The organism is Cytobacillus sp. FSL R5-0569, from assembly GCF_038007265.1.
GTDB classification, from domain to species: domain Bacteria; phylum Bacillota; class Bacilli; order Bacillales; family Cytobacillaceae; genus Cytobacillus; species Cytobacillus kochii.
The window spans coordinates 4553377-4611047 of record NZ_JBBOWW010000001.1 but is presented as its reverse complement, the minus strand read 5'-3'; the positions used below and the strand labels follow the sequence as shown (position 1 = coordinate 4611047).

Sequence of the window (57671 nt, the reverse complement as noted above, 5' to 3'; positions counted from 1 at the left end):
ATGACCATACATGCGGCGTCATCATTCGTGAAATCGTCGTTGAAAGTAAACCCAATTTGTTTAAAAAAGTCCATTGACTTCTTTAGGTCTTTCACAGGTAAATTAATAAATGTCATCTTAGGTTGAAAGGACATTTCTTGTCACCTTCTCTTTCATAGTTAATGGTAAGACTGATTTCACGTTAATTATAGAGACATGCTATGAGGTAGTCAATTTTAATTTAGAATATTCTGTAAAAAGAACATACTTCATTCCTTCTTATCATTCTTCATAACAGAGATACACCCCTTTTTATAATTCTAGGAGGGGTGTATTAACTCGTTACATTTGCTTTTTTAATGCAATAACAATCTTTGTACCTTGATGCTGTTCACTAGTCAGATAAACGGTGCCACCGTGGGCTGTAATGATATCTCTCGCAATCGCCATTCCAAGCCCAGTACCTTGTGCTTTTGTATTAGTGCCACGGTAGTATCGGTCAAAAATTTGCTCTAGGTCGTCGGGAGCGATGCCGTTTCCATTATCCTCAATGATTAGTTTTCCAGCTTCTAGACGAATATCTACCTCAACGTCTGATGCATTATGCAGAAGGGCATTGTGAATAAAATTCAATAGAGCTCGTTTCATTAAATGCTGGTCGATGGACCAAATGAGTGCCGGATCATCACTTTCAAAATTGATATGATAGCAGTCATAACGAGGATCATTCAGGATGTCTATAACAATTTCCCGCGTAAATCGTTCTACCTTTATTTCTTGTATGTGCAAAGGTAATTCTTGGTTGCGTAATCGCAGTGTTAGGTTAAAGTCATCTAGTAGTTCTTTCATATAAAGAGATTGCCGCTCAATGACTTCTGCGTACTCCTGTCTCTCCGCGTGGGAAACTTGCTCCTCATTTAATAACTCGGCATAGCCGCGAATGGAGGCAAGCGGTGTTTTTAAATCATGGGAAACATTACTTATCCATTCGTTACGCATATTTTCGAGTTTTTTACGTTCTTCCTCATGCGCTTGAAGGGTAGTGGAAACTTCATTCAGATTGGCAAACACAGGTTTATAAATACCTGCTCGTTTCGTCTTTTGAACAGTGAAATTTCGTGCTTTAAGTTGAGAAATGCGTTCAATCATATAATGAACAGGCTTGGTCAGTATTGTGCTAAAGAGTAGCCCAACAATAGCTGCGATAATCAAATCAACAATCGTTATGGCAATGATTGCTTTGAAAACATACGTAATGACTGAAGTGGTATCCATCATGAAAGTAACGCGCTCCTCTTTACTTTGGGGGACACCAATGATGTAACTATATTCTTCGAATTCCCCGAGGAAATACGTATTAAAATGATCGTCCATATACTTATATTTATGTACAAGTTCTACAGGGCTATAATGATTTGCAACTCCATCAGGTGCAAATTTAGAGGAAATCACCTCTCCATTTTGATTTAAAATTTGCAGCCACGCACCGAATGATTCTAGCGCCTCTACTCCTTCAGCTGAAAGAGTTGGTTGTTCATCTTCTATTGTTAAATAGTTAGAAAAAGAACGGGTGAATCGTTCGGCTGAACCACTTTCTACTTGATCAATGCCTTGTTGTTGCTGATAAATAAGCAAACCAATTAAAACCATTGTATTTACAATGATGACGATGAAAACGATGCTTAAAATTGAGAATAAATACCTACCAGTTAATTTCCATTTCATTTGTCCTCACCTATTTTACATTCAGTCGATACCCGAGCCCTTTAACCGTCGTAATGAAGGTCGGTTTGGAGGGGTTATCTTCTATTTTCTCACGTAATCTGCGGATATGAACCATTAAAGTATTATCTGCTCCGTAGAAGTCTTCACCCCACACGGTTTGAAACAATGTTTCCTTACTAAGTATTCGGTTTGGGTTTCGGATAAAACAAGCCATTAACCCAACTTCCTTAGCAGTTAGTTCTATGCGTTGATCCTGCTTGTACACTTCTGTTTGTTCTTTATTTAAGGCAAAAGGACCGGCAGTCATCATCGTTGTTTCTATCATTGTTTGTTCAGATATCTGTTGTGAATAGCTGCCAGCACGTCGGAGTTGCGCTTTCACACGATAAGCAACTTCTTTTGGGCTGAATGGTTTTGTAATATAGTCATCTCCGCCAATTGCCAATCCTAATATCTTATCGATTTCATCTGTTTTGGCGGATAGGAATAAAATTGGAATTCTCGAGACTTCACGGATTTTTTTACATAAATCGTAGCCCTCACCGTCAGGAAGCATCACATCGAGAATCGCTAAATCTGGGGAGAAAGCCTGGAATTGTTCCCAACCACTCTTAACTGTACCTGCTGTTTGTATCGATTGAAATCCTTCTTTTTTTAGAGAAGTTTGCATGAGCTGACATAAATCTTGTTCATCATCAACGATTAGAATACGAGGCTGTTCCACAATAATTCCTTCCTTTCATCTATCTATTAGCCTTATCTTAACAGTGTTTAACGATTATTATATACAATTTAAGGATTTTGTAAGGTAGAAGTGAATTTAGTGTAAGGATGGGGAGGTAAAGTAGAGACATAAGAAAGAGGTGCTTAATATATGGAATCATTATTAGTTGTAAAAAAGGTAGAAAAAATATACGGAAAAGGTGCAAACACATTTCATGCGCTTCAGAATATATCATTTGACATTAACCATGGGGAATTTGTAGGCGTTATGGGGCCATCAGGAGCTGGGAAGTCTACCTTACTAAATGTATTGGCAACAATTGACTCTCCGACAAACGGTGATATTTATATTGAAGAAGACAATATTGCCAAAATGAAAGAAGAGAAGTTAGCGGATTTTCGCCGTGATCATTTAGGTTTTATTTTTCAAGACTACAACCTACTCGATTCATTAACTGTTCGCGAAAATATTGTCTTGCCACTGGCGATTGCTAAAAAATCAGCAAAGGAAATGGCTGAAAAAGTAGAGACATTAGCGCATACTTTCGGGATTGCTTCTTTATTGGATAAATATCCTTATCAAATATCTGGAGGTCAGAAACAAAGAACGGCAGCTTGTCGTGCACTGATTTCGAATCCTAAATTGATTTTTGCTGATGAACCGACTGGTGCTTTGGATTCAAAGTCAGCAACAGACTTACTAGAAAGCATGAGCCAATTAAATGAAAAGCATGAAACAACAATTATGATGGTTACGCATGATGCTTATGCTGCTAGTTTTTGCCGAAGAATTCTTTTTATTAAAGATGGCCAATTATCAAAGGAAATCTATCGTGGTTCACATACGAGGAAAGAGTTTTTCCAAATGATCTTAGCGGAATTGGCACAGCTAGGCGGTGACGATAATGACGCTATTTGATTTAGCGATCAAGAATATTCGTCGAAATGTGAAGAGTTATGGGCTGTACATCGGCTCGATGATTTTCTCTATTATCATTTATTTTACTTTTGTCACGTTGAAATATAGTGAAGACATCACTGCCTTGGCAGCAGTCTCAAAGCAAGTCAGTAGTATTATGAGTGCATCTGCATTTGTCCTGATTATTTTTGTTGCTGTATTTATCCTTTATTCGAACTCTTTTTTTATGAAAAAAAGGAAGCAGGAAGTAGCGCTTTATTCCTTACTTGGGGTACGTAAACGCTCCATCGGTTTTATGCTTTTTTTCGAGAATATCGTTATTGGCGTAATTGCCTTAATTATTGGTGTTGGCTTGGGCTTCTTACTATCACAACTTCTCTTAATGGTTTTATTAAAATTAATGGGACTTGAAGTAATGAGCAGTCTAGCATTTTCACCAAGTGCAGTTGTTAATACAGTCATCGTCTTTATGATTCTGTTTTTATTTACGTCATTACAAGGGTATCGTGTAATTTATCGTTTTAAGTTAATTGATTTATTTCACGCAGAAAAGAAAGGCGAGGAATTGCCGAAAGCACGTCTTATTTCGGCTTTATTAGGTGTGGCATCATTAGCAGGTGCTTATTGGTTGGCGTTGCAAGATTTGATGACTTCAGAAGTATGGCGCTTACTTAGTGTAGCTATGCCATTAGTTATTATTGGATTAACGGTGTTAGGAACGTATCTGATTTTTAATAGTGTACTTGTTTATATTTTATCGAAATTAAAAAATCAAAAGAACTGGGCTTGGAAAGGCTTAAATCTATGGACAACGTCACAGCTATTGCACCGCATTCGTGGAAATGCACGAACACTAACAGTGATTGCAACTTTAAGTGCGACAACAATTACTGCTGGAGGTGCGGTATTTGGGCTTTATTATAATGCGGATAAAGAAATAGAGACCTATACGCCTATTACATTTATGTGGGAGGGCGAGCCACAGAAAATTACACAAGACATTGTTGTGTATGAAGAGGAAATCAAAAGTAAAACTGTCCGTATAGCTGAAGGTGACATGGAAATAGACTACCAAGTAATGGATTATTCAACCTTCAAGCAATTGGCTACACGACAAGGGTGGGAGGACCTCCCTACCATTAATCAGGAAGAGGCATTCATTCTGGATACGTATTATGATGAGCGTTGGTCGACGAAAGTAGATGAGGTTAAGCTTAATAAGCAGACATTAAATGTGATCGCTTACGAGGATCGATCCGTTGTTAATACCTTCACAATGGGAGGTAAATTATTAGTTGTAACAGATGCTTTGTTTGAACAAATAGACAGCCCGCAGGTGACCTACCAAGCGGTTCAAGTGGAAGATTATAAAAAGCAGCAAGCACTATCAGATGATTTAGCTGCTTCTACAGAACAATTTTCAAGTGCAACACAACAATATAAAGATTCCATTGAAGCTTCAGGCTCTATGCTATTTGTTGGAAGCTTTCTTGGACTCGTATTCTTAGTCGCTACGGGTAGCATCATTTTCTTTAAGATGATGACTGAAGCAGAAGAAGATAAAGGGAAATATCAAGTGTTATACAAAATTGGTGTGTCACAAAAAGAAATGAAACGAACGATTAGACATCAGGTGGGAATGATCTTTACTGCGCCGTTACTACTTGGATTAATGCATGGAGCGATCGCCTTAGTTGCATTTTCTAATTTGCTAATGATGAATCTGCTTATACCAGTAGTAATATGGATGCTAGCATATACAATGATCTATTTCATCTATTATTTCTTAACGATAAGAAGCTTTCAAAAGACGATATTTTCAATGTTAGGGGAGAGATAAATGAAGAAGACAACTGGGGTTATTGGAGGAATTGTCATCGTTTTTATTGTGGCAGTTATTCTATTAATAAATATAGATTTTAATCGTTTAGGCAAAGAGAATGCGTATGTTCAATTAAATGAAGAGCCGAGAGTAGAAGAAGAAACATTAGAATCAGGAGAAGTGATGAAAAGGTATTGGTATGAGCTGCCAGCTTATAATAAAGAAGGCAAAGCAATCGCAGTAGAATTCTCTGCTTCTAGAGCTTTGCGTGAGGATGCCTACTTAATGCTTTACCTTGATGATAGTAATGAAGTCACGTCTTACGATGAAGTAAAAGAAAGTGATATTCCTTCAGAAGTAATAGAAAAAATAAAATCGTAAAGATAGGTCCCTGAAATTTTTATTCGGGGGCTTTTAAGTATTTTGGAATAATAAATATTTAGAATGGTAAAGTTGAATAAAACAGCAAAATATCCGTTAAAAGCAAATAAAAGAATACCCACTAAGAAAAAATGCGCGGAACTTTCCAACTTTTATCTGTTTTCCATTATTTTTTTCAGTCAAATATCAAAAAATTTTATATAATATAAATAGGATTTATACTATTATAGAGGGAGAAGAATTTCTTCTATGATGGATAATTGCCAATTTTATAGTATAATTAGTATTGAGAAATATATATTTTGCAAAGATTGATGACATTTAATTTAGCGCATTTTAAAGAGAAGGTGCCTGCACAATGTAAACGTTTGCCTACATCGACCAACAACTGGAAGGGTAGAGAAGCGTTTTTGGTGTAGGTTAGACTATTGTCTTATTTTCTCTGCAAATTTCACGGTATAAGGATGGTAAAAAATGAGCAACGGGGAAACCAAAGAAGTGATTTTAATTGGTGCTGGGATTATGAGCGCGACTTTAGGTTCGCTCTTAAAAGAATTAGTTCCAGACTGGAAAATCAAAGTGTTTGAGAAATTGGATAAAACAGGGGAAGAAAGTTCAAATGAGTGGAACAATGCAGGTACAGGTCATGCTGCATTATGTGAGCTTAACTATACGAAAGAAAATCCAGATGGTTCTGTTGATATTAAGAAAGCCATCAATATTAACGAGCAGTTCCAAGTTTCTAAACAATTTTGGGCTTATCTAGTTGATAGTCAATTAATTAGAAGACCACAAGAGTTCATTATGCCTTTGCCACATATGAGTTTAGTGCAAGGACAAAAAAATGTAGAGTTTTTGAAAAGACGTCATGAAGCAATGTCTAGCAATCCACTATTTGCTAGTATGGAGTATGCGACAGATCATGAAACATTAAAAAAATGGATTCCATTAATTATGGAAAACCGAGCAACTACTGATGCGATTGCCGCAACAAAAATCGATTCAGGGACAGATGTAAACTTCGGTGCTCTTACACGTTTATTATTCCAACAACTAGAGTCTCAAGGTGTGGAAATGCACTATCAGCATAGTGTAGATGATTTAAAACGCACAAGAGATGGCGGCTGGGAAGTGAAAGTACGTGACCATGCAGGTGGAAACCTGGAAAACCATAAAGCAGACTTTGTCTTTATCGGTTGTGGAGGCGGTAGCTTACACTTACTACAAAAGTCAGGTATTCCTGAAGGGAAAGGCATTGGCGGGTTCCCTGTCAGTGGAATATTTATGTCTTGTACAAACCAAGAGATCGTTGAACAGCACCATGCGAAAGTTTATGGTAAAGCGCCTGTGGGTGCACCACCAATGTCTGTGCCGCATTTGGATACAAGATACATTAATAACAAAAAATCATTATTATTCGGTCCATTCGCCGGCTTCTCACCAAAGTTTTTAAAAAATGGATCCATGTTTGATTTAATCACTTCTGTTAAGCCAAGCAATGTGTTAACCATGTTATCAGCTGGTGTGAAGGAAATGGGCTTAACAAAATATCTAATTGAGCAAGTGCTACAGTCAAAAGAAAAGCGTATGGAGCAATTACGTGAATTCGTTCCAAATGCAAAAAGTGAAGACTGGGAATTAGTCATTGCTGGACAACGTGTGCAAGTGATTAAAGATACAGAAGAAGGCGGAAAAGGGACGCTCCAATTTGGTACTGAAGTGGTAACGGCAGGCGACGGTTCAATAGCTGCTTTATTAGGCGCATCACCAGGGGCATCAACAGCTGTTCCAGTAATGCTGGATATCATTGAGCGCTGCTTCCCAGAAAACATAAAAGAGTGGGAGCCAAAAATTAAAGAGATGGTACCATCTTACGGTCTTTCTTTATCAGAAAATCCCGAGTTACTCCAAAAAGTAAATCAAACGACTGACCGAGCGCTCGGTTTAGATCAAAATAAAGCGATTCATAATTAATATATGAGAGAGAAACCTGAACATCACAGCTGAAGTGTGGAATGTTCAGGTTTTTTTGTGTTTATGAATGGTTATTGATTGGTGGGGAATATTGTAAGCCTGTCCGAACAGCCGCATAATAAATAGTTGAAAATCAGAGGAATTTTGGAAAATGATTGTGATTAGATACGAGTTCCAGAGTAGCGTATTTATGATTGTGCATAGGCGAATTACCCGCATAATCTGACAGAATAAATGTAACTTTTGTGAAAATAGCCCTTTAGTCCCCTGGCGTTTTTCCATACAAACCCTTTTCCCTCTCCGGTTATTAATAAATCATTTATGAAATCCGTCCGTAATGTTGCTGTTCTAAACCCTATATTTCCCTTAGTGTGTAAGTATTATCTATTGTCAGATCCTAATATAATCTGATATGATTTATTCGTAAAGTATTTAGACGTCTAAATATATTATTTTAATAAAGGGGTCTTTCTCATGAAATTGAATGGTAAGGTTGCGATTATTACTGGGAGTGCTTCTGGAATCGGAAGAGGAATGGCGCTTGCGATGGCGAAAGAAGGCGCGCATGTTGCCATTGTTGATGTGAATGAAGAAAAAGGGAAAGAGACATTAGCAGAGATTCGTGTTCACACAGAAGGTATGCTGTTTATCAAAGATATCACAGTACAAGAAAACATTACGCAAATTGTTGAAGAAGTTGTTAGGAAGTTTGGTAAACTTGATATTCTCGTAAATAATGCACATGTATCTAAGCAGGTGCTCTTTAATGAAACAACTCAAGAACATTTTGACCTTTCTTTTAACACTGGTTTTTATCCAACGGTTCGCTTTATGCAAGCGGCGTATCCTGAGTTAAAGAAAAATAAAGGAAAAGTCATTAATTTTGCTTCAGGAGCGGGAATTGATGGACAAGTGACACAAACAGCTTATGCTGCTGCGAAAGAAGCGATACGTGCCATCACACGTGTAACAGCAAATGAATGGGGACCTGATCATATTAATATTAACTTGATTTCTCCAATTGCTTTAACACCAGGTGTTGAACAATGGAAGCAACATGCGCCAGAAGCATATGATGCGATGGTAAATAAGATTCCATTACGCCGTTTAGGTGATCCCGAAAATGATATCGGAAAAGTAGCTGTATTCTTAGCAAGTGAAGATTCAAACTACATTACTGGACAAACTATTCTTGTTGATGGTGGATCAATAAAATTACATTAATTCAAAAATCTCCTACCAAAATAAATGGCGGGGGATTTTTTTGTCTCTAATTCAGATTCCATCATTATAAGTAGACAGAATGTTTGTAAATGCCCGTCAAAATGACATTATAGAGGGATTGAGCTATAATATATCCGTTATTGATTACCTTTCATAAATGGAAAGGGGGTTTATTTCATTTGATTCAAATGCATGATATAAGTAAACGCTTCGCTGATTATGAAGCGATTAAAGCGGTTGATATCGAAGTAAATGAAGGCGAGATCTACGGCATCATTGGTGCAAGTGGAGCGGGGAAATCGACATTACTACGGTTAATGAACTTGCTTGAAGTACCCGATTGCGGTGAAGTCGTTGTTGATGGAAAAAACTTGATGACGATGAAACCAAAACAGTTAAGAGAAGCGAGAAAATCAATGGGGATGATTTTTCAGCATTTTAATCTTGTGGCGAATTTAACTATTTATGATAATGTCGAGGTTTGTCTTCAGCTAGCAAACTACCCGAAGCATCAACGAAGAGAAAGAGTGATGGAATGCTTAAGGTTCGTAGGTCTTGCTCATTTGGAAAAGCAGTACCCACAAAGTTTAAGTGGCGGTCAAAAACAAAGAGTGGCGATTGCTAGAGCCCTTGCGAACGAGCCTAAGGTGTTATTATGCGATGAACCAACTTCTTCACTTGATCCTCATACAACAGCGGAAATTCTCGCTGTGCTAGAGGAGATTAATCGTACATTAGGGGTCACGATTGTCATTGTTAGCCATGAGATGGAGGTTATACAAAGCATTTGTCACCGCGTATCGGTTATGGCAGATGGCTCTGTCTATAAGACAATTGAGCTTGAACCGAAAGGCATCCCTGATGTGGACCACACCCCTGAATATTTTATTGAAAAATTAACAGGTGAGGTGAGCGGGGATGCCTGAAGTATTGCAAAGGTATGAGGCGGAAATATGGCAAGCGATTGGCGAGACTTTTACGATGGTGGGGATGTCTATTCTTGCCGCTGTCATCGTGGGACTCCCTGTTGGAACACTACTTTTTCTTTGTCGAAAAGGGAATTTACTAGAAAGTCGAGCTGTTTTTTCGATTTTAAATTTATTGGTAAATACGATTCGTTCTTTTCCATTTTTATTATTAGTCGTCTTCTTGATTCCTTTTACAAGGTTTATTATTGGGACAGCGATAGGCACAGCGGCAGCAACTGTACCGCTTTCAATTATCGCTATCGCACATTATTCTCGCCTTGTAGAACAGTCTTTATTAGATGTCCCTAGAGGCGTAATAGAGGCAGCAAAGGCAATGGGCGCATCGGTTGTCGAAGTTGTCTTCAAATTTTTATTTGTCGAAGCACGTTCAGGGCTAGTCCTTGGCTTAACGACTTCAATTATTAGTTTTATATCCTATTCCACTATTATGGGGGTAGTAGGTGGTGGAGGAATTGGTGATTTCGCCATTCGCTATGGATATCAACAATTTATGACGGATTTAATGATATATATGATCATTATTATGGTCATTCTCGTACAGTGCATCCAGTTTATTGGGACAACTGTTGCGAGAGTGATTGATAAGAGATGACTACATACTGAAGGAGGACAATATGAAAAGACTATTTGCTTTAATGATACTAAGTATTTTGATGCTTGCTGCTTGTGGTCAAGAAACAGAAGATCAAACAGACGATAAACAAATAAATGGTGGTGACAGTAAAGAAGAGGTAACACTAAAAGTCGCTTCGCTTATTCCACCGATGACAGAGATTCTTGAGTTAGTAGCGCCACAACTGAAAGAAGAGGGCATTCATCTAGAGATGGTTGTGCTAAGTGATAATGTGCAACCCAATACAGCATTAGCGGCAAAAGAAGTAGATGCAAACTTTTTTCAACATGTTCCTTATATGGAGGAGTACAATCGTAGTAATGATGCGAATTTAGTGGCAATACAAGAGATTTATTTTGCCAATTATGGTGTTTATTCAAAGAACTTTGAAGATATAGCTGATTTACCTGAAGGAGCAACGATTGCCATTGCCAATGATGTATCCAATATTGACCGTTCATTAGCATTACTAGCGCAACATGATGTGATTGAATTAAAAGAAAAAACAGGTCCATATTATACGAAATCAGACATCACATCTAATCCAAAGAATTATCAGTTCGAAGAGGTAGATTTATTAATGCTAGCGAGAATGTATGATGATGCTGATGCAGTCGTAATGACTCCTGCTTATGCTGCACCACTGGGCTTAACACCAAAAAGTGATGCACTACTAACAGAAGGTATTGATAATGACTTTGCCATTACACTTGTCGCTCGCGAAGATAACAAAGATTCAGAAGCGATTCAAAAACTTGCAGAAGCAATGACAAGCCCTGAAGTGAAAAAATTCTTAGAAGAAAATTATGATGAAACGGCGATTCCGGCATTTGAATAACATAGAAATGTGTTAGATCCAAGAGGCTGGAAGCAAACTAAATTTATCATTTCTAATCCTTACCTAAACTAAATACGTGAAAAATAATAAAAAACGAACTAATCTGAAGCTCTAAAATAGAGTTTCAAATATTAGTTCGTTTTTTTCATTTGCGGAAAACCTTTTGTCCCAGCCTCTTGTGGCATTTTATAAATGTATCTGTCTATGTGAGTCTGATGTATTGAATCAGAACCTTCTTAATGAATTGGTTGGTGGGAAATGAAGCGGGATGATCGCGCAAAAGTCGAGGGAGAAAAGGAAAGAAGTACGCGTAAATAGGGAATACGCGCAAAAGTGAGTGAAGAAAAGGAAAGAAGTGCGCGCAAATAGGGAATACGCGCAAAAGTGAGTGGAGAAAAGGAAAGAAGTGCGCGCAAATAGGAAATACGCGCAAAAGTGAGTAAAGAAAAGGAAAGAAGTGCGCGCAAACAGGGAATACGCGCAAAAGTGAGTGGAGAAAAGGAAAGAAGTGCGCGCAAATAGGGAATACGCGCAAAAGTGAGTAAAGAAAAGGAAAGAAGTGCGCGTAAATAGGGAATACGCGCAAAAGCGAGTGAAGAAAGGGAAAGAAGTGCGCGCAAATAGGGAATACGCGCAAAAGTGAGTGAAGAAAAGGAAAGAAGTGCGCGCAAATAGGGAATACGCGCAAAAGCGAGTGAAGAAAGGGAAAGAAGTGCGCGCAAATAGGGAATACGCGCAAAAGTGAGTGGAGAAAAGGAAAGAAGTGCGCGTAAATAGGGAATACGCGCAAAAAATCGAATAAAAAACCAAAGTTGTGAACGCAAAGTCACAGTAGCTTACAGCAAGAACGTTTAGATCCGAGGTTTATGTATGACTCATTGTGCGTGCCTTTAATTTTCTTAAACCTTTAACGATATTTTCCATCCCATTCAAGCTTTTATAATTTCAGATCGGCTTTTTGATACGATAACGGTTCTCTCCGAATTAGCTAGTAACAAAGCAAAAAGCCGAGTGAGTGGATCGTAACTCTCTCGGCTTTTTGCTTTTTGTCACTTAAACAATCAAGCTTAATAATAAAGTAAATACTAGGCCTGAAATGGCAATGATTGTTTCTAATAATGTCCATGTAGCAAACGTTTCTTTCATTGATAAACCAAAATACTCTTTAAACATCCAGAAACCTGCATCATTGACGTGGGATGCGATTAAGCTACCTGCACCTGTTGCGAGTACAACGAGAGCTAGGTTAACGTCTGTTTGACCGAGTAAAGGGATAACAAGTCCAGCTGTTGTTAATGCTGCAACTGTCGCAGAACCTAAGGAAATTCTCAAGATGGCTGCGATGGTCCAGGCTAATAAGATAGGTGAAAGGGTCGTGCCTTCGAATAATTGGGCAACATAATCACCAACCCCACCGTCAATCAATACTTGCTTGAAAGCACCACCGCCACCGATGATCAGTAGCATCATTCCAATTTGTGTGATGGCTGTTGTGCAAGAGTCCATTACTTGTTTAATTGGAATATTGCGGCCAATGCCCATTGTGTAAATGGCCACAAGTAGAGAGATCAAAATCGCGATTGAAGCATCACCAATGAACTTAATCACGATAACGATTATGCTATCGCTAAAGCCCATCGTTTCTTGAAGTAAAGTAACGATTGTTGCAATCGACATAAGGATAACTGGTAACATCGCTGTAAATACACTGATACCAAACCCTGGTGTGTCTTCAAGTTTAAATTGTTTTTGCTCACCTAAAGAAGCAATATTTCCGCTCTTTGTGAATGAGTTTGGTACGATTTTCTTCGCAATTTTAGTGAAAACTGGACCAGCAATAATCACTGTTGGGATAGCAATAATCATCCCATATAATAGAACTTCACCGATATTTGCACCGTACTCACCAGCAATGACGGTTGGACCAGGGTGAGGCGGTAAGAAACCATGTGTAACAGATAATGCTGCTGCCATTGGGATACCGAGATAAAGAATCGATACTTTTAATTCTCTTGAAATCGCAAATACGATGGGAATAAGTAATACAAGACCTACTTCAAAGAATAGGGCAATCCCGATAATAAAGGATGATACGACAACTGCCCATTGGATATTTTTCTCACCAAACTTATTGACAAGGGTCATTGCAATTCTTTGTGCACCGCCAGCATCAGCGATTAATTTACCAAGCATAGCACCTAGACCAAAGATTAGGGCGATATGTCCAAGTGTTCCACCAAGACCGCTTTCAATCGTGCCAACAATTTCTGATGCAGGCATGCCAAGAGCTAGGGCAACACCAAATGAAACGATAATAAGTGAGACAAATGTGTTGAGTTTGAGCCCCATAATAAGGAGCAATAGGGCAATGATACCTAAAGCAACAATAAATAATGGCATAGTTTTCTCTCCTTTTTATTCGCTATCTTTTCCAATCAAGCCTCTTTGGTAGTTAGCGATTTTTGTATATTCCTCTGTTAATACTCTTGTCAGGTTGATAAAGCTAGGCATTAGTTGACGATACGCATTTGCTGCATCTTCATCTGGTGTATGTTTATGTGTGCTACCGATCATGTCAGAAGCTACTGCAAAATTTTCAATCTCTCCTGTAGCGTATAACCCAAGGATACATGCCCCTAAGCAGGAACTTTCATAGCTTTCAGGTACGACCACTTCAGAATCAAAAATATCCGCCATCATTTGGCGCCAAACAGCAGAGCGGGCAAATCCGCCTGTCGCTTGAATACGCGTAACAGGTTCGTCCATACACTCCATAAGTGCGAGGAAAACAGTGTATAAGTTGAAAATGACACCCTCTAATGCGGCGCGAATCATATGTTCTTTTTTATGTGAAAGGGTTAAACCAAAGAATGAGCCTCGAACATCTGGATTCCATACAGGTGCTCTTTCACCCGCAAGGAAAGGATGGAAAATAAGTCCATTTGCACCCGGTCTCACACGTTCAGCAATTTTTGTTAACACTTCATATGGATCGAGTCCTAAACGTTTGGCAGTCTCTACCTCGGATGAGGCAAATTCGTCACGAATCCAACGGAGGACAATCCCACCATTATTAACAGGGCCACCAATGACCCAATGATCTTCCGTTAGTGCATAACAGAAAATCCGGCCTTTTTCATCTGTTTGCGGACGGTCAATAATCGTACGAATGGCTCCACTAGTTCCGATGGTGACAGCGATTTCCCCTTTGCCAATTGCATTGACACCAAGATTAGAGAGGACACCATCACTTGCACCGATAACAAAAGGGGTATGAGGATCAAGTCCCATTTGTAAGGCAAGCTCACTGTCACAGTGCGTGAATATCTGTGTTGTGGGAACAAGGGTGGATAGCTGGTCCTCGCGAATGCCCGCTATCTTTAATGCTTCTTTGTCCCATGTTAATTCAGTAAGATTCATCATTCCCATTGCTGATGCGATAGAATAATCAACAACATATTGGTTAAAGAACTTCTTGAAAATATACTCTTTTATGCCAATGTATTTTTTCGCTCTTTGGGCTATTTCTGGGCGTTCATTTGTGATCCATGTTATTTTACTCAATGGGGACATTGGATGAATAGGGGTCCCTGTACGTTTATAAATCTCATGACCACCCCATTCATCTTTAATTTTATGTGCCCATGATTCACTGCGGTTATCGGCCCATGTAATACATGGAGTCAATGGTTGATCATTCTCATCGATAGCAATTAGGCTATGCATGGCACTACTAAAGGAAATAAATGCTGGCATCATTTCTCTATTTTTTTTCATAATGTTCGTTATCGCCTGCTTGACCGCTTGGTAGATTTCTTCAGGGTCCTGCTCAGCTGTAGACATATCTGGTGTATGCAATGGGTAGCCGATGTTTTCTTTTTGAATGACTTTCCCGTCTTTTGTAAAAAGAACAGCCTTTGTGCTGGTTGTTCCAATATCTACACCTAACATATAGGTTGTCATTTTGTTCCGCCCCCTTCTGCAAGAATTTCTTGGGATTTCCACATATCTTCAACTCTTCCTTGCACATCATCAAAATTTTGATGGAGAGATTGAATCATTAATGTTTTATCTTTTTTCTCAATCGCTTCGATATAGAGAGCGTGGTTTGTGAATATACGTTCGAAATCGTGCTGGTTTTCTTTAAAACGCTTACGCATGGATAATAGAATCAATCCTTCCATAACTGGTTTTAAATTATTCCAGATCATTAATATATATGAGTGATTAGCGGCTCGAATAATTGTCTCATGAAATTGTAAATCCTGAAGTGAGAATTCATCCGCATCATTATATTTAATAGAGACTTTCATCATTTCTAAAATCTTATTGAGTTCTTTTACAAGGTCTGTAATATCTGAACGTACAAGTCGTTGATAGATAAACGTTTCAATAAGAATACGCACATCGTATATTTCTTCTATTTCTTTCTCGGATAAGCCAATGACGACTGCACCCATTCGTTCTTGGCGAATAATATTTTCAGCAGAAAGAATTTTTAATGCTTCTCTTATTGGTGATCGACTTACTGAAAAGTCAGCAGCTAATTTATTTTCAGAAAGAATGGTACCGCTTTCAATACGTCCTGAGAGAATTTGCATCCTTAATTCACTTACAACGCGCTCACCTGTCGAAGCTTTCGTAAGCCATTTGGAAGGGTAGAGAAATTCTATTGGTTCGTTCATCATAACACCTTCTCATTTTAGTATACTTGTATACAAGTATTATATCTCGAATTTTCGATTATTCAAGGCGTTAATAAGAATTGTTTTTTTAGTATGGAGGAAATGGGGGGAAGGGTGGCGGACGAATCCTCTTAGAAAGGTATTCTTAGCTCAAATAAAGATTTAATTATTATTCACTATTTAAGATAAATCATTCGTCACTATTCCATTTAGGTTACATATAATGAAGCAATTTGATGTTGAAGGAGTGGGAAGGGTGTTTTGTAATGATGAGAATATTACCTTATTGATTGTCTCCTTAGAGAAGGGTGAAGTGACACCCATTCAATGTCACCTGAATGCTTCTTCACTCTTATATTGTGTACAAGGGAGAATAGAAGTATCATTTGTGTTACCAGATGTACATCAAATCAAGTTGTTCACTATTTCCCCCAACCAAGTAGTTAATATCCCCAAAGGATGTTGGCACCTTATACAAGCTAAAAAAGATAGTCAATGGTTAAATGCTTTTGATTGTCCTCTGCCTCAAACCATTTTTGCATCGCAGGTACAAGAGTTAAATGAGCCTAGAATACTCACGTCAAAAGCACTTCGTCAACATACCGTAATGGCAATTGAAAGTGAACCCTACTATTATCATCATGGTAACTTATCGTTTCCAAAAAAATAGAGCCATAGTTCTACCAGGGTAAACAAGGTGGGACCGTATAGGATTCCTCCATAAAAAGCAAAGATGAAGGCCGAGCAAGTAGGAGTTGCCCGTCATTCAGATGGATAAACCAAAGCGAAAATAGTACATATCCCAGTAAACATTAGCACATACTATAATTAAAAAGGTACGCTGCTCTTATAACGTGTACGGTTCGTGTTTTTGAGAAAAGCATCATGAAGACCATCATTCAAAAGAAGGAGGTGTGAGGCGTGGAAATTAAAAAAGCAAGCAATCGACATTATGGTATCGATGATAGTGGGAAGGAACAAGGAGAAGTTACTTTTTCGGAAAGAAACGATCACACCATTGTTATTGATCATACATATGTAGAGGAAGAAGCAAGAGGGACTGGACTTGCTGAACAACTAGTGGATTCGGTTGTGCAAGAGGTGAAAAGTCAAAATAAAAAAATTGTCCCAGCTTGTCCCTTTGTCGCTGCCCTATTTAAGAAGAAAGCAGAATATCGGGAAGTGCAAGCTTAAACCAAAAAAGTAGGCGACCCCTACTTTTTTTATTTGCTTCAATCAAGTGATTCCTCCCATGTAATGTTCAAATTTAAAACACTATCGTTAGATATGATAGGATGGTCTACCACTTAAATTTTTTAAGATGTGTTTGAATAAATACAACCCATCTAGGTTCTTTAAAGGACTCCTATGGGGTAAATCTCCTCTCCCTTAAGGCATTGTTCCCGCTTCAAAAGATTTAATTTTACAGTAATATATTCTTAAAACAAAAGTATTGGTTATTTGTTCGACAGAATTCATCATTATTTTGAAGAAAAAAGAGGTGATTCTTATATAAGAAGAGAATTATAGGCTAATAGTTTAGAATTTTTAGACTTTATAAGTTAAGTTAATTTTCTTACTATGATAAAAATTTAGAAAATGTTCAACAAAATAACGTGGTAATGCTTTAATTCGTATTTATTTTTTGTAAAGAATCTATTATAATATAATAATTCAATCTAATTGTTTATTGTTGTATAACAGAAAATGAAAGAGGAGGGAAAATGATGGAATGGCTACAGAACTTAATAAGCGTAGTAGGTAATTTTGTATGGGGGCCAGTAACCCTAGTATTGATAGTGGGAACGGGGATCTTCCTTACTTTTAGGTTAGGGTTTATCCAAATAAGGGAACTTCCGTATGCCTTAAAGCTTACTTTTAGTAAAAGTGATAAAAACAATAAAGATAAAGGGGATATATCCCACTTTCAATCTTTGATGACAGCAATGGCAGCCACACTTGGGATAGGAAATATTACCGGTGTAGCGACAGCAGTGATGCTTGGTGGGGTCGGTGCTTTATTCTGGATGTGGTTAGCTGCATTTTTTGGAATGGCGACAAAATACGGTGAAGCCATTTTAGCAGTTAAATACCGCGTGACGAATAGTAAAGGTGAAATCTCCGGGGGACCGATGTATTATATTGAAAAAGGTCTCGGCTGGAAATGGTTAGCTGTATTATTTGCTCTCTTTGGATTTTTGGCATCATTTGGAATTGGTAATATGACACAAGCAAATACTGTTGCTGGCTCATTTGAAGCCAATTTCGGGGTGAACCCATGGATTACGGGTGTTGTTCTAATGGTATTAACAGGATTAGTACTGTTAGGTGGAATTAAAGGAATTGGTCGAGTTACGGGTATATTCGTTCCTTTCATGGCATTATTTTATTTAGCTGGTGGACTTATTATTATCTTTATGAATATTACTGAAGTACCTCAAGCATTAGGTTTTATTATCTCTGAGGCCTTTAACCCATCCGCAGCAACTGGTGGTGCAGTCGGGATGGCCATTCGTTATGGTATCGCTCGTGGGGTATTCTCTAATGAAGCGGGGCTTGGTTCAGCACCCATCGCAGCCGCAGCGGCTAAAACAGATTATCCTGGTAGACAAGCGTTAGTTTCAATGACAGGAACATTTATTGATACAATTATTGTTTGTTCGATTACTGGTTTAACGATTGTATTAAGTGGTCTTTATGTCGGGCATGAAAATGCTTCTAGTTTAACGGGAGAAGCATTTGAATTCTTCTTACCTGGTGTAGGTAATATGCTTGTAGTTATTGGTATTATGTTCTTTGCTTATTCGACTATTATTGGTTGGTCTTATTATGGCGAGAAATGTTTTGGTTATTTATTTGGTGATCAAAATGCAGTGATATACAAGGTGCTGTTTGTCATAACAGTACTCATTGGCTCGGCTTTAGAGTTAGAAATGGTTTGGGGAATTGCTGATATCTTTAATGCACTAATGGCCTTACCAAACTTAATTGCTCTCTTGCTTCTATCTCCAGTCATTGTGGCTGAATCCCGGAAATTCACTGAGATTAGAAAAAAAGAGAAACAAGAAGAGAAGAAACAATCGATGGCAGGATAAGTTGTTGGTTTATTCATTGAAAGTTTAGCCTGACACCAAAATAATCATTTGAAAAAAATGCAACTGCTATCAATTAGAGTTGCATTTTTCCTTTATTTAGAAGCAATATCAAGAGCAGCTCTAATTGTACTAGCGGTTCTAAGCTTACTTGTAGGTCGATCGGCAAATGTAATTGATTTCTGTGCCATTGCCGGTTTGATTCCACATAATATCATAGACGTACCCATTAATGATAATACATTTGCTAGTTCAATAAATCTTTGCATAATTTCTTCATTATAAGTAGTTAATCCATTTACATCGATTAATAGGGTTTCAGCAAATGTATTCTCTAATGATTGCAATAATTGCGTTGTCATCTTATGGTAACGACTTTCATTCATCTCTCCAACTAAAGGGAGAACAGATACCTTATCTGTGAGTGGAATAATAGGTGTTTCAAGTTCTTCGATTCTCTGTAAGGACTGTAAATACTTTTGCTCGGCCTCTTTCTGTTCAGTTATATCATGTTGAACACCGATAAAAAAATGGGCTTCCTCCTCTTCCATATAAACCGAATCAATTGTTAAGTGATTCCAGAAAATATCGCCGTTCTTCTTATAATTTAGAACTTCACATTGTATGGATTCTTTTCTTGTTACTGCTTCTCTAATACGAGCAATGGTTTCATTCCTTGTTTGCTCGCCTTGTAGAAAACGACAATTATTACCGATTACCTCCTCTTTGGTGTAACCTGTCATATCAGTAAAACCTTTAGAAGAATAGATAATAGGGTTATCATGCTTACTCGGATCGGTAATTAAAATACCAACGCGTGTATAATCAAGTGTCTTTAATATGAGTTCCATATTCATTTTATTCAGTGCTAACCCCACCTTTGGCAAATTTCCATCTATTTATTATCTCTTCCTTTTTGGCAAAAAACAAAGGAAAGACCTTTTTGTTTAAGTAGATGAAATAAAACTATATTCTGTTGTAGGTTTCGTTTATGTTTGATGTGGGTAAAAAGAACTACTAGCGTATGAAAGGGAGCATGTATGAATACAACAATTGGTTTTCAGGAAAATCATCAAGTGTTAGATAATAATGAAGTGTTAGCATCACTTGAGAGAAATTTAGCCATGATTGAGTTTAATTTGGATAGAGAAGTGATATGGGTTAACGATAATTTTGCCAGAGTACTGGGGTATCAGTCAGGAGAAATGGTAGGAATGGATCATCAGAATTTCTGTACTATTGAAGAGGTGAATGGTTCAACCTATCTTGAGCTATGGCGTAATTTGAGAAGGGGAAGAAAGTTTCAAGAGAAAATCAAAAGAGTGGGTAAGTTTGGCCAATTATTGTGGTTAGAAGCGACATATATTCCTGTTATAGGAACGAAAGGAGAGGTAAAGGGAGTTTTAAAAATTGCCACGGACATTACTGAAAGGGAGCAGCATACAAATGAGATGATCTCAAAATTAAAAATGGCGCCCACACATCTGGTTGAACTGGTATTATCTAACTCTAATGAAAAGGTATTAGCTTTAGAAACGTTGAAACAACAAATGAAGCTAATTGAAGAAACATCTAAACTTATTCGAAATATTGCATCTCAGACGAATTTATTGGCAATTAATGCTGCTATTGAGGCAGCTCATGCTGGTGAAAAAGGAAGAGGGTTTGCAGTTGTTGCCAAAGAAGTTAAAAAGCTATCTGTCTCAGCTGATAATGCGATGAAAGAAGTAAATATAAATATTGAGAATATTACAGAGCAAGTCGTGAATGTGTATGAGATAACTGATGAGCTAAAAGATATTGTTTCACGGACAAAAGATGATATAGATGAAACTTTACAGTCGTTTGCGCGATTGTCTAATTAGTATGGTCCACCAGATTTGGGTTTTTCAAAGTATTTTATTTCATTAATTAGTAGATAGATTAGAAAAGCTCACCAGATGGCGAGCTTTTTTTACTTGAAATCACAAATGGTATTTTTACAAGAGTCAGAGAACCAACAAGTGAGGAAGGTATTTAACCAGTTACTCTTTATGCATTTGTCTAAGCCAAATCGCAAGTTGCAATGTAATCGCATCGAGAGTATGCTGTGGGTTATATCCGGTTATTTCTTTGATTTTCTTTAGCCGATAAATGAGTGAGTTTCTATGGATAAATAAACTTTTCGCACATTCTCCAAGGTTTAAATTATTTGCAAACAAGCTTTCAAGTGTCTCAATTAGCTTCTCAGAAAGTCCATTCAGTACTCTTGTATAATAGTAAGTTTTAGATGCTTCACTCAGTTCATTCAGTAATGCTTGTGCTTCAATATCTTTAAAAGTAGCAAAAATAGAAGACTCTGCACTTAATGTTAAAGCCGAAATGGATTGCTGATAGGAATGTTGAATGTTATTGACAGTCTTCACATTGGAACCCAACCCAATTCTTGCAGTAAGTTGATTTTCTTCTATAAATGAAATGAAACTTTGATACCGATGAATGATTTGCTCCTCTGTTAACCCGGTATGAAGTATAAATTGTTGATTGATTCCTAGGAAACCAATCAATGTATTCTTTTTGGGAAAAAATCTTTCCACCCATTGGATGAAGTCATTTTTTTTCAATTTGGGCATATCTGTTTTAATGACTGACACTTGAAAGGGGGGCAAAAGATGAATCTCAAATAGTTTAAATCGTTGTTCAATCGATGAATCTTCAATTGAGTCCTGCAATAAATCATCGAATAAATGATCCTTCGCTTTTTGTTGCCACTCTAACTGATCTAAACTAAAGGATTGTTGAATCATCATCTCTGTAATCATTTTTACTAACTCACCAAATTCAAAAATTTCATCTGGGTCACCAGTAATGCCAATCACACCGATGATTTTTTTTTGAAAATGAATAGGTAGGTTAACACCGGGATATGAGTTTTTCCACTGTATATCCTTATCACTAATGGTGACAGCTCTACCAGTACGTAAAACTTCTGTTGCTCCCTCATGAATCATATTGATTCGATCGGGGTTACCAGATGCAATTATTTTGCCTCTATCATCCATAATGTTTATATTTCTATCCAGTCTAACCATGGTTTGCTTAACAATTTCTGCGGCAATTTCACGAGTTAACATATATGGCCCATCCTTATTCTCTTCATTTCGTTTGTTATATATCAGTAAAATAATATCACAATCTGTTTATAATAGATAAAAATTTAACCAAAATAATCTGTTTTTTTGTTCAATCATAACGATGACAAATAGTATGACACATAATTATAATAAGGATAACACAATAGATGTTAGGTGGCGAGTTTATGAAAGTAGTTATTGCACCTGATTCATATAAGGGTAGCTTATCGAGTGTTTCTGCTGCAGAAGCAATTGCTAAAGGTGTTAAGAAAGCGCTTCCTTCGTGCGAAGTTATTTCTGTTCCTGTAGCGGATGGTGGAGAAGGAACAATGGATAGTCTTGTTTCCGCAACGGGGGGGAAAAAGGTAAAAGTTAGTGTGATGGGTCCATTACACAAAAAGGTCGCGGCGGAGTATGGTGTACTCGGCGATGAAAAGACATGTGTTATTGAGATGGCGAGTGCCTCTGGTCTAGAGCTTATAGATAAAAGTGAACGCAATCCACTGATTGCTACAACTTTTGGCACAGGAGAATTAATTAAGAAAGCGTTAAATGATGGTTATCGCCATTTTATTTTAGCAGTTGGTGGAAGCGCTACCAATGATGGCGGAGCTGGTATGTTACAAGCTCTAGGGCTAAAAATAATGAGTGATGCCGGAGATGAAATTGGTCTTGGTGGTGAAGCGCTAGGTGAAGTTACGTCTGTTCAATTAGACTCTCTTGATTCGCGGATTAAGGATTGTCAATTTCTAATCGCTTCTGATGTACAGAATCCGTTTATTGGTCCTAATGGTGCTTCCCATGTTTTTGGTCCTCAAAAAGGGGCAAGTCCTGAAGTGGTTGAGATGTTAGATCACTATATGGGTAACTGGGCAGATGTGATTGAGCATGCGACTAAAGTTCGCTTACATGATCGGCCGGGTGCAGGTGCAGCAGGAGGAATTGGTGGTGCTTTCCAAGCCTTTTTCAATGCAGATATGAAAAGAGGGATTGATCTTGTTATTGAGTACACTGGACTAAAGGAAAAAATGGTGAATGCCGATTGTGTATTTACTGGTGAAGGCCAGTGTGATTTTCAAACAGCCTCTGGTAAGACACCTATGGGTGTGGCAGAGGCAGCGAGAATAAATCATATTCCTGTCTTTGTTCTAGCGGGTTCTATTGGTAAAGGTATTGAAGAGTTATATGAATATGGCATTACTAGTGTCCACAGTTTAGTGACAAGTCCTATGGAGTTAGACGAGGCGATGGAGCGTTCAGCAGAATTGCTAGCGGATGCTGCTGAACGAGTAATGAGAACATTTATTGCGTTTCAAAGATAAATCCATTTTTAGGAGGGAAAAGAATGTTATTCTTCATCATTGCTATTGGGGTTTTAATTATCGTATTAGCGACAACAAAGTTTAAGATTCATCCATTTATGTCTTTACTAATAGGTGCTCTATTCGTTGGATTTGCATCAGGAATGCCATTTGATTTAATAGTTGAGAGCATTAATAGTGGATTTGGCGGTGTTATGACAAGTATCGGTCTTGTCATTGTGTTTGGAACAATTATTGGAGTGATCTTAGAAAAAGCAGGTGCGGCTTATCGAATGGCAGAGGTTGTGTTACGTATCGTGGGTCCAAAGAGACCACAGCTTGCCATGAGTATTATTGGTTTTATCGTTTCTATTCCAGTGTTCTGTGATTCTGGTTTTATTATTCTTAATAGTTTACGCCAGGCATTAGCTAAGAGAGCTAAAGTAACGATGGCTTCAATGTCTGTAGCACTAGCTACAGGATTATATGCCACTCATACACTTGTACCACCAACACCAGGCCCAATTGCCGCTGCGGGAAATATTGGTGCAGAAGCCTATTTAGGAACAGTGATTTTAATTGGTTTTATTGTGGCCATTCCTGCTGCTGCCATTGGTTATCTTTGGTCAGTTAAAGTAGCAACAAAAATTGAAGTTCCAGAGGATCGTAACACAGAAGAATTCGATTATGATAAGGTTGTCGCTTCATTTGGTAAGATGCCTTCGACTTTTCAAGCGTTCTTCCCAATTATTTTACCCATTCTATTAATCGGTTTAGGTTCAATTGTTGCCGTTCTGGGATACGAAGGTTGGTTTGCACAATTTATTGGTTTCTTAGGTACACCAGTTATAGCATTGTTCATAGGTATTCTCGCTGCTCTACCATTATTACCTCAATTTAATGAGGAAACATTAACTAATTGGGTTGGTAAAGGATTATTAGATGCCGCGCCAGTACTTTTAATTACCGGAGCAGGCGGGGTTTTTGGAACAGTAATCAAAAACTCTGGTGTTGCGGATATTATTCAAGGTTGGGACATTTCCGATATGTTTACGGGTGCGCTTTTCTTGATTATCCCTTTCTTGATTGCCGCAGCATTAAAGTCAGCACAAGGTTCATCAACTACAGCATTAGTACTAACATCTTCATTAATTGCCCCAATGCTTCCGGTTGTCGGTATTGAAGGAGCAGTACCGCTAGCATTAGTTGTAATGGCTATTGGAGCGGGTGCAATGACCGTTAGTCATGTGAACGATAGTTACTTCTGGGTTGTTACACAATTTACTGGTATGAAGGTAACAGATGCTTACAAAGCTCAAACGATGGCGACATTATTACAAGGACTTGTTTCTATCATCGTAGCAATGATTTTGTGGGTTATTTTAGTATAAGAACAAAATCCGAACAGTCACTCGAATGCCTTTTTTAGGGTTCGTGTGCGTTCGGATTTTTACACCTTTAAACGGATGTTCTTAGTCAATTTTCATTTTCTTATGCAGAGGACGTTCCTTTTCATAAATGTCACATCTCGTTTGATTGCGCAATAAGCTTATTAATTTCCTGATTTAATGTTTCAAGGAAAATATCTGTCAGTCGGTTTATATGTTTTTTCTTTAAATGAACCCAGCCGTAGTGAACTCTTTCTTCTTTTAATTCTTGTATTTTCACCCCGGTAATCCCATCAATATGCTGAAATGAATAATCAAGTCCAATCGTTATTGCATTACCACTAGATACCCATTGGGTAATTGCATTTGTATGATTGGTTTTTACAACTAGATTTCTTTGGCTATTGTTATCAAGAAGCTGTTTGATCGTCTGATTAAGGTAAGCATCTTGATATAAAATAATGGGATATCTTGATAAATCCTTTTTTGAAATAAAAGGCTTTTCAGCAAGTGTGGAATGGGCTTGTACCCCAGCAACCATATAGCCTTCTAGCAGTGGTTCAAAGTGGAATTTATCTTCATTTACTTCAGAAGATGGTCCAACAACAAGCATACCCACGTCCATTTCTTCGTTGATTAGTTTTTCTGTTATCTCCTTTGGTCCTAACTCTTGAAGCTCTATGGAGACATTTGGATGTTCTTTCTTAAATGAAAATACAGCGGCAAGTAAAGCGTTTGAAGGACCTGGTATTGTCGAAATACGAAGATGTCCTTGGAGTTTTTCTGTTTGCGCTTGCGCGAATGTTTGAAACTCTTTCGTCATCTTCATGATTTCTTCGGCCTTTTCAATTAATAGAGCGCCTTCAGCAGTTAAATGGGCACCAGAACGGGAGCGTTTAAACAACATCAACCCTAGCTCGGTCTCTAAACTACTGATAGATTGACTTAATGCCGATATAGAAAGGAAAAGTTCATGAGCTGCCACAGTGAATGATTGTGTTTTTGCCACAGTTGAAAAATGTTTTAGTTGATCAAAGGTCATTTACTATCACCTAGTTTTTATGGATTCAAAATTAGTATACTGTTAATTCGACGATTCTATCTATATATTTTTGAGCAGGTTTTTATAGAGCGTTTTGTGTTAAAATAAATATGTTATAGGTAAAAAGAATGTGTTTCGTTTTAATTAATTGAGAATTTAGAACTAGATTAGAGCAATTGTGTTTATAGAGAGAAAGTAAATAATATCCTTAAAAAGGAGTAGACAATTGAATGAAGCAACGAATAAGCAAGTAACCAAAACACGTGAGATTGTGTGTAGTGCTTTAATGGATTTGATGAATCAATTTCAATTTCGTGAAATAAAAATATCAGCAATTACGAAACAAGCAGGGATTGCACGAATAACTTTTTATAGAAACTTTGGCACAAAAGAAGATATTATACGCATCTATTTACGTCAATTGTATAGAGATTTATTCAATATGAGGAAGAAACAAGATAATCTAACTATAGCGCAAATGATCCATATGATGTTTATGATCACAGAACTACAAAAACCAGTATTGAGAAAGCTATTTGCACATGATTTGGAATACTTAGTTATGGAAGAATTCATTGAAATGATCGAAGAGGGGCTAGCGGAAGTTTTCACTGACGTTGATATTGCAGAATACTTAATTCAATTTCAAATTGGCGGGTTCACCAAAATTATACTAAACTGGGTAAAAGAGGATTGCGAGAAAAATGCTACTCATTTTTGTAATCAAATCACGAACTTGATGAATCATTATCAATTAAATACAAAAAACTAATAAGCATTCATCAATAAAGCAACTCTAACAATCTTTATTATTGAAAGATAGTAAATATCGTTAGGGTTGCTTTTTATTTTTAATACTTTATTGTATTATTTAAATAAAATAATCTGTATAGATAGATTATTAGTATAATTGAATTTTTTACAAATAAACTGAACAGCTTAGATAAGGAGGGGTGTAAATTGAAATGGCATTTTTGTCCGTTGGGAGACCAAGCTCTTCTTATAGAATTAGGGGATCAGATTTCATCTGAAACCCAACAAAAAATTCAAATGTTCTCGAATTTTCTCGAGGATCAACGCTTACCGTGGATGAAGGAATGCATTCCAGCTTACACGAATATTGCGGTATTTTATGACATTTGGAAGGTTAGTCAATTATGCGATAAAGAACAACTACCTTATGAATTTGTATGCGCAGAACTGAATGAATTATTAAAATCTGTGGATACACAAAATCGCCTATCTTCCAGGAAAATTGACATTCCTGTCTGTTATGGTGGAGAATTTGGTCCCGATTTACATGAGGTTGCCCGGTTAAATCACCTAACACCAGATGAAGTAATCGAAATTCACTCAGCTGGTGATTATTTGGTCCATATGATTGGTTTTGCCCCGGGGTTTCCATTCATTGGAGGGATGTCTGATAAGATTGCTGCACCTAGGAGGAAATCACCAAGGCTACAAATTCCAGCTCGGACTGTTGGGATTGCAGGGATGCAAACAGGTGTATATCCTATTGAAACACCTGGAGGTTGGCAATTGATTGGAAGGACGCCAATCGAATTATTTACACCACAGGAAGAAATGCCAACTTTGTTAAGGGCTGGCGATCGCATTCAATTTAAGCCAATTAGCTTTGATGAGTATAAGCAATTGGAGGCTGAACAGTCATGATAGAGATTAAGAAACCAGGTTTATTATCGACCCTACAAGATCTTGGCCGAACAGGATACCAGAAATATGGTGTAATCGCCAGTGGTGTCATGGATCAAGATGCTCATAAGATTGCGAATATGCTTGTCGGGAACTCCGAAGAACAACCTACATTAGAAATGACATTAATCGGCCCACGAATTGTTTTTCACGAAGATTGTTTGATTAGTCTTTGTGGTGGAGATATCGGTCCGCAAATTAATGGACAGCAAGTAAGTCTGTGGAAACCTATTTGGGTAAATGCCGGAAGTGAGCTAACATTCGCCTCGTATAAAGAGGGCTGTCGTACTTATTTAGCCATTGCTGGTGGTTTTGATGTCGAGTTGGTCATGGATAGTTATGCTACTTATTTACGTGCACATATTGGTGGACATAATGGGCGCGCGCTTCAAAAAGGCGATCGATTAACTTTAAAAGAGAAGAGTAGCTTATCGAAAAAAATGATCGCTTCATTAAAACAATCTGACAAGCCATTTGTTGAAGCAAAATGGCATATACCGATTCAGATGAGAAGACCCTCTAATCAAAGAATTAGAGTCATTGAAGGGAAGCAATTTTCTCTTTTTAATAAAGAAAGCAAAATAGCATTATTCAATAACCCTTATAAGGTAGCTTCACAATCGGATCGAATGGGATATCGCCTGAATGGTAGTGCACTCGCATTATCAGAAGAGAAAGAAATGATCTCAGAGGCTGTTGCTATGGGGACCATTCAAGTACCTCCCGATGGGCAACCAATCATCTTAATGGCTGATAGGCAAACGACTGGGGGATACCCGAAGATTGGGCAGGTGGCATCCATCGATTTACATGTATTGGCTCAAACAAAGCCTGGAGAAGAGGTATATTTTGAAAAAATATCTTTTACAGAAGCTCAAAAGCTCTTTATTCAAAAGGAGCAAAGGCTCTATGAGTATAAAAGGAGTATCCAAATAAAATATCAATAGGGGGATAACGATGATAAAGATTGATTTAAACTGTGATTTAGGTGAGAGTTTTGGAAACTATTCAATTGGTAATGATGAAGAAATATTAAATTATGTGACCAGTGCAAATATTGCTTGTGGCTTTCATGCAGGTGATGCAACAACGATGCGTAAGACGGTGAAACTGGCATTAGAGAAAAAAGTGGGGATTGGTGCTCATCCAGGAACACAAGACTTAGTTGGCTTTGGTAGAAGAGAAATGAATATCTCCCCTCAAGAAGCGTATGATATTGTTGTCTACCAAATTGGCGCATTGTCCGCTTTTGTTCATTCTGAGGGAGGAAAGTTGCAACATGTTAAACCACACGGAGCCCTTTTCAATATGGCAGCAAAAGACGCTCAGTTGTCTGAAGCTATTGCAGAAGCGGTGTACAAAGTCGATCCAGAATTAATTTTGTTTGGCTTAGCTGGTAGCGAGCTAGTAAAAGCGGGTGCGAAGATAGGTTTAAAAACGGCAAGTGAAGTATTCTCTGACCGTACGTATCAAGATGACGGTTCCTTGACTTCAAGGAGAGAATCAAATGCATTAATTACCGAGCAAGAGGTAGCGGTCGCACAGGTCGTTCGTATGGTAAAGGAAGGGAAAGTAGCGTCTGTAAGTGGAAAGGATGTTGACATCTTAGCAGATACTGTTTGTATTCATGGTGACGGCAAACATGCATTGGCATTTGCTAAACTCATTCATGCGACTCTACAAAAAGAAAATATACAAGTGAGACGAATAGGAGAAGCTTAATGAAAACACAATCAACTAGAAGTATTATTTTAGGTGCAGCCTTCCTAATGGCTACTTCAGCAATAGGGCCGGGCTTTTTAACACAAACAACTGTTTTTACAGAAAAACTAGCAGCAAGCTTTGGGTTTGTTATTTTAGTATCAATTATCATAGATATCGGAGCACAATTAAATATTTGGCGAATTTTAGCCGTCTCAGAAAAGAAAGCCCAAGATATCGCTAATCAGGTTTTACCTGGATTAGGTTATTTCTTGGCCTTACTCATAGTGATGGGGGGACTGGCTTTTAATATCGGTAATATTGCTGGAGCTGGACTTGGAACGAATGTATTATTTGGTGTTTCTCCAGAATTAGGCGCTTTATTAAGTGGATTAGTTGCTATTGGTATTTTTGTTGTCAGAGAAGCAGGAAAGCTAATGGACCGTTTCACACAAGTGCTAGGGTTTGTCATGATTGGATTGATGGTTTATGTCATGTTTACTGCCTCTCCTCCAGTTGGTGAAGCTGTGACACGTACATTTGTACCTGAAACGATTGATATTTTAGCTATTGTTACACTAGTAGGAGGAACAGTCGGTGGTTACATTACCTTTGCCGGTGGGCATCGTTTATTAGATGCTGGTATTAAAGGGAAAGAAGCTTTACCACAAGTAACAAGAAGTGCAGTGAGTGCCATTGGAATTGCTTCATTAATGAGAATTTTCCTTTTCTTAGCTGCTTTAGGGATTGTTTCTCAAGGGTTAACTTTAAACCCTGATAATCCAGCAGCATCCGTGTTTCAGCATGCTGCCGGTAATGTTGGCTATAAAATATTTGGTGTGATTATGTGGGCAGCAGCGGTTACATCTGTCGTTGGTGCGGCCTATACATCCGTTTCATTTATTCGGACATTCACCCATTTCATTGATAAAAATGCGAAATGGTTTACAGTAGGTTTTATCGCAATATCTACCCTTGTATTTGTTATTATTGGACAACCAGTGAAAATTCTCGTATTAGTTGGTTCATTAAATGGACTAATTTTGCCTATCGCTCTAGGTGTGATGTTAATTGCTGCACATAAGGCGAAGATTGTTGGCGATTATAAACATCCTTTATGGTTAACCTTGTTTGGACTACTAATTGTCATTGTTATGGCATTAATGGGCGGTTACTCTTTAATTAATGGGATTCCACAATTGTTTGAATAATAGCTTGAAAGGTGTGAATAAGTTTGAATTTAACAACAGTAAGTCCTGAAGAAGCACGTAAGCAGATTAGGGACGGTCATTGGAAGCAGCCTACTGCTGGCATTGCTAATGGCTTTATCCAAGCGAATTTAGCTGTATTACCAAAAGAACTTGCCTTTGACTTTTTATTATTTTGTCAAAGAAACCAAAAGCCTTGTCCGATTATAGATGTAACAGAGGTCGGATCAGTTATACCAAAGTTAGCCGCACCAAACGGCAATATTATGACAGATATTCCTAAGTACCGTATATATAAGCATGGAGAACTTGTGGATGAGGTGCAGGATGCAACCGGTTATTGGCGTACAGATATGGTTGGCTTCCTAATTGGATGTAGCTTTACTTTTGAAGAAGCGCTTTTAAATAATCATATTCCAATCAGACATATTGAAGAAAACTGCAATGTGCCTATGTATGAAACTAATATTGAATGTGTAAAATCTGGTATGTTTGAAGGCCCGATGGTGGTAAGTATGAGACCAATGAAAGAAGCGGATGCGATAAGGGCTATTCAAGTAACGAGTCGCTTTCCTTCAGTCCACGGTGCCCCGGTACATTTAGGAAATCCTGAAAAAATAGGGATTAAAGATATTAACAAGCCTGAGTTCGGAGATGCGGTTACCATTAAAGATGGAGAAGTTCCTGTATTTTGGGCATGTGGCGTAACCCCACAAGCAGTGGCGATGCGGGCAAAACCAGAGATTATGATTACGCATGCACCTGGTCATATGTTTATTACAGATGTGTTAAATGAACAATATGCAATCATGTAAGAAAGGGCTTCTATTGAGTTACCAAACTATTTGCAGTCTCATTTTCCAGGATTAAAACTAATGCCAAGTATTTATCAGCAATGGAATATCGGTATTCCTTTCACGTTCGCTGAAGAAATCTACCAATTTAACGAACAAGGTCAGTTAAATATGGATAGATTTGAGCTTGTTTATGAACAGGCAACAACTCTTTTTAATGAGTTATTTGCTAGCGAGGATGAAGTGATGCTAGTGACTAATATGTATAAAATGGTTGAAAAAGAAAAGAGAACGAGAAAATTAAAGGTTTACCAATCTCATTTGAAGCAACGTAAAAAGTTGTATCAACTTCAGGTGGAAACCATGCCTTACCCTTTTGAAGCGGAGGATGCAGACGCATACCAATTACAACAATTCTCTTTATTATGTCAGTGCCGAGACATACAAATAGAATCACTTATAAAAGCAGCTGCTCATGAAGACTTTCCTTTAAAACCACGTTTTGGTGGTTATCATGTCAATTATCCAGATGTTTTCTTTATTAATTTAACGAGAGATGTCATCTTTTTCATATACGATGATCGTGGTTGTGAAGTAATTGCCCGCAATGTTCAGATACTGAGGCAGTTATATGAAAAGTATGGTAACTGGATTGATGAAGTCGATCGAGCAGATGTGGTTCAAAGATTGGGTATGGAGAAAGATGTATTATAACAACGGTTATGAAGTCCTGCTTAATTATACTCGAGTGGTGTGCATGCTGAATTGTGCACACCACTCGGGTAATTTTCTTGTTTCTCATGTATTAGTATGGTCAAAGCTCTGTTATTTTTTTAAAGAGAGTAAGTAGTGACTATCACACCTTCTTTATTATCACCAGAAATTTGATAGTAATCGTCATCCGGTAAGGTAATAGTTTTGCTATCATGGACCGGGTAATATCGAATATGATAAGTTACATCACCTAATGTAAAGCCAATTGTCTTTTCTGTTTCTAGCAGTTTTAAATATTCCTCTAATACAAGATTTTTCTTATGCATTACTGCACTATGTGGTAAACCAACATAGCGAATATGCCATGGTTCATATGAAATGCCAGTAATATCACTTTTGTTTTCAGGGTATCGTAAAATAAAGCCATACATCCATGCTTTCTCTTCTAACCATTGGGCTTCCTTTGCTCTATACATAGTTGTTGCTTGAGAACCGACATCAAGGGCAAGTCCAAAATTATGTTCACTATAACCAGCAGGTAGAGCGTAATCCGCCCCTTTTTCCTGATACAGCGTTTGTTGTGCGTCCCAGCTTCTATAGCCACTTGTTAGTAAAAATTGAAAATCTCCTTCTTTGTTAGCTGCATGGATCATATCATTAAATCGATTTAATAAATCTATCGACAATTGTATATCATCATCGATAAGACCAAACTCTTTCTCTAATTCATCATAGTCAAATACGTTGACTACATCGTCTAGTATTGTATTTTTCTTCAATGGATGTTCTTCATTAACAAGTAATAGCTGACCATCGTTTATCATATCTTCTTCTACAGATAAATTTCGATTAGAAGGTATGGGCTTGAAATCATTGTTTTCGTTCTCCTCATTGGCGTATTCAATATCATCCTTTAATAAATTGGCTTTATTCGAAGTAAGATATTGATTGATGGCTATTAATAAAAATAAAATGATGGCTAAAAAAAATCCCCACTTCTTCATACGTTTATTCCTCCTTCAATTCATAAAATTAAAGATAAAGAATAAAGCTTAAAAAAAAGTAGGGGTAAATATAAAGTTTTTCTTAAATCATCCCTTTAATTATCCAAAGTAGATGGATGAATGGGAAGTCTAATCTCAAAGCTTGTTTGTATGACTGTACTATTGACAGTGATACGACCGCCATGCTGTTCAACAATATTCTTGGCAATAAATAACCCCAGCCCTGTTCCACCTTCTTGATGGGCGCGAGAAGGGTCGGATGTGTAAAAGGAATCGAAAATATAAGGTAGGTCCTTTTCTCTGATATCATCACCGTAGTTAATAATCTGCACAATCGCTCCTTCATCGTCTAATGAAGTGTGAATATCGATAAATTGTCCATCTGCCCCATAGCGTATTGCGTTATTTAGGAGATTTTCAAATACCCGTGCTAATTGTCTCCCGTCTGCTTCAATCATTAAGGAGGGCTGTAAATGTAGTCTTGCCTCTAAATGATTCTTCTTAAGGGCAGGATACATTTCCTCACAGAGTTGTAATAATAACTCACTTAAATTAATTTCACTTTTGATAATAGAGAGCTTACCATAATTTAATTTCGTTATATCAAAAAGATGATCAATTAATTCTTCTAACCGCCCAGCTTTTTTATAGACAATGTTTGTATAATGCTTTTTTTGTTCCTCGGTTAAGCTAGTGTCTTTTTTGATAATATCTAAATAGCCGATGACTGATGTGAGTGGTGTTCGTAAGTCATGGGCGAGATTGACAATTAACTGATCACGGCTTGACTCAGCAAAATCTCCACGCTCAATCGCCTCTTTTAGCTTGAGACTAGCTGTATTTAAATCTATCGCTATCTGGCCGAATTCATCATTAGTAGAAATTTTTGTTTCATATTGAAAATCACTGTTAGCTAATTGCTTTAAACCATGTGAAATATGACTGAAATACGATGAAATTCGTCTTGTAAGTAATTTGAAAATGACGAGTGTAAATAGAATATATAGAATCGCAAAAATAATAAATAGACCCTTATTTCCTAATGCCCATCTGATTCGAGCTAAAGGATCATCGATTAACACAAACTGATGATAATAATATTGCATATATGCAAAAAGTGAATATGTGATTACGCCAGCTAATATCATGCTAACGAAGACGAGTAGTAATAGTTTCGTTTGAAAATTAATTTTATAATTAACCATGAAAGGCATAACCTACTCCCCAGACGGTTTTAATAAACTCGTTCTTGTCTTCCCCAAGTTTCTTTCTTAATGTGCGAATATGAACCATCACTGTATTTTGGTTGTCATAATAAGCATCTCCCCACACAGTTTGAAAAATATGCTCTGCATTAAAAACCTTATTCGGATGGTTAGCGAGTAAGAGGAGAATATCAAATTCCTTCGGGGTGAGAGAGAGGACCGTATCATATTTTGTTACTTTATGTTGATCAGGATCAATCGTAAGTCCTCGAAACTCTAAAATATTCTCTTTTGAAGCTGATTGATTATACAGCATTGTCCGTCGTAATTGTGATTTGACGCGTGCCACTAATTCCATAGGATTAAACGGTTTGGTCATATAATCATCAGCTCCAATGACAAGCCCGGTGATACGGTCAAAATCAGATGTTTTAGCGCTCAAAAAGATAATCGGAAAAAGATAGTTTTGTTTGCGAATCATTCTAGTGACTTCATGTCCGTCTAAACGGGGCATCATAATATCTAAGACAGCCAAATCAATTGGCTGTGATTGTACAATTTTTAATGCTTCTTCTCCATCATTTACTTTGAAAATATGAAAGCCTTCTTTTTCCAAATGGAGCCCAACAAGGTCAGCAATTTCCGCCTCATCATCGGCAATCAAAATATTTACGTGCTTCACGTTGTACACCTCTAATTTTCAGTAAGAATCTCTTATAGTATAGCCGTTAACCATGTATTCATCCAGCAAGAGAATGATCGTTACCTTCCTTGAATTCTGTTATAATATGCAATAACTTTCGATCAGGAGGACTTTTTATGTATAAGGAGATTTTAAGCAAAATTGAACAGCCAGAAGCTTTTCAACCATCTGAAAAAATGTTTTGGCAAGATGAGTATATTGCAAAACAGCTTTTAAAAGCACATCTTAATCCAAACCATGAAGGAGCGAGTAGAGAACCGAAATTTATAGATACTTCGGTAAGATTTATTTCACAGCTTATGAACAGTGGAGACAGAGTAGTTGATCTCGGTTGTGGTCCAGGTCTTTATTGTGAACAGCTGGCAATGAGAGGCTATGCGGTTACCGGGATTGATTTCTCCGAGAACTCTATTGATTACGCCAAATCCCAGGCTAGTGAAAGGCATTTACCAATACAGTACCGCTTTGAGGATTATCTGAACATGGATGACGTAAATACGTTTGATTTTGCGACGCTTATCTATTGTGATTATGGTGCATTATCACCAAATAATCGCAAGCAGCTGTTAAAGAATATTTATCGCTGCTTAACTGAATCTGGACGCCTATTTTTAGATGTATTTACCGTTAATAAGTATCATTCTTTTGTAGAGAGAAAACAATGGTCAATGAATAATCATGGGGGGTTTTGGTCTGCCCATCCTCATTTGGAAATCTCTCATAACAAAAAATATGATGATGAAATTTCTCTTGAACAAACTTTGGTACTGACTGAAGAATCGGCTGATGTGTATCACATTTGGTATCAATACTTTACTAAGGAGCGGTTGATAAGAGAGCTCCGGGATGCTGGATTTAAAGTGATTAATGAGTATAGTAATGTGGCTGGAGAACCTTACACTGATAGAAGCGAGACAATGGCTATCCTTGTTCAGAAATAATTTTTAAAAATATTCTATTTCTTTTCTTGCGAGAGGAGTACAATAGAAGTAATTTTAATACTTGTATTGGTTGAGGGGGCGAATTAGATGTTTGGCATCACAAGTTTTACGGTGTTTTTAGCCGCCGCGATTATTATGAATATTACCCCTGGGACAGATACGATGTATATCGTCTCACGGAGTGTCTCACAAGGTAAGAAGGCAGGGTTATACTCTGTTCTTGGTATATCTACAGGAGCAATGGTGCATACATTTTTAGCTGCTATCGGATTATCTCTTATTCTTACAACGTCAGTCATTTTATTTACTATTGTAAAGATGATTGGTGCGGCGTATTTAATTTATCTTGGCGTACGTATGGTCATTCAAAAATCCTCTCAATTTGAAGTTAAAAAGACGAAACCTTTAACTGCAAGGAAAGTGTTTGCTCAAGGTTTACTAACCAATCTAACCAATCCAAAAGTGGCGCTTTTCTATATTTCATTTCTACCCCAATTTATATCTGTAGACAATGGATATGGCCCACTTCCTTTTATCATCCTTGGTATGACCTATGTTGTAACAGGAACCATTTGGTGTTCGATAGTCGCGCTTTTTGCCTCTACAACAACGAAGAAACTTAGAAATAATCCTAAAGCAGAATTTATTATTAATAAGGTAACTGGCATGATCTTTGTCGGCTTAGGTATTAAGCTTCTCCAAACAAAGGCATCCTCATAAAGAAAGGAGCAGAACAAACTCTGCTCCGTTTTTTCATCCATTACAATATTACCCATTTACAAAGAAGTTTAAATAAATTATAGTTATTAAAGAGTGTTTATATCTATAATTAAAAAGGGGTTAATACTTATGAATGAAAAAGTAAAAAGAAAGATTAGTAATCTAGAAAATATTGACCGTTTTTCAGCTGAGGAATTATTTCAATACCTCCCCCTCAATCATAGTGACGTCGTATTAGATATAGGAGCTGGTGCAGGATACGTAGCACTACCTATAGCAGAAAGGGTAGATTTGGTTTATGCACTTGATTTGGATGAGGAAATTTTAAACTATTTGCAGCTAACAGCAGAGAAGAGAGGGATCACAAATATTCAGCCCGTAATAGCTAATTTTAAAGACATACCATTAGCAGATGAACAAGTAGATATTGCGATCGCTTCAATCTCGCTACATGAAGTAAAACCATTATCCGCTGTACTAGAAGAAATCAAGCGTACCTTAAAAGCTCGAGGTACATTCTTATGCATTGATATTGAAAAAACCGCAGATGCCAGAGGACCGAGAGTATCATCTGGGGATATGATGAAGGCAATGGAAAATGCCGGTTTTAGCGATATGAAAATGACCGTTTCTCCGCGGAAATTAGGAAGTGAGCCAGTTTATATCATTAGGGCAGTAAAGAAGTAATGAATGCTTTAATTTAAAGCAACAGTAAATTATAAAGAGTCGTAATAAAATAAAAATGATTGCAACGTGAAAATAGATATATTCGTATCCAACAAAGCTTTTTGAACGAATCCTGCACCCCTATAACTAAGAGGCACTTTCTTATCTTAATTTGATAAGTCCCCACACTAATTTCTCGTTCCACGTGAAACAAACGGTCCATCTTATGACGGTTTTTGTTAGCTGAAATGGTAAAATAGAGACAGGGGAGAAAGTTTCTGTAATAGTGAAGGTGGTTTGCTCAATTGCTCATTTTATATATACTTCTTATTTTAGTTGCTTCTATATTACAGGCGAGTACGGGATATGGCTTTTCTATTCTAGCGACGCCATTTTTACTGCTGTTTTTTGAGCCGATGGAGGCCATTCAAATCAACTTAATCTTATCTTTGTTTATTTCGATTGTCATGATAGGGAAAGTCAAGGTCGATGTTGATCAAAAAGTGTTAAAACGACTCATCATCGGCAGTATTTTTGGTTTACCTATAGGGATGGTCATTTTTCTTTGGTTACCGCTTAACTGGCTAAAACTAGGGATAGGTATTCTAATCTTGGTTTTGACTGTGTTGATGATTGCTCAATTAAAGATGAAGCAAACGAGAAATAGAGATTATGGCGCTGGTGGGCTATCTGGAACATTAACGACAAGTATTGGTATGCCTGGTCCGCCGTTATTATTGTATTTCTCGGGAACCAAAACGAATATGGAAATTCTCAGAGGAACGACAATTGCTTTTTATTTATATATCTATGTAATCAGTCTGGCTATCCAAATGGTTGTCGCCGGTACTACACAAACAGTTTGGCTCGCTAGTTTGGTTGGAGCTCCTGTGGCACTAATTGGTATATTTTTAGGACAATTACTATTTAAAGTCATGAGCCAAAAGTTTTTCTCAATTATTTCCTACTTCATCCTTTTATTTACTGGATTATACTTATGTATTAACCAATTAATTCTCTAATTCTGCATGGGAATGAGGAAGGAAAAAAGGCTGGTGAGGGGTTTGATTTCGCACGTCTCACTCAGCCTGTCTTTCAAGTATGGATTAATGAATAGCAAATTCTTTGTTTAATAGGGACTCGAATGCTTTAATATTTTCATTAAAGTCCGGCAGTTGTTTTGTTTCTTCTGCTTGTTTGATCATGCTTGTGACAAGGTCATTTACTGGAGTAGATACTTGTAGGGCGTTCCCTTTTGTTGAAATGTAACCATTAATATAGTCGACTTCTGTTTGTAATCCTTTTTCTAAATCTTGTAGCATACTAGCTTTGAGCAGTGCTTGAGGACCAAATGCTTGTTTAGCAACTTGGATGACCATAGGTAGATTGCTCTTGTCTTCGTTAATAGAGAAGATTCCAACATTTACACCAGCTAGTTCGCTAAATTGAATGTTATTCGCGTAACCAACTTTTAACGTTTCATCAGCTAACATCACTGCACTTGTGACAGCTGCCTCGTTATTCAAAATATCTCCATATGTACAACCTAGTGCTGCCGACATACCACTCATCGCTACATTAACAAGAAGTTTGGACCATTTTGTACCGATTAGATTATTTGAAACGATTGTGCCACCGACATCTTCAAGAACGGTTTTTACTAGGTTCACGCGGTCAGTAATCTGTCCGTCTAACTCACCAATTTGAAAAGCGTGAGCAGAGAATGCCTCTTTGTCTGATGTTAATTGTGATACACCTGGTTTTACCCAAGTAGCACCAAACTCTACAGAACCACCAATAATGATGGATGAACCAAGTGATTCTACTAAACTTTCTTCTGGAACACCATTTTGTAAAGAGAGTAATATACTTGCTTCGTTCATATGCGCTTGAAGTTGTAGGAGCACTGATTTATTGTATACTTGCTTTGTTAAAAGTAAGACAAGGTCATAAATGCCAGTCATTTCATGTGGCGTGATGGCTTTCACAGAAGCCTGCAAGTTTACAGTCCCCACAACTGTTGCGCCGTTACTGTTTAAGGCGTTAATATGGTCAGTATTTACATCGATGCATTCCACATGATGTGCCCCTTTTGATAAGTGTGCCCCAATAATCGTCCCTAAAGATCCTGTTCCCATGATAGCAATTCTCATTATGCATCCTCCTAAAATATTTAGTTGTAAAGCACTAACATAAAAGTTAATCATACCGAAATAAATAATAGAAATAAAAGAAAAAAAACCCAAATAATAGGCTTAAAGTCCTTGTTTTTGGATTAAATTAGGAGGAAAAATAATTGGGTACGCAAAAGAATGAATTATTAAGAGTTCATAAAGTGAATATGTGGGGATTGATGACATTAGCTGTTTTATTAGTCTTACCTATTGTTATTGACCGGGGTTTGAGCGATACAATTGTCATTATGTGTGCTGGGATTTCTGTCATTGTCATGGCTATTGTTCTGTATTTTTTGCGTATCAATGATTACGTAAAGGGCTTTTTATATGCTGCTATACCAAACCTCATTGTAATGATGCTCTTTTTTGTGGACGGATATGCATTGAATAAGCATTATATTTTATTCTTAACGATTGCAATGGTGGTGCTATATTTTAAGAAAGAAATGATTGTTGCTTTTTCTGTATTCTATAATGTTAGTTTTATTGCTACCTACTTTATAATTGGCCATCAGTTATTAGGAGAAAGTAATAGTGTCCGGAGTATTTTTACTATTATTCTTGTCGCCAACGGGATTTTGTACTTATTTTATTTATTAGCTAGTTGGGGTAGGGAATTAATTGACCAAGCAGAGCAAAAAGAAACGGAGTCAAAGGACCTCCTCATACAGTTGCAAGACACCTTTGGTTCAATAGATAAAGGTACAGTGACTCTAGAAAATCATATTGGACTTTTTAAGCAAAATATTGAAACGATACATGAGTCAAGTCAACAAGTATTAGAAGCTGCTCAACAGATGGCTACAAGTATTCAAGAAGAAGCGAACAGCTTAAATATTGTCAATGATTCTATGAGTCAGTCTTTACAAAATACAAAAGAATCTGTTGCCATTTCAGAAGGTGTCGTAGAAAAGTCGGAGAATATGAATGAGAAAGTACAAGATGGTTTAAATAAGATAGTCGATGTTACATCGCATATGAATACTGTAAATACAACGATTAGTGTGACAGCATCGACGGTATCAGATGTTCATTCAAGTATGGAACAAGTGAATAAATTATTAGCAGGCATTAAACAAATTGCCGATCAAACTAATTTACTCGCATTAAATGCAGCAATTGAATCAGCAAGAGCCGGAGAGCATGGGCGAGGGTTTGCGGTCGTTGCAGATGAAGTAAGGAAGTTAGCTGAGCAAAGTGCTGAAATCACGGTGGCGATCTCTGAAGTGACGAATACTCTTTTCACTCAGTCTCTTGAAGCACGTAAAAGCTCTCTTGAAGGGGAAGGTGCTGTAAAGCAGGGACAAGCACTTCTAACAGAGATATCTGCCTTTTTCAACGAGATACAAACATCATTACAAGAAAACAACTTAGAGTTAGTGAGAGGTGTCAATGAAGTTTCCGCTGCCACAGAAAAATTTGAACAAATTCAAGAGCAGATTGAAAATATGGCAAATATATCAGAGGAGAACGCCGCAGCTACAGAGGAAATCGTTGCTATCATAGAAGATGAACATGAGATGGTGTCAAACGTAAATCATTCGGTAGCGGATATTAATCGTTTGAGCATACAGTTAAAAGAGTTAGCTTCAAGCCAACAAGCTTAACATTGGTAATTATGCTCTAATCAAAAGGTTGTGCGAAAAAAGGACCAATTTTCCATAGAGTTTATATTGACAGACGCTATTAAACTATTGTAGCCTAATAGATATCAAATTGAATAAACCTCACTTTTTCTGGTGGGGTAGAGGCGCGGTATTTAACAGTCTTTAGTAGAGTGATAAGGCATGATGAGACTAAAGAGAAGGAAATATCGCCGAAATGTGCTATACCCGTTTGTATAGCATGTTGGGTCTGCAGTGAATAATTGCAGGACTGTCTTAATAAATTTACCCGATTTATTAAGGTGCACTATCTCTAAAATGGGAAAAGTAGAGGATTTAGGCGGAAGAATAACAAGGACCTGAGTTCATCTCAGGTCTTTTTTTGTTATTCTTTTTCTTAATTCGGAATAGTTTAATTAGTAGAAAAATATATTAGGGGGAATAGAGATGAAAAAGAGATTTGCTTTACTAGCTATGGCTTTAGTACTGAGTATGTTTCTAGCTGCTTGTGGTTCAAATGATGAGGCTGAAGGAAGCACAGGTTCAGGTGGAGAAGATAAAGACGTTTTTCGCGTAGGACTAGAGGCGGGTTATGCGCCATTTAACTGGACGCAAATGGATGATAGCAATGGCGCAGTAGCAATTGAAGGTAATTCAGAGTTTGCAGGCGGTTACGATGTTGAGATTGCGAAGAAGATAGCAGAAGGTTTAGGAAAAGAGTTAGTAATTGTGAAAACAAAATGGGATGGATTAGTACCATCATTAAGTTCAGATAAAATTGACGCTATTATTGCTGGTATGTCACCAACAGCAGAACGAAAAGAAACGATTGATTTTTCCGATAACTATTACGAATCTGATTTAGTCATGGTAGTGAAAAAAGGTGGCGATTACGAAAATGCCACATCCATTCAAGACTTCAGTGGGGCAAAGGTTACTGCCCAATTAAATACATTTCATTATTCAGTAATTGATCAAATTGACGGCGTACAACAGCAAACAGCTATGGAGAGCTTCCCTGCTATGCGTGTTGCATTAGAGTCTGGAATTATTGACGGCTATGTTTCTGAACGTCCGGAAGGTGTAAGTGCTTCAGCTGCTAATGATAACTTTGCGATGGTTGAATTTACTGAAGGATTTGAGACAAGTGAAGAAGATACTGCCATTGCAGTAGGGGTGAAAAAAGGTAGCGAATTAACAGATAAAATCAATGAAATCCTTGCAGATATTTCTGAAGAAGAGCAAAAAGAATTAATGGATGCTGCTATTGAGAATCAGCCAGCGGCAGAATAACTAAATGAGCCGGCTGCATGAGATGTAGCCGGTTTTATATCGAGAAGAAGGTTAGGAGAGACATGAGAAATAAACAACTAGGGTAGCGCATCCTCTCCGTCGTATTAAACCTTTGAAGCGCAAATCCTTAGCAGATTGATTGGTAATGGCCAATCATGATGAGAGAAAAGGAGATCATTGTTATGAGTATAGAATGGATTATTCGCATCGTTGTCGAATATTGGCCAATGTTTTTACGAGGCGCCGGTGTGACATTAGTCATTGCCTTAATTGGTACCGTTTTCGGTGCCCTAATTGGTTTGTTGTCAGGCATTCTTCGAACAATACCAATACCTGAGAATGGTCCTAAACGGTTGTTATTAAAAATAGTGAATTTCTTGTTATCTGCTTATATTGAATTCTTTAGAGGCACACCAATGATTGTACAGGCAATGGTTATTTTTTACGGGGCAGCAATGGCCTTTGGCTATCAAATGGATCCGCTCATTGCTGGTATCGTTATTGTTTCCATTAACACGGGTGCTTATATGGCTGAGATTGTTCGTGGAGGGATTATTTCTGTCGACCCAGGTCAATATGAGGCAGCCCAAGCCATTGGGATGAACCATTTGCAAACAATGATGAATGTTGTTTTACCTCAGGTCATTCGAAACATTCTTCCAGCTACAGGTAATCAATTTATCATTAATATAAAAGATACTGCCGTGTTAAGCGTGATTTCTATATCTGAATTATTTTTCCAAACGAATTCAATTGCAGGGAATAATTTCCGCTACTTTGAGTCATTCTTTGTTGTTTGTATTATTTATTTCGTTATGACTTATACCGTTACATTAATTCTACGCTATATTGAAAGAAGAATGGATGGACCGGAAAATTACGTCGTTGCAGGTGAAATGGATACGGCAGAAGATATCAAAAGGAAAACAACAGGAGCATAGGTGGCGGAAAGGAGAGTTGGAAAAGTGAATACAGTTGTTGATATTCAAGGGTTAAGTAAGTCTTTTGGTAGTCATGAAGTATTAAAAGATATTAACTTCTCAGTGAATAAAGGAGAAGTAGTTACAATCATCGGCTCATCAGGGTCTGGGAAATCGACCCTATTAAGATGTGTCAATCTATTAGAAAAACCAAGTGGTGGACAAATTATCTATAACGGTGAAAATATCCTCGACGATAAACATAATGTCCATCAATATCGTAAAAATCTCGGCATGGTTTTTCAATCTTTTAATCTATTTAATAACCATAATGTATTGGGAAATTGTGTTGTTGGGCAAATAAAAGTATTAAAGCGTTCAAAAGAGGAAGCAGAAAAAATCGCGAAGAAATATTTGCGTGTGGTCGGGATGGAGGCTTATGTAGAAGCTAAACCAAGACAGCTTTCCGGAGGTCAAAAACAGCGTGTGGCGATTGCAAGAGCACTTTCAATGGAGCCAGATGTGATGTTGTTTGATGAACCAACCTCAGCACTCGATCCTGAAATGGTTGGCGAAGTGTTAAAGGTGATGAAGGAACTGGCTGGCACAGGCCTGACCATGCTTATTGTCACCCATGAAATGGAATTCGCCCGTGAAGTGTCGGATCGCGTTGTCTTCATGGATAAAGGCGTCATTGCTGAAGAAGGGACACCAGAGCAACTATTCAATAACCCCAAAATGGAAAGAACCAAAGCTTTCCTACAACGTACACGTAACTAAAAGAAGCTTGCCCGATTTAATAATTAAATTGGGTTGGCTTCTTTTAGTTTTAGCCTCTCGTACGGAACGTTGTTAAAAGCTTTGGAATTGGATCAGAAGTTTGTCGGTCCTTTGGTAGAAGTTGAGCCGCGACAAAGATGAATGAACTACATTCGTAAGATCAACTTATGCTGTCGTATTTCCGCTCCAGAATTAAGCTTATTCATGTCTAGCTCGGAAGGACTGCTCTTTTTTCTTAGTTAATGATAAATTTTCTCGTCTATATTCACAGGTAAGACCTTTTTATAAATGGCTTCAATATCTTCTTTCACTGCTTTTCTTGGATTATAATGTACGGTTCCATGATCGTTCATTGCATCTTCTGCTAGTTGGGCGATATCTTCATCTGTAAAGTGGTGGTCGAGATGCGCAAAATTTTGTGGAATATCAATAGAATGCATTAATTCTTCTACTAATGGAATAAGAGTTTTGCCTGCTTGTTGCATACTAACGGAATGTAAGGATGGATCAATCATGCGTGCAATTGTTGCATATTTTTCTGTTGATGCTGGAAGATTGTAGGCAATCACTTTTGGTAGTATCACAGCATTCGCAAGTCCATGGGGGACACCGTAGCGTGCAGACATTGGATGTGATAAGGAATGAACAATCCCTAATCCACCGAGGCTAAATGACATGCCAGCCAATGTACTAGCAAGATGGACTTGCCCCCTTGCTTCTAAATTGTCTGCATGAGCATAGGTTTGTGGTAAATAGGTCCAGAGCATGCGAATCGCTTGAAGAGCAAGAGCATCTGTAAAAGGATTAGCTGGTAATGATACATAAGATTCAATGGCATGGACAAGTGCATCAGCCCCTGTAGCAGCAACATGCTTTCGTGGCAATCCAAGTGTGAGTGCCGGGTCCACAAACACAACTTTTGGTACAAGATAAGGAGATCCTAGAACAAGTTTTCTACCACCATCGCTATCTGTAATGACACTTGCAATCGTTACTTCAGACCCAGTACCAACTGTTGTTGGAATCGCAAAAAGTAATGGTAGTTTATCTTCTATTGGCTTACCGCCAAGAGAATATTCCAGTACATGTCCGGTGTGTGTGACTGCAACAGCCAGCGCTTTGGCAAAGTCCATAGAGCTACCGCCTCCAAGGGCAATAATCAAGTCTGCGCCTTCTAATTGAAAGCTCTTCATGCCTTCCATAACCGAATGAGCAGACGGGTTGGGCTCGATTTCTGCATAAACAGCATATTCAATGGATGCATCTTCTAATACTTGGGTAATTTTTTCTACGACACCTGATGAAATCAGTCCTTTATCTGTACAAACGAAGACCTTCTTCTTTCCTGTCGCTTTAATTTTGTCTGAAAGCTCTTGTTGAACGACCTCATAACCAAATTTTAAATCCGTTTGTAGATTTAAGTGAAATGATGCGTTCAATAAACTCATTCGCTGATCCTCTCCCTCTAATATTTTTTTACTTATAAATAGTTAAGCGCTTACAAGGTGATTTCCTTCTTTCTCTAACTAAATTTTAGAAAGAGTGTTAGAATACAAGTAAAAAATGAGGAAGTGAGCTTGTTATGCAAAAATCGATTGTACAAATAAATTCCCCTGTAGGTGTGCTAGCAATCGAAGGAACAGAAAAAGCCATCACAGCTGTTCAATTTCTTGATAGAACGGAAATCGCAGAACCATTGAGAAATGACTCGCCAGATGTAATAAAGGAATGTGTACAGCAATTAGAGGAATATTTTCAAGGGAAGAGAGAAGCATTTGAAATTACTTATGAGCTCAATGGGACAACCTTTCAAACGAATGTATGGCAAGCGTTAACAACAATTCCTTTCGGCGAGACTGCCTCATATAAAGACATTGCCGTCATTGTCGGAAATGAAAAAGCTGTCCGTGCAGTCGGGAGCGCTAATGGTAAAAATAAAATGAGTATCATTGTACCTTGCCACCGTATTATTGGCACAAACGGAAAGTTAACTGGTTATGCAGGTGGGATGGAAAGAAAAGGCTGGTTGCTTGAGCATGAAAGAAAGTTCAGAAAATAGTATAATAGTTCTGGTAAGCAGAATGTTAGAAGAGGTGACTGGAAATGGAGAGAAAGATCGATGAAATCATCAAGGATCGCCGTTCGATTAAAAAGTTCAAACAAGATCCTGTAAGCATAGATGAAATTGTAGAATTACTAGAGGTGGCAAAATGGGCACCAAATCATAAAATGACGGAACCATGGCGTTTATTACTATTCGCTGAAAAAGGGAAAGAGAAGTTTATTGATGCATTTTGCCAAACGCAAAAATTAAAGGATGGGACCATACCTGAAAAAGCACAAAATAAATCCGCTTATTTTCGCTCTATACCTTTGCACTTAGTTGTTGTGATGCCTGAGGACCCTCGTCAAAAGACATGGGATGAGGATTATGGTGCAGTGAGTGCGATGATTCAAAATTTCCAATTAGCTGCATGGGAAAGAGGCATTGGCATGATTTGGCGAACCAATGATTGGATCTATAATCCTGTCTTCCGAGAAGCGATTGGTGTAAAACCAGGGGAGAAAGTAGTAGCTACTTTAATGATTGGTTATGCCGATCATATTCCTGAAGCAAAGCCGCGAACAAGTATGAAAGAAAAGCTGCAAATTATTAAAGAGTAAAATAAGGTGATAATAAAGGCTAGGGCAGGTGCGAAAAGCGGTTCCTAGCCTTTTTTTAGCTGCTAGAATATATAAACCTTTTTTAAAGTCAATCAAATATGTTTGTAGGAGGAGTAGTTAGGTATACTATTGGTATATAAAATAACGTTTAATTGCTGTTCCATTGTGAGGGGGACTAGAGTTGATTATTGCTATTATTTTTCTCTTATTTGTTTCATTCTTTTTTTCAGGGAGTGAAACGGCATTAACTGCAACAAATAAGATGAGGCTGCGAACGAAAGCGAAAAACCATGATAAAAAGGCTGAAAAGCTACTTAATATCGTCTCAAAGCCAAGTGAGTTTATTACTTCTATTCTCATTGGTAATAACATTGCTAATATCTTGCTACCGACACTTGTAACAACCCTTGCTATTCAATATGGCTTTAATGTTGCGCTCGCTTCGGCCATATTAACAGTGGTTATTATTATATTTTCGGAAGTAATTCCGAAATCCATTGCAGCAGCTTTCCCTGATCGTATATCGTATCTTGTATATCCTGTGATTCGGTCTGTTATTTTTATTCTAAAACCAGTGACAGTCATTTTAAATGGATTAACGGGTTTTATTACCCGCATATTATCAAAAGGGCAGAAGCAAGAATCATCAATTTCTAAGGAAGAGTTACGGGCAATAGTGGAAATCGCTGACACGGAAGGGATCTTTAAAAAAGAAGAGTCTCATCGTATTAAAGGTGTACTTAATTTTCATAATTTAAATGTAAAAGACGTGCTAAAAACCCCAAGAATAGATCTTGTTGCGTTTCCTATTACAACTACATTTGAAGAAGTAAGGGATACTGTGATTCAACATCCGTATACAAGGTATCCTGTCTATCGGGAGGATATTGATCGTATTGTCGCAGTTTTTCATTCAAAGTACTTATTATCTTGGGCTGCGGAACCACATAAAACACTAGAGGATTATTGTGATACAGATCCTTTGGTTATTTATGAATTTGCTTCTCTTGAGCGTGTTTTTCGCCAAATGACGATGGAGAAAAAACATCTAGCAATTGTCTTGGACGAATATGGTGGAACAGAAGGAATTGTTACTCATGAAGACATTATTGAAGCCATGATCGGGTTAGAAATTGAAGATGAAATGGATCTGGATACTGAAAGGCATATTCATAAGCTGACTGACACAGAAATCATCTGTAATGGGAAAATTACATTATATCAACTCAATTCTGTATTTAAGACAGATATACCAGAGGAAGATGATGTACTTGCAGGTTACATACAAAAGCAAATAGACCATTTTCCGGCGGTAGGTGAAGTCATTGTACAAAACAATCTTACTTTTGAAATATTAGAAGTAAAAGGGAGAGCACTGACTAAAATAAAAATTACTAAAAAATGATGCTGTGCTTTTAAAGGGGTTTGAAAAAGTGAATAAGCATTCAGAATTGAAATCTATTAAAGAAGTGAGAGCATTTATTCAAGAAAATAACTTTGCCCTCCTTTATATTTGGAGTGATCAATGTAGTGTATGTCATGCATTGTATCCCAAATTATTTGAGAGTGTAAAGGATTACCAAAAGATAAAACTAGGAAAAGTTAACTATCAGGTTGTAAGCGAAATTGCCGGTGAGTTTTTGGTATTTTCTGTACCGACAATCATCCTCTTTAAAGAAGGGAAAGAGTACTTAAGAGAAGGAAGATTTATGAGAGTACAGGGGTTTAACAAACAATTAAAGCATTTAAACTTTATGATGTGAAAAAATGCATTAAAAAGGGCACCGTTCTTAAATGAACGGTGCCCTTCTTAATTATAATGCATCTTTAATCACTTTCTTATAATGTAAAATTGCTAATAATCCAAAGATGGAATAAAGCACAGTATAGATAATCATGACAATAATAGTTGGTGTCATCATTTCTGTTCCGAACAAGAACCAGCCCGATTTAACAGCGAAGTAACTATGAGACAGACTGAGAACAAGTGGGATACCGAAAGTGAAAAACTGTTTCACGCAAATTCCTTTTAAGAGATCGTTCTGAGTATAGCCAAGCTTACGTAAAATCGTATAGCCATTCTTTTCTTCTTCCCCCTCATCCATTTGCTTAAAATAAATGATACAGCCTGAAGTGATTAAGAATGTAAGCCCTAAGAAGCCGGTAATAAATAATGTCAAACCGATAAATTCTTTCACACCTTGAAATTCTAATTGCAGGGACCAGGTATTTCGTTCGATGTCCAGCGTTTCGTATAGATCATTTGCTTTTACTACATCGTCCTGATTTTCCAGGTTGATTTTATAAAAAACGTTGCCTTGGTCTTTAAAAATGGTTTGTAAATCTGGATTCAATGCTTTTTGCAATTGCTTATATACTGTGTCATCGACGACAGCAGTAGGAGAGCCGCCAAATGTGAAATAAAATGGAATGACAGGTTCATCATTTAAACCAATAAGATCTAATTTATATTCATTTGCTGTTGTATGCATCACAATAGAGCTGTTTTCGTTTACATCCATGATAGAATCAAACATGGCAGGCCAACCAGTAAAGAATACTTCATTTGGCTTAACGTCTAAACCGTCTACATCTTTATCACTAACTACGGTCGATTCCATCTTCTGTACATCCATACCTGCTGATTCAGGATCCACAGATAGTTGAATCATGTCTGCCATATTAAAGGTAGTAACTACGATTTCCGTTGTTTCTTCTGTAAAAGCTATATTATGATCAGTGAATGCCTCTGTTAGCATGTTTGCTTCTTTTTCACTATTCGTAGAAAAATCTGCTAGTACACGTTCAAATGCGCTTTTTTCTGCTGAATAGAACTGAATATAGGATAAAGAGAGTAAACCGATAGCTAATGCCGATACGGTTGTTATTACCGTTAATAATAAGGCATTGGATTTCATGCGAAACATAATTGATGACAAAGAGAGGACATCTGTTATGTTAAGATAGCCGCCTTTACCATTGCGAATGACATTACCAATGAAAGTAATCGACCCACGGAAGAAAAGGTAAGTACCGATAATGACACTCCCAAGGATGAAAATCATGGCGAGAAATAATTCATTTATTGATGTAAAATTACCACTGAAAAGTTTGGATGATACATAATAACCTGTTGTAATAAAGCAAAGTCCTAATATTCCAATTACAATTTCTACAACCGTGACCCGTTTTACAGTTCCTTCTGTAGTTGCTTTTACTTTGAACAGTGATAGTATGCTCTGACGGTGAATAAAGAAAAGGTTATTTGCCATAATGAGTAAATAAATCACAGCAAAAACAATTAGCGTCTGTACTAACGCCTGGGATGAAAACTGTAATTCCGCTAATTCATCGATCGATATTAATTTAAACAGAATCATTAGCACAAACCTCGAGCTGAGAAAACCAAGAAAAATACCAATCATTAAAGAACTGAAATATAATAAGAAATTTTCAGCTGTAAGTAGACGGAAGATTTGCCCTTTCGTCATACCGATAAGTTGGAAGAGCCCGATTTCTTGCCCACGTCTTTTTATAAAAAGATTGTTAGCAAATAAGAGAAATACAGCAACAATTACGATGAGAAGGACAGATGCTGCCCGTATAGCTGCTGCACCTTTTATAGTACCGCTCGCCTCATCTAATGCAGGGTCATATTGTAATGTAACAAAGGCAAAATAAAGACTAGAGCTAAAAGCAAGTGCAAAAACATAAAGGTAATAATTCTTCAAATTCTTCTTTAAATTACGCCAAATGAGCAAATTAATGTTCATTTTGTACACCGCCCAGAATGGCTTGTGTCTTCATAATATCTTTAAAGAAATCTTGCCTCTTCTCATCACCTTTGTTCAATTGCGTGTAAATATGGCCATCTTTAATAAAAATCACACGACTACAGTAACTAGCCGCAACGGGGTCATGCGTGACCATAACAATCGTTGACTTCCTTGTTTCATTCAGTCGCGTTAATTTATTGAGTAAATCCGAAGCGGACTTCGAATCAAGAGCACCAGTCGGTTCGTCAGCAAAAATGATACTAGGATCATGTATAAAAGCACGAGCTGCTGATGTTCTTTGCTTTTGACCACCTGAAATTTCACTTGGGTACTTGTTAGCTAAATCTTCAATCCCTAATTCAGAGGCGATGTCAGAAAAGCGTTTATTGGCTTCAGTCCGTGATACTTTTTTGATTGATAATGGCAGTAAGATGTTTTCTTTTACTGTCAATGTATCAAGTAAGTTATAATCTTGAAAAATGAAGCCGAGATAATGTTTACGAAACTCGGCAAGTTGTCTTTCTTTCATTTTCGTCATTTCTTTGCCTTCAATACTAATTGAACCAGAGCTTAAGTGATCGATCGTCGAAAGGATATTGAGCAAGGTTGTCTTCCCTGACCCCGATGCCCCCATAATACTGACAAATTCACCTTGCTTTATATGCAGGTCCAAGCCTTTTAAAACTTCTTGTTTATTCCCTCTACTACCGTAGGTTTTATGAATTTTATGTGCTTCTAATATATTCATGTGAATGCTCCTTTTTCTAAGCTTACCTACATTGTAAAGGGATAGAGAGACTTTCTCCTTCGATTCAGCGAACAAAATATCATTGCGTGTGACATTATTGTCACTTCGTTGTCATTCTTATATCAACGAAATCATTCATTTTAGGGAATACAAGTGTTACTGTCGTCCCTTCATTTATGATTGAGCTAACTTGAATGTTTATTTTTAATGTATCAGCTGCTTTTTTGGCTAAATAAAGACCCATTCCTGTAGCTGCATGTCCTGCATGGTCAGCGGTTGAAGTGAAACCCTTGTCATATATACGCGGTAAATCTTTTTGTGAAATACCTTTCCCTTTATCTGAAATGGTGAGAACGTTAATGTCACCAAGTGCCTCCGATTCAATGGTAATTTCGGATGAGTGACTATATTTTACTGCATTAGATAAAATCTGCCTAATCACAAACCCAAGCCATTTACCATCACTTGTCACTTCTTTTACTGCGAGATCGAGTTCAAAACCAATTCCTTTTTGCATGCACCAAGATTGCAAGTCTCGTATTTCCCTAAATAATATTTCCTCAAGTGAGACCTTATCAATATAAAGATCATTTTCTAAAGTTGGCATACGTTTATGGTGAAGCTGTTGATCAAGCAGTAAATGAATGCGAAGCCACTCGTTAGCTAAAGCAGATTTCGAGCTTGGATGCTCTAGACGATCAATGATGAGTTTCATTGCTGTTAAAGGGGTCTTTACCTCATGAATCCACCGCAATAATTCATCTTTCTCTTGTTCAATCTCCAATTTGATCTGTTGATTTTCCATCTCTAATTGCTGCGTTTGTTTCTGAAGACTAGATTCAATGATTTTTTCAAAAGGTGAGCGGGCCTCTTCTAAATAGTGGAGATCAAGTCCAGGCGCCCAATTTTCTAATCGGCGGTAGTAGGAGACCTCTTTTATAAAACGCAAGAATAGAAAGATAATGAAAATAACCAGCAGGATCGCAACCATATAGAGGGTCGAATACATTGATAATCCAGGATCAATATAAGCAAATACAATGATAAGCATGAGAGAGAAGAGGAAGAGGAGTATCCAACTTATTCGTTCTTTTAAAAAAGTAATCACCATATTAATAGACCTCTTCCATTGCCATATAACCTTGTCCTACCTTTGTATGTATATGTTTGCCTAAATCAATTTCCTCCAGTCGTTTTCTTAGCCTGTTCACATTAACGGTTAAAGTATTGTCACTAATAAATCGCTCATCATCCCATAGAGCTTTAATAAGTTCATCACGGCTTAGTGTTTTATTTTTATGTTGAAGCAATTGTTTAAGAATAAACATTTCGTTCTTCGTTAAGGTAATCTCACCGTGTTCGTTAGAAACCGTATATTTTTCATAATCGATTTTAGCTCCATACCATGTTTGTAGTGTCTGAGAATCAGCCGTATAGTTATAGGCTCTTCTTAGTAAAGCTTGGATTTTTGCCACAAGTACATCGAAATGAAAAGGCTTTTGCACAAAATCATCTGCTCCAAGTTGCATAGACATGACCATATCTGTCGGATGATCACGAGAAGATAAGAAGATAATCGGAACGGTAGAATGGTTACGAATCATACGACACCAATGGAAGCCGTCATATTTAGGCAATTGAATATCTATGATTACGAGGTCAGGCTTAACCTCTGAAAATCGTTCAATTACTTTTGAGAAATCATCAATTCCATGCACGCTAAATGACCATTGTTCTAATCTTTCTCTGATTTCTCGATATAAGCTTTCATCGTCTTCTATAAGTAAGAGAGTAAACATCTTTTCACCACACTTGTTTTTCCATATATTATATTAAAAACGAAAGGGAGGACAACCTTCTGGAAAAAAAGAAGACCGTACAGCGACGATCTTCTTATCCTTTATTTTCCGATAGCTTCAACTGTCGTTGCTACTTTTCCGATAACGAGTTCGCTACCAAGCATTGGAGATTCTTTAGGCTCTTCCCCTTGTTTTGGTTCGGGGCGTTTATGTGCTTGTTTGAATATGTCACTTTCCTTCCAAGCTTGGAAGCTATCAAGGTCTTCCCAATACATATTCACATTCAATTCATCATGTTCTTCTAAGTTTTGTGTAATAACGGTTTCCACTTTAATGAAACCTTTCATTTCTTGTAGAGGACCTGGCTTGGTGAAGTTAGGTGCTAATCTTTCAGCAAAACCTTTTTTCATTTTAATGCGATTCGTTACGATATACATCATGATTCCTCCTTTTAGTGATCATGCTTTTATTATAAACTTACTTTCATCAATTCTGAAATTAAAGCCCTTCATTTGGTAAAATAAAGGTGAGAGGTGAGAGGGATGTATAGTGAAGCATTATTAATTGATGAATTAGTGAAAAGAATCATTGCAGGTGAGTATCTATCGAATGAAAAGTTCCCATCTGAAAATCAATTAGCAGAAGAGTTTCAGTTGCCAAGAATGACTGTGAGAAAAGCGTTACAACACTTAGAAGGTCGAGGCCACCTTTATTCAGTACGCGGAAAAGGGCGGTATTTAAAGCCTGAATCAGAAGCGATTCATTTACACTTATCGGGGGGCGAAAGTTTTACAGATAAAATGCTAGCCTCCGGTTATGATTTGCAAACTATAAATCTATTTTCCCCAGATAATGAGATAAATAAAGAGAACCAAACCTATATGTTGTCGAGACTTCGCTATATTAATGGGGAGCCAATTGCTATTCATCAATCGTATGTCAATACAGAGGTTTTCCCTACGATTAAAAAAGATGCGCCGAGAATTACATCCATGTTCGCCTATTACCGAGCTCATGGTTTTCATCACTTCACCAATAATGGAGCAGTATTAAGCGTACAATTCCCCTCCGCCTATGAGCAAGAGTTGCTTAAGTGCAATAATATCCTCCCACTTATTTGTCTTGAAAGTCATACCGTATGCGAAGACACTGAAAAAATACTAGAACGAACGTGCATTCTTTATAGAAGTGATAAATTTAAGTATCGGCTCCGTTAAAATGGGGCCGATTGCCTGGTGTTTAGATATATATTGCTAGAGAGAACGGTGAGAGAGGGAGAAAACATGATTTGCGCGCAGGTTATAGAAAAATCTACACCTTATTGCGCGATTCCATGAATTGCGCGTAATACAAAGCCAAATCTAAAAGAATGGTGCGTGTAGCTAAGATTTGCGCGCAGTACATAGTCAAATCCAAAAGAATGGTGCGCGAAATTAAGGTTTGCGCGCAGATCATAGCCAAATACAAAAGAATGGTGCGCGAAACTAAGGTTTGCGCGCAAGTCATAGCCAAATCCAAAAGGATGGTGCGCGAAATTAAGGTTTGCGCGCAGATCATAGCCAAATCCAAAAGAATGGTGCGCGAAATTAAGGTTTGCGCGCAGATCATAGCCAAATTCAAAAGAATGGTGCGCGAAACTAAGGTTTGCGCGCAGATTATAGCCAAATCCAAAAGAATGGTGCGCGAAATTAAGGTTTGCGCGCAGATCACAGCCAAATCCAAAAGAATGGTGCGTGAAACTAAGGTTTGCGCGCAATACATAGACAAATTCAAAAGGATGGTGCGCGAAACTAAGGTTTGCGCGCAGATCACAGCCAAATCCAAAAGAATGGTGCGCGAAACTAAGGTTTGCGCGCAGATCATAGTCAAATCCAAAAGAATGGTGCGCGTAATTAAGGTTTGCGCGCAGATCATAGCTAAATTCAAAAGAATGGTGCGCGAAACTAAGGTTTGTGCGCAGTACATAGTCAAATTCAAAAGAATAATGCGCGAAACTAAGATTTGCGTGCAATACAAAGCCAAGTCCATCATGCTCTTGCGCAAAACCATGATTTACACACAGTCTCAGTCTGAAACGTTCATTTAAGAATATACATTTTGATTGGATGAGTCTGACAACAGTTTGAAGGATACTGTCGCCACATTTATATGGAGATGCGGGCATAATCACGTTGTATCGTAGGGTGTACCAGCCTCTGATACTTCTGGCTTTTTTCGGCGAGTAATTAATTATACCCGTAGAGGCTCCATGTCAAAGGGTATCATGAAATTAAGGTCATAATTGAAATTTATTTCGAAACCAAAACGGAATATGGTAGATAATCGCTTGATAAGCGAGAGCAACCACCGACCACCGATTTACTCACCCTACTAACTGACAACCACATTAATAACCTCAAAAAAAGCAGCTCAAGCCCGAAACCAATATAGCTATATTCATTTTCAAAGACCCCTCACCACAAAACAAGGAGAGGGGTTTTTGGCAAGGGTTGATTCTATAAAGGTGTCCGCCATGTAAATCCTTATTTACACAATATTAAAAATAAATTAAAACACAACAGCTTGGCGCCAAGTTACGATGAACTTGCGAGAGGAGGTAGGGAGATGAATCGAAAAAGAAGAACAACGATTTTAGTGAAGGCGGGAGCCTCGTTGGCTAAGGAGATGGCGAGAGAGGTGACCGAACATTACGACGTAAAAGAAATAGTTGCACCGAGAAACGGTTTAACAATGCTGAAGGTAAGAGAAACAGCTAAGCAATCCCTATTTTATCTAGGGGAAGTATTAATGACGGAGACGATGGTAGAAATAGAGGGCAGCATAGGTAAGGGAATGGTCATCGGTCTAGAAGAAGAGTGGTCTCGTGACCTTGCCATCATTGATGCCGCTTATGGCGCAAAATTGCCAATTATAGCGAGATGGAATCAATTTCTCCAAGCGAAAGAAGAAGCAATCATCAATCAGGAAAATAAAGAGCAGGCACAATTAATGGAAACAAAAGTGTCCTTTGAAACGATGTCAATTTAAGGGAGTGAAAATAATGCCACTTGATTATGTCCATGACACACAAGCTGTGTTTCGCAAGGTAATGGATTGCATGGCGCAGCCTGGTAAAACAAATAGTTTAGCTAAGCAAATGATTCAAATTGACCATCCAATCGATTGCTATCATTCTACTTTTTTAACGATGGTAACCTTACTCGATAGCGAGGCAACTTTCCATATTAAAGGGAACCATACGCCACTCGTCCAAAGAATCTCTCAACTGACATTAGCCAAGCATGTGAAGGAAAGTGAAGCCGATTTTATCATCATTACAGCTGATTTACCACAAGCTGGTCTAATAAGCGCTATCCAATCGGCGAAAAATGGTAGTTTAATCGATCCCCAACTTTCTGCCACTATCATTATTGAGACCCCGAAGTTGTCATCAGGGCAAGAATGGCTATTATCAGGGCCAGGGATCAAGAAGGCTAAGCGTATAAAGCTCGCTTATTCTCAGACAATCAACCAAGCGCGTGAAGAGAAAAATCAAGAATTTCCGTTAGGAATCGATATCGTGATAACGGACCAAGTAGGTAAGCTTGTTTGTTTACCAAGGACAACAGTAATCAGTGAGGTGAGTAAGTAATGGGATATGTTGCCGTTAAAGGAGGGACAGAGGCTATCGAAGCCTCCATTGAACGCCTTCGTTATAACCGGCTGAAAGGTGAAAGGCATATAGAGATTGAAACAATTCTTGCCACGATGAAGGGCTTAGTAGATCAGGTGATGTCTGAAGCTAGTCTATATGCGCCTATGTTAGCTGCGTTGGCTATTAAACAATCGGAAGGGAATATGGAGGAGGCCGTTTTTACCTTGCGTGCCCATCGTTCGACATTACCACGATTGTATTATAGCGAAGCAATCCAGACAGAAGATATGCGCATTTCTAGGCGGATTTCTTCTAGTTTTAAAGATATTCCTGGTGGACAAATATTAGGAGCAACAACGGATTATACACATAGGTTGTTAGATTTTGATTTATTAATAGAGGATCAACAAGAAGAGAAACAATGGTTGCAGCATTATAAAGAAAGAATCGATCAGCTGAGAGAGCAGCCATCATCACAAATCTTCCCTAAAGTTGTGGAATATTTAAGGGAAAACGGTCTTGTGCAAACTTATGTAGATGATAATCGCGAGCCTTTTGATGTCACAAAGAAGAGCCTCCAATTTCCTGCCAATCGAAGTGCAAGGTTGCAGACATTAACAAGGGGACAGACAGGTGCAGTTATTTCTCTTGGTTATGCTTCTATGCGGGGATACGGTCAAGTTCATCCCAATGTAGGGGAGTTGAGGGTGGGTATGATGCCTATTCACATCTCATCTCCACATGAATGTGAGGAAGAGCAATATTATATAGGTGCTATTGAAGTGACAGAAGTGGAATCATTTGTGCCGGTAAAGGGCGCAAGTGAGGAAAGTGAAGAAGCCCTCGACTTTGAAATCGGCTATGGGATGTGCTACGGACAAAATGAGACAAAGGCGATAGCGATGAGTATTTTAGATCAATGCTTGCAGCACCCATCATCTGATTTTCCTACACATGACGAGGAGTTTGTTTTATTGCATATTGATTCCGTTGAATCGACAGGGTTCATTTCGCATTTGAAACTTCCTCATTATGTGACTTTCCAATCTAAGCTCGATCGTGCAAGAAAAGGACAGAAAGGAGAGTAATAATTATGACA

59 protein-coding genes and 1 riboswitch (2 of these 60 only partly in view) are annotated in these 57671 nt (G+C 37.7%); of the genes, 38 read left to right on the top strand and 21 right to left on the bottom strand.

The window, feature by feature from the left end; all coding sequences use genetic code 11:
- From MKX78_RS23340 to MKX78_RS23330, 3 genes are all read right to left on the bottom strand, one after another.
- A protein-coding gene (locus MKX78_RS23340) for a VOC family protein (RefSeq protein ID WP_307316299.1) crosses the window boundary here: on the bottom strand, positions 1-134 show its start. Its footprint begins 277 nt before the window's first position; the window shows 134 of its 411 coding nt (coding positions 1-134); its start codon is at positions 132-134; its stop codon lies off the left edge, out of view.
- 187 nt (positions 135-321) lie between these two features.
- On the bottom strand, positions 322-1704 hold the full coding sequence (locus MKX78_RS23335) for a sensor histidine kinase (RefSeq protein WP_341052604.1): 1383 nt from the start codon (positions 1702-1704) through the stop codon (positions 322-324).
- 10 nt (positions 1705-1714) lie between these two features.
- Positions 1715-2428, bottom strand: a complete 714-nt coding sequence (locus MKX78_RS23330; protein ID WP_341052601.1) for a response regulator transcription factor — start codon at positions 2426-2428, stop codon at positions 1715-1717.
- Between the two features lie 150 nt (positions 2429-2578).
- On the opposite strand from MKX78_RS23330, the gene MKX78_RS23325 reads away from it, so the two are divergent.
- The 8 genes from MKX78_RS23325 (at position 2579) to MKX78_RS23290 (ending at position 11187) form a co-directional block, all read left to right on the top strand.
- On the top strand, positions 2579-3346 hold the full coding sequence (locus tag MKX78_RS23325; RefSeq protein ID WP_322909885.1) for an ABC transporter ATP-binding protein: 768 nt from the start codon (positions 2579-2581) through the stop codon (positions 3344-3346).
- Complete coding sequence (locus tag MKX78_RS23320) at positions 3333-5186, top strand: ABC transporter permease (protein WP_341052599.1); 1854 nt, start codon at positions 3333-3335, stop codon at positions 5184-5186. The genes MKX78_RS23325 and MKX78_RS23320 overlap by 14 nt, the downstream gene beginning before the upstream one ends.
- Positions 5187-5549, top strand: coding sequence for a YxeA family protein (locus MKX78_RS23315; protein WP_095371402.1), 363 nt, complete (start codon positions 5187-5189; stop codon positions 5547-5549).
- Positions 5550-6023: 474 nt separating this feature from the next.
- A complete protein-coding gene (locus MKX78_RS23310; RefSeq protein WP_095371403.1) occupies positions 6024-7523 on the top strand; it encodes a malate:quinone oxidoreductase in 1500 nt (499 codons plus the stop codon).
- 474 nt (positions 7524-7997) lie between these two features.
- Positions 7998-8747, top strand: a complete 750-nt coding sequence (locus tag MKX78_RS23305; protein ID WP_251162420.1) for an SDR family NAD(P)-dependent oxidoreductase — start codon at positions 7998-8000, stop codon at positions 8745-8747.
- Between the two features lie 179 nt (positions 8748-8926).
- Positions 8927-9673: a methionine ABC transporter ATP-binding protein gene (locus tag MKX78_RS23300; protein WP_307316315.1), complete on the top strand. Its 747-nt coding sequence runs from the start codon at positions 8927-8929 to the stop codon at positions 9671-9673.
- The gene (locus tag MKX78_RS23295) at positions 9666-10328 is read left to right on the top strand and encodes a methionine ABC transporter permease (protein WP_307316317.1); all 663 of its coding nucleotides are present in this window, start codon (positions 9666-9668) and stop codon (positions 10326-10328) included. Before MKX78_RS23300 ends, MKX78_RS23295 begins: the two co-directional genes overlap by 8 nt.
- A gap of 22 nt (positions 10329-10350) precedes the next feature.
- A complete protein-coding gene (locus tag MKX78_RS23290) occupies positions 10351-11187 on the top strand; it encodes a MetQ/NlpA family ABC transporter substrate-binding protein (RefSeq protein ID WP_322909881.1) in 837 nt (278 codons plus the stop codon).
- Between the two features lie 236 nt (positions 11188-11423).
- On the opposite strand, the gene MKX78_RS23285 is transcribed toward MKX78_RS23290, so the two are convergent.
- From MKX78_RS23285 to MKX78_RS23270, 4 genes are all read right to left on the bottom strand, one after another.
- Positions 11424-12017, bottom strand: a complete 594-nt coding sequence (locus MKX78_RS23285) for a hypothetical protein (protein ID WP_341052590.1) — start codon at positions 12015-12017, stop codon at positions 11424-11426.
- A gap of 223 nt (positions 12018-12240) precedes the next feature.
- Positions 12241-13587 carry a GntP family permease gene (locus tag MKX78_RS23280; RefSeq protein ID WP_095371409.1) on the bottom strand — a complete coding sequence of 449 codons (1347 nt, stop codon included), beginning with the start codon at positions 13585-13587 and terminating at the stop codon, positions 12241-12243.
- Positions 13588-13602: 15 nt separating this feature from the next.
- A complete protein-coding gene (gene gntK / locus MKX78_RS23275) occupies positions 13603-15150 on the bottom strand; it encodes a gluconokinase (RefSeq protein WP_095371410.1) in 1548 nt (515 codons plus the stop codon).
- Positions 15147-15872 carry a GntR family transcriptional regulator gene (locus tag MKX78_RS23270; RefSeq protein WP_307316326.1) on the bottom strand — a complete coding sequence of 242 codons (726 nt, stop codon included), beginning with the start codon at positions 15870-15872 and terminating at the stop codon, positions 15147-15149. The genes gntK and MKX78_RS23270 overlap by 4 nt, the downstream gene beginning before the upstream one ends.
- Before the next feature lie 223 nt (positions 15873-16095).
- Here MKX78_RS23270 and MKX78_RS23265 point away from each other — a divergent pair, with 223 nt between their 5' ends.
- The 3 genes from MKX78_RS23265 (at position 16096) to MKX78_RS23255 (ending at position 18967) form a co-directional block, all read left to right on the top strand.
- The gene (locus tag MKX78_RS23265; RefSeq protein ID WP_095371412.1) at positions 16096-16542 is read left to right on the top strand and encodes a cupin domain-containing protein; all 447 of its coding nucleotides are present in this window, start codon (positions 16096-16098) and stop codon (positions 16540-16542) included.
- Between the two features lie 251 nt (positions 16543-16793).
- On the top strand, positions 16794-17066 hold the full coding sequence (locus MKX78_RS23260) for a GNAT family N-acetyltransferase (RefSeq protein WP_095371413.1): 273 nt from the start codon (positions 16794-16796) through the stop codon (positions 17064-17066).
- Between the two features lie 530 nt (positions 17067-17596).
- Positions 17597-18967: an alanine/glycine:cation symporter family protein gene (locus MKX78_RS23255; RefSeq protein WP_095371414.1), complete on the top strand. Its 1371-nt coding sequence runs from the start codon at positions 17597-17599 to the stop codon at positions 18965-18967.
- A gap of 92 nt (positions 18968-19059) precedes the next feature.
- On the opposite strand, the gene MKX78_RS23250 is transcribed toward MKX78_RS23255, so the two are convergent.
- On the bottom strand, positions 19060-19821 hold the full coding sequence (locus MKX78_RS23250; RefSeq protein WP_341052584.1) for an STAS domain-containing protein: 762 nt from the start codon (positions 19819-19821) through the stop codon (positions 19060-19062).
- A 183-nt stretch (positions 19822-20004) separates the two neighbouring features.
- On the opposite strand from MKX78_RS23250, the gene MKX78_RS23245 reads away from it, so the two are divergent.
- Positions 20005-20829 (top strand): methyl-accepting chemotaxis protein, encoded by an 825-nt coding sequence (locus MKX78_RS23245; protein ID WP_095371416.1) that lies wholly within the window; start codon positions 20005-20007, stop codon positions 20827-20829.
- A gap of 159 nt (positions 20830-20988) precedes the next feature.
- On the opposite strand, the gene MKX78_RS23240 is transcribed toward MKX78_RS23245, so the two are convergent.
- The gene (locus tag MKX78_RS23240) at positions 20989-22077 is read right to left on the bottom strand and encodes a CdaR family transcriptional regulator (RefSeq protein ID WP_307316336.1); all 1089 of its coding nucleotides are present in this window, start codon (positions 22075-22077) and stop codon (positions 20989-20991) included.
- 185 nt (positions 22078-22262) lie between these two features.
- Between MKX78_RS23240 and MKX78_RS23235 the strand changes: the two genes are divergently transcribed.
- Together MKX78_RS23235 and MKX78_RS23230 are read left to right on the top strand one after the other, a co-directional pair.
- Entirely contained in the window at positions 22263-23399 is a 1137-nt protein-coding gene (locus MKX78_RS23235) for a glycerate kinase (RefSeq protein WP_307316338.1), read from the top strand.
- Positions 23400-23422: 23 nt separating this feature from the next.
- Positions 23423-24769: a GntP family permease gene (locus MKX78_RS23230; RefSeq protein WP_095371419.1), complete on the top strand. Its 1347-nt coding sequence runs from the start codon at positions 23423-23425 to the stop codon at positions 24767-24769.
- 130 nt (positions 24770-24899) lie between these two features.
- Here MKX78_RS23230 and MKX78_RS23225 read toward each other — a convergent pair whose 3' ends face one another.
- A complete protein-coding gene (locus MKX78_RS23225) occupies positions 24900-25808 on the bottom strand; it encodes a LysR family transcriptional regulator (RefSeq protein ID WP_095371420.1) in 909 nt (302 codons plus the stop codon).
- A gap of 226 nt (positions 25809-26034) precedes the next feature.
- Here MKX78_RS23225 and MKX78_RS23220 point away from each other — a divergent pair, with 226 nt between their 5' ends.
- The 7 genes from MKX78_RS23220 (at position 26035) to MKX78_RS23190 (ending at position 31938) form a co-directional block, all read left to right on the top strand.
- Positions 26035-26580: a TetR/AcrR family transcriptional regulator gene (locus MKX78_RS23220; protein ID WP_095371421.1), complete on the top strand. Its 546-nt coding sequence runs from the start codon at positions 26035-26037 to the stop codon at positions 26578-26580.
- 188 nt (positions 26581-26768) lie between these two features.
- Positions 26769-27482 carry a 5-oxoprolinase subunit PxpB gene (gene pxpB / locus MKX78_RS23215; protein ID WP_095371422.1) on the top strand — a complete coding sequence of 238 codons (714 nt, stop codon included), beginning with the start codon at positions 26769-26771 and terminating at the stop codon, positions 27480-27482.
- The gene (locus MKX78_RS23210) at positions 27479-28468 is read left to right on the top strand and encodes a 5-oxoprolinase subunit C family protein (protein ID WP_307316344.1); all 990 of its coding nucleotides are present in this window, start codon (positions 27479-27481) and stop codon (positions 28466-28468) included. Before pxpB ends, MKX78_RS23210 begins: the two co-directional genes overlap by 4 nt.
- A 10-nt stretch (positions 28469-28478) precedes the next feature.
- On the top strand, positions 28479-29243 hold the full coding sequence (locus tag MKX78_RS23205) for a LamB/YcsF family protein (RefSeq protein WP_095371424.1): 765 nt from the start codon (positions 28479-28481) through the stop codon (positions 29241-29243).
- Complete coding sequence (locus MKX78_RS23200; RefSeq protein ID WP_095371425.1) at positions 29243-30433, top strand: NRAMP family divalent metal transporter; 1191 nt, start codon at positions 29243-29245, stop codon at positions 30431-30433. Before MKX78_RS23205 ends, MKX78_RS23200 begins: the two co-directional genes overlap by 1 nt.
- Before the next feature lie 23 nt (positions 30434-30456).
- Entirely contained in the window at positions 30457-31245 is a 789-nt protein-coding gene (locus MKX78_RS23195) for a putative hydro-lyase (RefSeq protein WP_095371426.1), read from the top strand.
- Between the two features lie 12 nt (positions 31246-31257).
- The gene (locus tag MKX78_RS23190) at positions 31258-31938 is read left to right on the top strand and encodes a DUF3885 domain-containing protein (RefSeq protein ID WP_095371427.1); all 681 of its coding nucleotides are present in this window, start codon (positions 31258-31260) and stop codon (positions 31936-31938) included.
- Between the two features lie 119 nt (positions 31939-32057).
- Here MKX78_RS23190 and MKX78_RS23185 read toward each other — a convergent pair whose 3' ends face one another.
- The 3 genes from MKX78_RS23185 to MKX78_RS23175 form a co-directional block, all read right to left on the bottom strand.
- On the bottom strand, positions 32058-32942 hold the full coding sequence (locus tag MKX78_RS23185) for a M15 family metallopeptidase (RefSeq protein WP_341052577.1): 885 nt from the start codon (positions 32940-32942) through the stop codon (positions 32058-32060).
- A gap of 95 nt (positions 32943-33037) precedes the next feature.
- A complete protein-coding gene (locus tag MKX78_RS23180; RefSeq protein ID WP_307316353.1) occupies positions 33038-34147 on the bottom strand; it encodes a HAMP domain-containing sensor histidine kinase in 1110 nt (369 codons plus the stop codon).
- The gene (locus MKX78_RS23175; protein WP_307316356.1) at positions 34140-34829 is read right to left on the bottom strand and encodes a response regulator transcription factor; all 690 of its coding nucleotides are present in this window, start codon (positions 34827-34829) and stop codon (positions 34140-34142) included. Before MKX78_RS23175 ends, MKX78_RS23180 begins: the two co-directional genes overlap by 8 nt.
- Positions 34830-34966: 137 nt before the next feature.
- On the opposite strand from MKX78_RS23175, the gene MKX78_RS23170 reads away from it, so the two are divergent.
- The 4 genes from MKX78_RS23170 (at position 34967) to MKX78_RS23155 (ending at position 38199) form a co-directional block, all read left to right on the top strand.
- Positions 34967-35791, top strand: a complete 825-nt coding sequence (locus tag MKX78_RS23170) for a class I SAM-dependent methyltransferase (protein WP_307316358.1) — start codon at positions 34967-34969, stop codon at positions 35789-35791.
- 87 nt (positions 35792-35878) lie between these two features.
- Positions 35879-36511 carry a LysE family translocator gene (locus tag MKX78_RS23165; RefSeq protein WP_224936897.1) on the top strand — a complete coding sequence of 211 codons (633 nt, stop codon included), beginning with the start codon at positions 35879-35881 and terminating at the stop codon, positions 36509-36511.
- Positions 36512-36640: 129 nt separating this feature from the next.
- Positions 36641-37198: a class I SAM-dependent methyltransferase gene (locus MKX78_RS23160; RefSeq protein ID WP_095371432.1), complete on the top strand. Its 558-nt coding sequence runs from the start codon at positions 36641-36643 to the stop codon at positions 37196-37198.
- A gap of 284 nt (positions 37199-37482) precedes the next feature.
- Positions 37483-38199 carry a sulfite exporter TauE/SafE family protein gene (locus tag MKX78_RS23155; protein WP_307316362.1) on the top strand — a complete coding sequence of 239 codons (717 nt, stop codon included), beginning with the start codon at positions 37483-37485 and terminating at the stop codon, positions 38197-38199.
- A gap of 84 nt (positions 38200-38283) precedes the next feature.
- Here the strand turns inward: MKX78_RS23155 and MKX78_RS23150 are convergent, their stop codons facing one another.
- A complete protein-coding gene (locus tag MKX78_RS23150) occupies positions 38284-39330 on the bottom strand; it encodes a ketopantoate reductase family protein (protein ID WP_307316365.1) in 1047 nt (348 codons plus the stop codon).
- Between the two features lie 143 nt (positions 39331-39473).
- Here MKX78_RS23150 and MKX78_RS23145 point away from each other — a divergent pair, with 143 nt between their 5' ends.
- The 4 genes from MKX78_RS23145 (at position 39474) to MKX78_RS23130 (ending at position 43951) form a co-directional block, all read left to right on the top strand.
- Positions 39474-40961: a methyl-accepting chemotaxis protein gene (locus MKX78_RS23145; protein ID WP_233435338.1), complete on the top strand. Its 1488-nt coding sequence runs from the start codon at positions 39474-39476 to the stop codon at positions 40959-40961.
- Positions 40962-41091: 130 nt separating this feature from the next.
- A riboswitch (Lysine riboswitch) is annotated at positions 41092-41276 on the top strand.
- Between the two features lie 129 nt (positions 41277-41405).
- Positions 41406-42251 (top strand): transporter substrate-binding domain-containing protein, encoded by an 846-nt coding sequence (locus MKX78_RS23140; protein ID WP_307316368.1) that lies wholly within the window; start codon positions 41406-41408, stop codon positions 42249-42251.
- Positions 42252-42433: 182 nt separating this feature from the next.
- Positions 42434-43192 (top strand): amino acid ABC transporter permease, encoded by a 759-nt coding sequence (locus tag MKX78_RS23135; protein WP_095371435.1) that lies wholly within the window; start codon positions 42434-42436, stop codon positions 43190-43192.
- Between the two features lie 24 nt (positions 43193-43216).
- Positions 43217-43951, top strand: coding sequence for an amino acid ABC transporter ATP-binding protein (locus MKX78_RS23130; RefSeq protein WP_095373573.1), 735 nt, complete (start codon positions 43217-43219; stop codon positions 43949-43951).
- A gap of 239 nt (positions 43952-44190) precedes the next feature.
- Here the strand turns inward: MKX78_RS23130 and MKX78_RS23125 are convergent, their stop codons facing one another.
- Positions 44191-45399 (bottom strand): iron-containing alcohol dehydrogenase family protein, encoded by a 1209-nt coding sequence (locus MKX78_RS23125; protein ID WP_307316372.1) that lies wholly within the window; start codon positions 45397-45399, stop codon positions 44191-44193.
- A gap of 134 nt (positions 45400-45533) precedes the next feature.
- On the opposite strand from MKX78_RS23125, the gene MKX78_RS23120 reads away from it, so the two are divergent.
- The 4 genes from MKX78_RS23120 (at position 45534) to MKX78_RS23105 (ending at position 48378) form a co-directional block, all read left to right on the top strand.
- Positions 45534-46010, top strand: coding sequence for a methylated-DNA--[protein]-cysteine S-methyltransferase (locus tag MKX78_RS23120; protein WP_095371437.1), 477 nt, complete (start codon positions 45534-45536; stop codon positions 46008-46010).
- 44 nt (positions 46011-46054) lie between these two features.
- Positions 46055-46615 (top strand): nitroreductase family protein, encoded by a 561-nt coding sequence (locus MKX78_RS23115; protein WP_281202835.1) that lies wholly within the window; start codon positions 46055-46057, stop codon positions 46613-46615.
- A gap of 181 nt (positions 46616-46796) precedes the next feature.
- On the top strand, positions 46797-48020 hold the full coding sequence (locus tag MKX78_RS23110) for a hemolysin family protein (protein WP_307316378.1): 1224 nt from the start codon (positions 46797-46799) through the stop codon (positions 48018-48020).
- 28 nt (positions 48021-48048) lie between these two features.
- Positions 48049-48378, top strand: a complete 330-nt coding sequence (locus tag MKX78_RS23105) for a thioredoxin family protein (RefSeq protein ID WP_307316380.1) — start codon at positions 48049-48051, stop codon at positions 48376-48378.
- 51 nt (positions 48379-48429) lie between these two features.
- Here MKX78_RS23105 and MKX78_RS23100 read toward each other — a convergent pair whose 3' ends face one another.
- The 5 genes from MKX78_RS23100 to MKX78_RS23080 all read right to left on the bottom strand — a co-directional run bounded on the left by MKX78_RS23100 (position 48430) and on the right by MKX78_RS23080 (position 53375).
- Entirely contained in the window at positions 48430-50388 is a 1959-nt protein-coding gene (locus tag MKX78_RS23100; protein WP_307316382.1) for an FtsX-like permease family protein, read from the bottom strand.
- On the bottom strand, positions 50378-51139 hold the full coding sequence (locus tag MKX78_RS23095; protein WP_307316384.1) for an ABC transporter ATP-binding protein: 762 nt from the start codon (positions 51137-51139) through the stop codon (positions 50378-50380). Before MKX78_RS23095 ends, MKX78_RS23100 begins: the two co-directional genes overlap by 11 nt.
- 100 nt (positions 51140-51239) lie before the next feature.
- Positions 51240-52250 carry a sensor histidine kinase gene (locus MKX78_RS23090; protein ID WP_307316387.1) on the bottom strand — a complete coding sequence of 337 codons (1011 nt, stop codon included), beginning with the start codon at positions 52248-52250 and terminating at the stop codon, positions 51240-51242.
- A gap of 1 nt (position 52251) precedes the next feature.
- Positions 52252-52938, bottom strand: a complete 687-nt coding sequence (locus MKX78_RS23085; RefSeq protein ID WP_095371444.1) for a response regulator transcription factor — start codon at positions 52936-52938, stop codon at positions 52252-52254.
- Positions 52939-53039: 101 nt separating this feature from the next.
- Positions 53040-53375, bottom strand: coding sequence for a heme oxygenase (locus tag MKX78_RS23080; RefSeq protein WP_095371445.1), 336 nt, complete (start codon positions 53373-53375; stop codon positions 53040-53042).
- Positions 53376-53480: 105 nt separating this feature from the next.
- On the opposite strand from MKX78_RS23080, the gene MKX78_RS23075 reads away from it, so the two are divergent.
- Entirely contained in the window at positions 53481-54155 is a 675-nt protein-coding gene (locus MKX78_RS23075) for a GntR family transcriptional regulator (RefSeq protein WP_095371446.1), read from the top strand.
- Between the two features lie 94 nt (positions 54156-54249).
- On the opposite strand, the gene MKX78_RS23070 is transcribed toward MKX78_RS23075, so the two are convergent.
- Positions 54250-54987 carry a hypothetical protein gene (locus tag MKX78_RS23070; protein WP_341052568.1) on the bottom strand — a complete coding sequence of 246 codons (738 nt, stop codon included), beginning with the start codon at positions 54985-54987 and terminating at the stop codon, positions 54250-54252.
- Between the two features lie 555 nt (positions 54988-55542).
- Between MKX78_RS23070 and phnG the strand changes: the two genes are divergently transcribed.
- The 4 genes in view from phnG to MKX78_RS23050 are tightly spaced (at most 13 nt apart) and all read left to right on the top strand, a layout consistent with a single transcriptional unit that may run on beyond the window.
- The gene (phnG, locus tag MKX78_RS23065) at positions 55543-55965 is read left to right on the top strand and encodes a phosphonate C-P lyase system protein PhnG (RefSeq protein WP_307316397.1); all 423 of its coding nucleotides are present in this window, start codon (positions 55543-55545) and stop codon (positions 55963-55965) included.
- 13 nt (positions 55966-55978) lie between these two features.
- Positions 55979-56569, top strand: a complete 591-nt coding sequence (gene phnH, locus MKX78_RS23060; protein ID WP_095371449.1) for a phosphonate C-P lyase system protein PhnH — start codon at positions 55979-55981, stop codon at positions 56567-56569.
- On the top strand, positions 56569-57660 hold the full coding sequence (locus tag MKX78_RS23055) for a carbon-phosphorus lyase complex subunit PhnI (RefSeq protein ID WP_095371450.1): 1092 nt from the start codon (positions 56569-56571) through the stop codon (positions 57658-57660). The genes phnH and MKX78_RS23055 overlap by 1 nt, the downstream gene beginning before the upstream one ends.
- A gap of 5 nt (positions 57661-57665) precedes the next feature.
- On the top strand, positions 57666-57671 hold the 5' portion of the coding sequence (locus MKX78_RS23050; protein ID WP_307316401.1) for an alpha-D-ribose 1-methylphosphonate 5-phosphate C-P-lyase PhnJ. It continues 861 nt past the right edge of the window; 6 of the gene's 867 nt are visible here — the first part of the coding sequence; the start codon lies at positions 57666-57668; the stop codon falls past the right edge of the window.

Coding starts and splice junctions, on each gene's coding strand:
- MKX78_RS23240 (WP_307316336.1), bottom strand. CDS start 22,077: ATGTTAACTCGTGAAATTGCCGCAGAAATTGTTAAGCAAACCATGGTT.
- MKX78_RS23315 (WP_095371402.1), top strand. CDS start 5,187: ATGAAGAAGACAACTGGGGTTATTGGAGGAATTGTCATCGTTTTTATT.
- MKX78_RS23160 (WP_095371432.1), top strand. CDS start 36,641: ATGAATGAAAAAGTAAAAAGAAAGATTAGTAATCTAGAAAATATTGAC.
- MKX78_RS23170 (WP_307316358.1), top strand. CDS start 34,967: ATGTATAAGGAGATTTTAAGCAAAATTGAACAGCCAGAAGCTTTTCAA.
- MKX78_RS23255 (WP_095371414.1), top strand. CDS start 17,597: ATGATGGAATGGCTACAGAACTTAATAAGCGTAGTAGGTAATTTTGTA.
- MKX78_RS23290 (WP_322909881.1), top strand. CDS start 10,351: ATGAAAAGACTATTTGCTTTAATGATACTAAGTATTTTGATGCTTGCT.
- MKX78_RS23180 (WP_307316353.1), bottom strand. CDS start 34,147: ATGGTTAATTATAAAATTAATTTTCAAACGAAACTATTACTACTCGTC.
- MKX78_RS23305 (WP_251162420.1), top strand. CDS start 7,998: ATGAAATTGAATGGTAAGGTTGCGATTATTACTGGGAGTGCTTCTGGA.
- MKX78_RS23320 (WP_341052599.1), top strand. CDS start 3,333: ATGACGCTATTTGATTTAGCGATCAAGAATATTCGTCGAAATGTGAAG.
- MKX78_RS23185 (WP_341052577.1), bottom strand. CDS start 32,942: ATGAAGAAGTGGGGATTTTTTTTAGCCATCATTTTATTTTTATTAATA.
- MKX78_RS23100 (WP_307316382.1), bottom strand. CDS start 50,388: ATGAACATTAATTTGCTCATTTGGCGTAATTTAAAGAAGAATTTGAAG.
- MKX78_RS23115 (WP_281202835.1), top strand. CDS start 46,055: ATGGAGAGAAAGATCGATGAAATCATCAAGGATCGCCGTTCGATTAAA.
- MKX78_RS23245 (WP_095371416.1), top strand. CDS start 20,005: ATGAATACAACAATTGGTTTTCAGGAAAATCATCAAGTGTTAGATAAT.
- MKX78_RS23165 (WP_224936897.1), top strand. CDS start 35,879: ATGTTTGGCATCACAAGTTTTACGGTGTTTTTAGCCGCCGCGATTATT.
- MKX78_RS23090 (WP_307316387.1), bottom strand. CDS start 52,250: ATGGTGATTACTTTTTTAAAAGAACGAATAAGTTGGATACTCCTCTTC.
- MKX78_RS23055 (WP_095371450.1), top strand. CDS start 56,569: ATGGGATATGTTGCCGTTAAAGGAGGGACAGAGGCTATCGAAGCCTCC.
- MKX78_RS23265 (WP_095371412.1), top strand. CDS start 16,096: ATGAAGCAATTTGATGTTGAAGGAGTGGGAAGGGTGTTTTGTAATGAT.
- MKX78_RS23335 (WP_341052604.1), bottom strand. CDS start 1,704: ATGAAATGGAAATTAACTGGTAGGTATTTATTCTCAATTTTAAGCATC.
- MKX78_RS23095 (WP_307316384.1), bottom strand. CDS start 51,139: ATGAATATATTAGAAGCACATAAAATTCATAAAACCTACGGTAGTAGA.
- MKX78_RS23225 (WP_095371420.1), bottom strand. CDS start 25,808: ATGACCTTTGATCAACTAAAACATTTTTCAACTGTGGCAAAAACACAA.
- MKX78_RS23250 (WP_341052584.1), bottom strand. CDS start 19,821: ATGAATATGGAACTCATATTAAAGACACTTGATTATACACGCGTTGGT.
- MKX78_RS23125 (WP_307316372.1), bottom strand. CDS start 45,399: ATGAGTTTATTGAACGCATCATTTCACTTAAATCTACAAACGGATTTA.
- MKX78_RS23200 (WP_095371425.1), top strand. CDS start 29,243: ATGAAAACACAATCAACTAGAAGTATTATTTTAGGTGCAGCCTTCCTA.
- MKX78_RS23070 (WP_341052568.1), bottom strand. CDS start 54,987: ATGGTTTTGCGCAAGAGCATGATGGACTTGGCTTTGTATTGCACGCAA.
- MKX78_RS23230 (WP_095371419.1), top strand. CDS start 23,423: ATGTTATTCTTCATCATTGCTATTGGGGTTTTAATTATCGTATTAGCG.
- MKX78_RS23075 (WP_095371446.1), top strand. CDS start 53,481: ATGTATAGTGAAGCATTATTAATTGATGAATTAGTGAAAAGAATCATT.
- MKX78_RS23295 (WP_307316317.1), top strand. CDS start 9,666: ATGCCTGAAGTATTGCAAAGGTATGAGGCGGAAATATGGCAAGCGATT.
- MKX78_RS23280 (WP_095371409.1), bottom strand. CDS start 13,587: ATGCCATTATTTATTGTTGCTTTAGGTATCATTGCCCTATTGCTCCTT.
- MKX78_RS23140 (WP_307316368.1), top strand. CDS start 41,406: ATGAAAAAGAGATTTGCTTTACTAGCTATGGCTTTAGTACTGAGTATG.
- MKX78_RS23120 (WP_095371437.1), top strand. CDS start 45,534: ATGCAAAAATCGATTGTACAAATAAATTCCCCTGTAGGTGTGCTAGCA.
- MKX78_RS23080 (WP_095371445.1), bottom strand. CDS start 53,375: ATGTATATCGTAACGAATCGCATTAAAATGAAAAAAGGTTTTGCTGAA.
- MKX78_RS23235 (WP_307316338.1), top strand. CDS start 22,263: ATGAAAGTAGTTATTGCACCTGATTCATATAAGGGTAGCTTATCGAGT.
- phnG (WP_307316397.1), top strand. CDS start 55,543: ATGAATCGAAAAAGAAGAACAACGATTTTAGTGAAGGCGGGAGCCTCG.
- MKX78_RS23270 (WP_307316326.1), bottom strand. CDS start 15,872: ATGAACGAACCAATAGAATTTCTCTACCCTTCCAAATGGCTTACGAAA.
- gntK (WP_095371410.1), bottom strand. CDS start 15,150: ATGACAACCTATATGTTAGGTGTAGATATTGGAACAACCAGCACAAAG.
- MKX78_RS23150 (WP_307316365.1), bottom strand. CDS start 39,330: ATGAGAATTGCTATCATGGGAACAGGATCTTTAGGGACGATTATTGGG.
- MKX78_RS23310 (WP_095371403.1), top strand. CDS start 6,024: ATGAGCAACGGGGAAACCAAAGAAGTGATTTTAATTGGTGCTGGGATT.
- MKX78_RS23085 (WP_095371444.1), bottom strand. CDS start 52,938: ATGTTTACTCTCTTACTTATAGAAGACGATGAAAGCTTATATCGAGAA.
- MKX78_RS23205 (WP_095371424.1), top strand. CDS start 28,479: ATGATAAAGATTGATTTAAACTGTGATTTAGGTGAGAGTTTTGGAAAC.
- MKX78_RS23210 (WP_307316344.1), top strand. CDS start 27,479: ATGATAGAGATTAAGAAACCAGGTTTATTATCGACCCTACAAGATCTT.
- phnH (WP_095371449.1), top strand. CDS start 55,979: ATGCCACTTGATTATGTCCATGACACACAAGCTGTGTTTCGCAAGGTA.
- MKX78_RS23135 (WP_095371435.1), top strand. CDS start 42,434: ATGAGTATAGAATGGATTATTCGCATCGTTGTCGAATATTGGCCAATG.
- MKX78_RS23325 (WP_322909885.1), top strand. CDS start 2,579: ATGGAATCATTATTAGTTGTAAAAAAGGTAGAAAAAATATACGGAAAA.